Consider the following 56,439-nt stretch of genomic DNA (forward strand, 5'->3'; position numbering starts at 1 on the left):
ACTCGGCGGCAGCGGTGTGTGTCTCGGGGCGTCCGTCGAGCCCGCCCCCCGCCGTGCCCGCCCGGGCCGGCTACAGGCGGTCCATCACCGGCGGCGGCACGCAGGCCCCGGTGTTGTTCCAGTCGTCGGTGGCCGACCCCGCCTGCGCCGTTGCCGCAGCGGCGCAGGCGGCGCGGTGGGCGGTGGCGGCGGTGGCGTCCGCGTGTCCGATGCCGACGAAAACCGACAGAGCGGCGGTGAGGACGGCGAGGCGCAGGAGCGACGACTTCACGACGCGGGGCATGGCAGTGGTTCCTTCGTTCGGGAGCGGCAGTGCCCGGCCAGTGTGGCGCAGGGCGATCTACGTCCGATATATGGCTGCTTGGGCCCGTCTCAGGGCCGTTCGGCGTACCGGTAGAGATGGGTCGGCCGCCAGCCGCCGGCCTGGAGGGCGGCGACGACGCGCGCGGCCGGGTCGGGACCGCCGGGGTGGTCGGGTCGGGGGTGGGAGACGTTGCCGAGCAGGGGCAGGCCGAGCTCCGCGGCCAGCCCGGCGCAGGCATGGACCAGGGTGCCGGTGGCCGCCCTGGTCCTGCCGGGGCCGTCGAGCAGGATGTCCACGAGTTCGACGAACGCCGTGCCGGAGACGTCGTCGTATGCGTCCGTCAGCACCGTCGCGTGACCGAGCGGGACGCCGGTGTGCGGGTGTCGGACGATGCAGCTGCGACGGGAGGGGTCCGCCATCAGTCGGGCTGCCGCGTCGCGGGCCGCTGCGGGACCGGCGTCCTGGCCGCGGTCGCGGGCGGCGGTGGTCAGGGCCCGGGCGAGCCAGTCGGCGACCGACGCGTCATGGAGGCGCCCGTCGTCCCATCCGACGGGCGGCGCGTCGGCGGCCGGGGGCAGCTCGGCCGCGGGCGCGTAGCGAAGATAGGTCGTCAGCGGGCCGAGGGCGGGGTGCGATGGCGTGTCGGGCATGGTGCGCACGACAGCGGAGGTGCAGGCGGGCCGGAGGGAGAAGACCGCCGCGAGCAGGCGCGGCGGGTCGGCCAGCAGGGCGGGGTGGGCGTACTCCACCAGGCACTGCTGCTCTCCGGTGACCGGCTCGAGGTAGGCGTCGGCGACGTAGGTGCGGCCGTCGAGGGTGTGGGCCAGTCCGGCCTCGCGGGCGGCGTGGAGGTAGGCGGGGTCGACGTCGAACCCGGACTCGGGGGCGGAGGCGGGCGCGCCGGTGCCCGGTGCGGCGTTCACGCGGCCTGCGGCCGGACGACGCAGACGAGCCCGTCGGCCAGTTCGGCGGCGGCGGTGGTCACCTGCTGCGCGGTCACCTCGCACAGGGCCTCGATGTCCTGGTCCGGGTCCCAGGGGTGTTCCACGAGGACCCGCTGCGAGGCCAGGGACATGGCCAGGTCCAGCGGGGCCTCGGCCTCCAGCACGGTGTCCACGACGGCCTGGTGCACGGCGGCGGCGAGGGCCTCGTCGCTTGGCCCCTCGGCGGCGACCGTGTGCAGGATCTCCTGGAACGCGTCGAGCAGGCGCGGGGCGTTGCCGGGCTCGGTGCCCGCCAGCATCCGCCAGGCGCCGGCGTCGCTGTAGTTGCGGGCCCAGGAGCGGAAGTCGTAGGCCAGCGCCTCCTTGTTGCGCAGCCGGGCGTAGAGGAGGGAGGCGGGGCTGGCGCCGAGGAGATGGGCGAGGACGTTGTAGGCGTGGCGGCGGGGGTCGCCCGCGCTGGGGGCGCGGCCGCCGGCCATCAGCCAGGTGAAGTCGTCGGGCCAGGCGGTGACGGTGGTCGGGTGCACGGGGCCGGGGGCGGCAGCCCCGGTGCCGGCGCCGCCGCCGAGCACGGTGGGTGCGGGCAGGGTGTCCAGGCCGGTGCGGGTCAGCGCGCGCTGCAGCGCGTCGGGGTCGGTGCCCCCGACGGCGGCGACGGCGACGGGGCTGGCGGCCATGGCGTCGGCGTGGGCGCGGTGGAGCCGGTCCAGGGTGATCGTGCCGACGCTGACCGGGTCGCCCGCGACCGGGGATCCGAGCGGGTGTCCGGCGAACAGGGCGGCCAGGAAGGCGTCCTGGACGGTGTCTGCGGGGTCGGCGACGGCCGCGGCGATCTCCTGGAGCACCACCTGACGTTCGCTGTCCAGGCAGTCCTGGGTCAGCTGGAAGTCGAGCAGGGCGCGGGACATCCACTCCAGGGTCTGCGGTGCGTCCTCGGCGAGCACCTGGGCGTGGATGAGCAGTGTCTCGGGGCCGGTGCGGGCGTTGACCGACCCACCGGCGCGCTCGACGCGCTCGCACAGCGGCGCTCCGCCGTCCAGCGGCCGGGACATGACCAGATGCTCGAACAGGTGGGCGGTACCTTCGGCGCCTGGGGGGTCGTGGCGGCCGCCGAAGCCGAGCGCGAGGCAGAGGCTGGTGGTGCGGAGCCTGGGTTCGTGGCTGAGCAGGACCGGCACGTTTCCGGCGCGCAGTTGTTGGGTCACGGGAGGCCTCCTGGTGTCGGGACCGGCGGTGGCGGGGACGGGGGCGGGACATGCGGATGGGGTGCCGCCAGGCCACGGCCTGGCGGCACCCCATCGCTTGCTCATCGGCTCACTTGCCGGAGCGGACCTTGATCTTGTCCAGGCGCGGGCGCATGGCGGTGGCGTGGTTGCGGGTCATGGTGGGTTCCTCCTCTCGATGTGCTGTTGGTCCGTCAGGGGGGCTCAGGAGCGGGCGGACCGGTCCGTTCCCTTCGAGGCCCCGGCGGGGCGCGGCGCGCCGGGCTGTGCCCGGTGCGCAGGTCCCGCGGTCTGCTCGGCGGGGTCTCCCCAGCGCCGTGACTCATATTCAACTCGATTGTGACTATGGAGTCAATCTCCGAAGTCACATTCATTTCCGATGGACTCAGATCGCGAATGCGATGCTGCCGTCGCGGCGCCCGCGGTCCGCCATGGCACGCAGCAGCGCCACCGCGCCCGCCAGCCAGGCTGCGCCCACGGCCAGGCCCAGCAGGGCCTGCGGAGCCACCGAGGCGGCGCCACCGCCGTCCACGAGCGCCCGCAGCGCGTCGAGTTCGTGCGTCAACGGCATGGACCACGCCAGTACCCGCACGGGCAACGGCCAGAAGCCGACCGGGACTTCGACACCGCAGACGGCCATCATCCCCAGGTAGGCGACATTGGACGCGACATTGCGCCACGAGCTCGCCCCCAGCACCAGCGCCGCCAGCAGCAGCCCGAAGCAGTACGTGCCGACCGCGCTGGCGGCCACCAGCACCGCCGCCACGGCGGCGGTGGCCGGGCTCCAGTCGACGCCGAAGAAGGGCCCGAGCCCCAGCAGCGCCGCCAGGGAGGTGGCGCAACCGCTGGGCAGCCACTGCAGACTGCGGCCCACGAAGATCCAGGACACGTCCGCGGGCGCGGCGACCAGCAGCGGCAACGTCCCCGCGCGGCGCTCCCAGGCGCTGGAGGCGACCACCATCATCGACTCGATCGCACACAGCGTCAGCGCGTTGCCCAGGAACAGGAACCGCTGGTGCCCCGCCCCCGAGAAGGTCCGCCCGGCCAGGGTGAAGAACACCACCTGGCACAGCATCCGCAGGAGCCAGCCGAACAGCCAGGTCCTCCAGGTGTAGGTGGCCCGCAGGTCGGCCGCGGCGTTGGCGGCGCTGCACCGCACGATCCGCCACGCGGGCGTCCCGGTCCTCATGCCAGCCCCAGGGTGCCCGCGGCGCGCACCCGCGTCAGGATCCGCCGCATCAGCCACCCTCCGGCTGCGAAGCCCGCCAGGCCCAGTGCCGTGAGCGCCAGCAGCCTGCCGGGAAGGTCGGCGACCGCGGGCGTGGCGAGCGAGTCCCGCAGCAGCCCGCCGGACCAGGTGAGGAACACCAGCCGGCTGGCCGGGCGCAGCCACCCGGGCAGCGCGCTGACCGGCATCAGCACGCCACCCAGGAGGTAGACGGGGTAGCTGAGCGAGTTCTGGAAGATCCGCGCCGAGCGGCTGAGCACGAACGCGCAGGCCATCGCCGTCGCCGTGCCCGTCATCGCGAACGCGGTGGCCAACAGGCCCACGCCGAACGCCATCGGGTGCACGAGGGGGACGCGCAGTCCGAACACCCAACGGGCCACCGCCCAGGCCTCGGCCAGCGAGATCAGGCTCACCGCCGCGACCGCAGCCAGGCGGGCCGCGACGACCGTGAACAGCGGCACCGGGGCGGCCACGACCGCCTCGAGCCTGCCGGCCGACCGGTCCTGCGTGATCAGGTCGCCCGCCGCGAAGAGCATCATGCTCCATAGCGCGATCAGGCCCGGTGCCAGGACCGCGTAGGCGGTCAGCGACCGGTCGCCGGACACCGCGGCGATCGCCAGGAAGATCAGCGCGTAGAGCGGCACCGTGAACAGGACCCGCAGGTCGCCGACCGAACGGCGGACCAGGAGCAGTTGCACCCGGAACGCGGCCGCCGCCGCCCTCGCGTCCCGCACGGCCCTCGGCGCGCCCGGTGGCCTCATCGCGCCACCTCCATGCCGCGCCGCCCGATCAGCCGCAGATAGACCTCCTCGAGCCCCGGCCGGGACGTCGCCAGCTCCCGGACCCCCGCGTCGAGCAGCAGCCGTACCACCGCGGCCGCGTCCCCGCCTTCGCCCACCCGCAGCACGGTCCGTCCCTGCGCGTCGGGCGGTACGGCGGTGACGTGCGGCAGCGCGGACAGCTGCGTCAGCACCCCGGGCGGCACGTCGCGCGCGGTCACCCGTTCGCTCTCCGCCGCCCAGGCGCCGAGCTCGGCCGGGGTGGCGCTGGCCACGACCGCGCCGCGGTCGATCAGCGTGACCCGGTCGCAGACCGCCTCCGCCTCGGCCATGTCGTGCGTCGTCACCAGGACGGTCCGCCCCTCGGCGCGCAGCGCGCGCACCAGGTCGCGGAACCCGTGCGCGGAGACCGGGTCCATGCCGGCCGTCGGCTCGTCCAGCAACACCACGGGCGGATCGTGGACCAGGCCCCGAGCCAGGTGCAGCCGCTGCTTCATGCCACGCGAGAACCGCTCCACCCGCTCGTCGGCATGGGCGCCCAGGCCGAGCTGCTCCAGCAGCTCCTCGCTTCGCTCGGCCAGACGGCGACCCGACATTCCGTACAGGCAGGCCCAGTAGAGCAGGTTCTGACGTGCGGTCAGTCTCTCGTAGAGCCCGCGCTCGCCGCCGAAGACGATGCCGATGAGCGGGCGCACGGCCGCCGGGCGGGCGGCCACGTCGTGGCCCAGCAGGTGCACGGTGCCGGAGCTGGGCAGCAGCACCGTGGAGAGGATCTTGCACAGCGTGGTCTTGCCCGCGCCGTTGGGCCCGAGCAGCCCGTGCACCTCGCCCGGGGCGATGTCGAGGTCGATCCCCCGCAGCGCGACCCGCTCGCCGGTGTCCTCGTCGCGGCGGCGGCCCCGAAGGCGACCGGTGAAGAGGCCCGAGCCGCGGCCCGTGGTCCGGAAGGTACGGCGCAGCGCCCGCACCGAGACGGCCGCCCGGGTGTCCGGGGCCGCGGTGGCGTCGGCCGCGTCGGCCGCGGCGGCCGCGGCGGCCCGCGTCATCGCCCGCCCGCCTCGGGCCGGACGAAGTGCAGGAGCAGCGTCAGCCGGTCCGGGGCGCCGGGGGCCACGGGGGTGACGCAGTGCCAGGAGCGTGCGGAGGGCCGCATCAGCACCGAGGTGCCCAGCGTCGGACCGACCTCGGCCGCCACGTCCTGCGGGTCGGGCGAGCGAAGGACGCGCAGCGCGCCCGCCCATTCGGGCCGCCAGTGCGGGTTGAAGTACCAGATCTGGGTGACGGCCTTGTCCGCCCGGTCGGTGTGCGGGTCGATCCAGCCCTGCTGCGCGTAGCGGACGGCGCGCAGATGCGCGGTGCAGCCGTCGAGGTCGACGTCCATGACGTCGCCGAGCCGTGCCCGGTAGTCGTCGCCGAGCAGAGTGTCCACCAGGTCGCGCCATCGCGGGGCCAGCCGCCCCACCGCCGCGCCGGGCACGCCCCGGTCGGCCAGGGTCAGGTTGTGCGTGCTGTATCCCTTGCCGCCGGTCCCGGCGTCCGCGGTGCGCAGGGTGTAGCCGGTGGCGGGGAAGTCCGCGGCCAGCTCGGCCGCGGTGCGCGGGTCGCCGAAGCAGTCGCGCAGCAGCGCCCAGTCGAAGGGGTCGCGGCGGACGTCGCAGCGCTCCAGCGCCCGCAGGTCGACCACGGGCGCGGTCATGCCCACAGCTCCACCTGGATCGTGCAGCGCAGCCGGGTGGCGTCCGCGCGGACCGGTTCCACCGCGTGCCAGGAGGACTCGGACCGGGCGAAGACCACCGAGCGGGGCGCCTGCGGCGACAGCGCGGCGTACGGGGCGTCGTCGTCGCCGTACACCTCGAAGGCGCCGCCGTCGTCCGCGCCCCAGTCCTCGTTGAGGTAGAGGACATGGCTGGCCAGCTTGCCGGCCTTGTCGGTGTGACGGCTGACGTAGTCGCCGGGGCCGAAGACGAACAGGCCGATCTCGGCGTGCCGTGCGGAGACGGGCACCTTCACGGCGCGCTCGACCCACTGCAGGTACGCGGGAGCGCGCAGGGCGTCGGCGAGGTCGCGCCAGACCGGGTCGAGCCGGTCCAGGACCTCGCAGTCCCCGCCGTCCTGTACCAGCGGCAGCACGTGCATGGCGTAGGCCTTGTCGCCGCCCCGTGCCCGCTCCTTGCGGTCGAACACCTCCGTCGGCGGCAGTGTGCCCCGCAGCCGTTCGAGCAGCGTCTGCGGCAGCAGGCCGTCGGCCTGCGCCCAGGTGTAGGGCGTCTCGTGCGCGGTGACGGGCGCGTCGAGGTCGAGCATGGTCTCCTCCGTGCGGTGGGGGGCGGGTTCACAGCCGCGGCGCCTCGGACAGCGCACGAGGCTGCGCCAGTGGCGGTTCAGGACGTGCGGGCGGGTTCCGGCAGCGGCAGGGCTTCCGGCAGCGGCAGGGCTTCCGGCAGCGTCGGCGGTTCGGGCGCCTGCGGGCCGGGAACGAGCCGGGGCGCGGCGCGTCCCGTGGCCGGATCGGTCTCACCGCGCAGCAGTTGGGCTTCGAGGAACCGCTGGTCGGGGCCGTCGGTGGGCGCGGGCCGGTCGACGAGCCGCCAGATCTCGGCGGCGACGTCGGCCGGGTCCATGAAGGCGGCCAGCTCGGCGGGTGTCAGGTCGAGGTCGTCGTGGAAGCCGGCCGTGGCCATGGCGCCGGGGTGGACCAGCGTCACCCGGTGGGACGGGTCGGCGGCCAGCAGTTCGGGCGCCAGGCCGCGGGTGAACGCGGCCTGGGCGGCCTTGAGCCCGCAGTACAGGCTCTGCTCCTCGCGGGCGCGCCACGAGGACGACGAGGCGACCGTCACCAGGTGCAGCGGCCGGTGCGGCGCCGACGTCCACGGGTCCGCGAGCAGACGCCGCAGCAGGCGCACCGGGCCCAGCCAGAGTAGTGCGGTGAGGTGGTCGATCTCCTGCGGCGCGGTCAGGGCGAGCGGCCGCCGGAGGAACGCCCCGGCGACCCAGAACAGGTACAGCGGGCCGGGCCCCCGGAGTCCGTCCAGGTCGGCCGCGTCCACGGCGGCCGGGTCGGTGAGGTCGAGGACGCGCGCGCGGAACCGTTCCTGCTCGGGCGCGGCGTCGGCCGCGGTGGTCGTCGCCGCGGACCGCCCGTAGGCGACCACGTCGTGGCCGCGCCGCAGCCCCTGGGTGACCAGCTCACGGCCCAGCCCCCGGGTGCCGCCGACCACGGCCACGGTCCCTGGTGTCGCCTGCGCGGCTGCGGGACGGCTCACCGGAGGGCGCCGGGAAGGGACGCGGAGCGGGTCCGGGCGAGCGCGTCGGTCACCTCGTCCCAGAACCTGGGCACGTCGTCGAGCATGTCGCGCCCGTAGCGCACCCGGACCACGGGCAGGGCGTCGAGGGCCGTCCCGACGGCGGCGGCGTCGCCCGCGTCGGCGAGGGCCGGTCGCGGCACCAGCCCCAGGAAGTCGGTGACGTGCTTGAGTTGGCGGATGTTGGCGTCGAAGTCCGCGCGCCAGCGCAGGTCCTCCGGGTCCTCGACGGTGAGCTCCCAGCCGCGCCGGTCCCGTTCGGCGACCGGCACGACCACGCCGCGCGGCCGGACCGCCGCCGCGCCGCGGACCTGGGCCGTCTGCAGGAACTCGTCGATGTCGCAGTAGACCCGGACCCGGTCGGCCCGGCTCCAGGGCCGGTCTGCGTCCACGTCGAGCGAGCCGAGCGGCTGGTCGTAGCGGCGCAGCCGGGCCTGCTCGAACCTCGCGCGGGCCGGATGCCCGCTGAGCGCGGCGACGCTGAGGCCGATGCGGTTGGACCAGCCGCTCATCCGCGGAGCGCCGTCGGCGTCGCTCCAGGCGAAGACCAGGTCGTCGGAGACGAAGTCCCAACCGGCGCGCGTGGCGACGAGGAACATCAGTGAGGACTTTCCGCTGCCGCTCGGGCCGACGACCACGATGCCGTCGCCGTCGCTGGACACGGCCGAGCCGTGGAAGACGGGCAGGCCCGCGGCCGTCAGCTGCGCGCCGACCAGGAACTTCACCGTCCGGGCGACGGCGCGCAGCGCTGCGGGCGAGTCGTCGGGCACGGCCAGGTCGACCTCGCCGGCACCGGGACGTGCGGTCAGCAGCAGCTCGGTTGCGTCCTCCTCGGCGAGTTGGAGCACCGTCACCTGGTCCGGGGTGTGGACCAGGACCGCCTGGCGAGTGCCGTCCAGGAGCAGCGTGGGCATGCGGGTCAGGCCGTGGACGGTGGCCGCGGTCGGCTCCCCCCTGCCGCGCAGCCGCACGGTGAGCCGGAGCGGGGCGGTGCCGGCGTCGGCCTGGGTGGCCGTGGTGGCGGTGAACGCCGGGCCGAGGACGCGCTGGAGCAGGTCCCGCACGCCGGGGACGCGGGAGTCGACGTGGAGGCCGGCGAAGGCGTAGCCGAGCGCGAAGCGGTCCGGGGACGGCGTCGGCGCGACGGTGTGGGTCGCGCGCTCGATACGGCCGGGTGCGGTGGCAGAGGGCAAGGGGTGACTCCAGGTGCTGTGGGGCCGTGCCGCGGGTGCGGGGTCGGGCGGTTCCGGGCGGGATCGGTGCGCGCTCAGCGCGCGGGAACCGGGCATGGCGTCAACTCGGCTCCGAGCGCGGCGAGTTTGCCGAGCATGTCGGCGTAGCCGCGGTGGACGTGGGCCAGGCCGCGTACCTCGGTGTGCTCGGGTGCGGCGAGTGCCGCGATCAGCGCGACGGCGCCGGAACGGGTGTCGGCCGGGGTCAGCGGCGTCCGTGCCGGGCGCAGTTCGGTGCCGCCGACGACGGTGAGGCCCGCGCGGGTGGTGACGGTGGGGACGCCGACGCGGTCCAGGTGCTCGGCGTAGGCGTAGCGGCCCGGCCAGACCAGGTCGCTGACGCTGGAGCGGCCGGGCGCCCGCATCATGACGGCGGTGTAGAGCGGGAGGGCATCGGTGGACAGGGTGGCGTTGCGGGACACCAGGTCGGCCGGGCGCAGGGTGCGTGGATCGCCGGTGACGGTCAGTCCGTTGCCGTCCCAGTGGTGCTGGACCCCGAGTCGGGTGAGCGCCGCCAGTTCGTGGTGCATCAGCCGCCGCAGCCGGTCGGGGGCGTCGGTGCCGATCTCGACCGTACTGGCGGTCGCGGCGGCGCAGGCGGCCCAGGTCACGGTCTCCAGGACGTCGGGGGACAGGCGTCCGGCGGCCTCGCCGCCTGCGCGCCCGCGGCCGTGAACGGTGACCGCGCCGCCGTCCGCGTCCGGCACGACGCCGACGCCGGCCGCCGTGAGGAAGGACATCAGGTCGTGGGTGGACCACAGCAGCAGCGGGTGCCGCAGCCGACTGGTCGCGCCGGTCGCCGCGGCCAGCAGCAGGGCCGCCTTGGTCGCGCTCGACATGCGGGACCCGACGATGGCGTGCGGGTCGTCGGACCAGTCGAGCAGTTCGACGTCGGCGGCGACGTGCCGGTCGCGGCGGCCGTGCACGGAGCCGTCGGCGGAGACCTCGAAGCGGCAGCCGAAGCGCTCGAGCATCTCCAGCAGGTGCAGGAAGGGCCGTCCCTGGCCCAGCTCGAAGTCGCCGAGGTGGTCACCGCCCGCCCCGGGGAACTCCACCTCGCCGAATCGTGCCAGCATGGCGGGCAGCAGGTACAGGGAGCCGTGGATCTGGCGGGTCAGCCGGGCGCTGAGGGCGACGGGCCGCGCGGCGGTGGCGTCGAGGACGACCTCGTCGCCGTCGATCGACCAGGTACAGCCGAGCAGTTCCAACTGTTCGAGCAGCACGTCGCGTTCGGTGACCGCGGGGACGCCGGTGAGCGTGGCGCGCACTCCCAGCGCCAGGGTGGCGGCGAAGACCACGACCATCGAGTGCTTGTGCCCGGCGACCCGGACCCGGCCGCCGAGGCGGCCGCCTCCGCGGACGAGGACGGCGGGCGGATGGGCCGCGGCCGGGGGTGCCACCACGGCGGCGGTTCGGGGAGAGGCCGGCACGGCCTGCGCGATGAGCACCATTTCGGACGCCATCTCCTTCGGCCCTCGCAGCGCTCGGGAGAGTCGGCTGAAAGGGAGGTGTTCTGAGTGACAGGAAGTCAAGTCGCAGTCAATCAGAGTCATTGCAGTCAGTCAATAAACTGTGGAATGCTGCGGTCGAGTTGCGAGAGAAACCGAAGGAACTTCCGGAAACGAGGTCACCGCGATGGCAGGCTCCGCCGCCCTGCAGACCCTGGGCATCAACTTCCGCCCCGTCCACTGCCCGCACCTGCGCCCCGGCCTCCTGCACCGGGCCGCCGACCTGCGCGGCCTCAGCGCGGACGAGTGCCGCAGGCTCTCCACCGACCACGGCGTGCGCGCCGTCCTCGACCTGCGCAGCGCCGCCGAGCGCGAGCGCGACGGGCTGCCCGCCACCGCCGCCCCAGGGCTCGGCCTGACGGACCACCACGTGCCGATCACCGGCTACCCGCACGACCCGATCGCCACCCCGCGCCCGGGCGCCGGCGACTACGCCCGCTACTACACGGGCATGGTGGAGCGCAGCGACGCCGGGCAACTGCGCACGCTCTTCGCCACGGTGGCCGCCGTGGCCCACCGACCGTTCCTGCTGGCCTGCTACTGCGGCAAGGACCGCACCGGCGTGGTCACCGCGGCACTGATGACCCTGGCGGGCTGCGACGACGTGTGCGTGGCCGTCGAGTACGGGCGCACCGCCGACGCCCTCCTGCCCCATGTCGACCACTTCTCCCGGCTGTGGACCGGCTACGGCCACACCCGCGAGGACTTCGTCGCCCGTCTGCAGCAGACCCGCCAGGAGACCATGCTGCTGTTCCTGGACGCCATGCGCCGCGAACACGGCGGACTGGTCCCCGCGCTGCTCGCCCGCGGTGTGTCCGGCACCGACCTGGACCGCATCCGCGTCCTGCTCGCCGCCGGGGCGACCGCGTGAGGGCCACCACGGCGGACCGCGCGCCGGCTCCCCGTGTGGCCGCCGTTATCGGTGAAGCCGGCGGGCTCGGCCGTGCGCTGACCGCGCTCGCCCTGCGCAGGGGCCTGCACGCCGTCCGCTTCGGCAGCGCCGAGGACTGCGCGGGCGGCCCGCAGGAGGCCGAGCTGCGCCTGACGGACCTCGCCGATGCCGCACAGCCCTGGAGCGTCGATCCCGCGCTGCCCGGGCCGGCCCTGGTGTTCTGGGTCGCCGGGCGCTTCCTGCAGCAGCCCTTCGCCGAGCTGAACCCCACCGACGCCGAGGCCCTGACGCGCCAGAGCCTGACCGGCCCCGCCGCACTGCTCGCCCGGATCCTCGCCGCGACGCCGCACCCGGTGCACCTGGTCACCGCCGGCTCGGTCTCCGCCTGGCGCCCCCGGCAGCACCAGGCGTACTACTGCGCGTTGCGCGCCGGGCAGTCGGCGCTCACCCGCAACCTGCTCCCCGAACTGCTCGAGCACTCCCCGCACGGCCGGGTGACGCTGGTCGAACTGGGCGGCCTGGCCGTCCCGGCCCTGCCGGGCCACCCCACCCCGGACTTCGGCGCCATGCTCGACCCCGCGCAGGTCGCCGACCTGGTCTGGGACGTGGCGCACGAGCAGACCGGACCGCTGGCCCACGCCGTGGTGCAGCGGGACAAACGCCCCGGCGCCGAAGGCGTCCCGCTGCTCTCCTTCCACGACGCCGTTCCCGAACCGCCCGTACGCGCCGACCCGGATACGCTCGCACATACGGACCGGCACCCGGTCGGTCCCGAACCGGAGCCTTTCCGCGCATGAGCAGCCACCCCGTCGTCATCGCCGACTACGACCCCACCTGGCCACAGGCGTTCGCCGCCGAGGCGGCGCGGATCGTCTCCGTGTGCCCGACCGACGCGGCCGTCGAACACATCGGCTCCACCGCCGTACCGGGCCTGGCCGCCAAGCCCGTGCTCGACGTACTGGTGGGCGTGCGGGCTCTGGAGCCCGAAGGGGCCGCGTGCGTGCGCGGGCTCGTCGCGGCCGGCTACCGCTACCGGCCGGACTTCGAAGCGGTCATGCCCCACCGCCGCTACCTCACTCGCGACGCCGCCGACGGAACCCGGATCGCCAACATCCACCTAGTACGCCATGGCGACCCGATGTGGTCCGCGACCCTGGCCTTCCGCGACGCCCTGCGCACGGACCCGTTCCTGCGCGCGGGTTACGAGGCTGCCAAACGGTCCGCGGCCGCGACGGCCCCCAACGACGTCCACGCCTACAACGACGCCAAAGGCCCCTTCATCGCCGAGGCCCTGGCGGTGCTGGGGATGCCCCCCGCCTCGCCCGGACCCGGGCGACGCTGACGCGCGACGCACTCGACCCAGCCGGGGCAGCCGTCGCCCCACCGGCCCGCCGGGCCGACACGGACGCGGGCGGTCCACCCCAGGACTCCGCCTCCGCACCCCGGCGCAGGCCCGGCTCCGGCTGAGGCGGCAGCCCCGGGGCGGCCATGCCGCGCCCGAGCCCGAACGACGCAGGCTCACACCGGCGCTCCCGGTGTCGCCCGGACGGAGGGCGACGACACGAGTACCGCGAGCCCGGGGACGCGGGCGCCCGCGCGCTGCCCGGGCGGGAGCCCTTCTGACGCAGGGTCAACCCCCAGGCGTGCCCGATCGTCCCGCCGGACCGCGCCGTGCCGGGGACGCCGGGGGCACCGCCGTCGGCAGCCGTTCCGCCAGGGCGGCCAGGAGGCCCGGCACCTGGTGGCGTCCGGTGAGGCGCAGCACCGCGCATCCCGTGCCCTGCCGGGCCAGCAGTTCCGCCAAGGCCGGGCGGCGGTGGCGTCGGAAGGTGAGGATGAAGCGAAGGAACGACGGTGCGTCGGGCGGGAGCCGGACCGAGCCGTCCGCGGCCGAGGCATAGCCCGGCGCCCGGCCCGTCAGCCGCCAGCGGGCGGTGCGGCGCAGATAGCCGAGGACGCAGACGTGGGTGGGGTAGTCCAGCCACACCACGGCCTCGGCCCGGTTCAGGCGCTCGGGCAGGGTCGTGCTGTGCAGACCGTCCATGACCCACGCGGCGTCCTGCGCCAGCGCGTCGTGGTCGGCCTGCCACTGCTCCGGCGAGCAGCGGATCTGCCAGCCCCGGTCGAAGTAGTGGTCGTCCAGGCCGACATAGGGCAGGCCCGACGAGGCCGCCAGGCGGGTCGCGAGCCACGTCTTGCCGCTGCCCGGGCAGCCGATCACGGCGACCCGCCTGGCGCGGGTCAGCTCCTCGACGGCGGCCGTCCACTCGCCCCGCCCGCCCGCGCGGGTCGCCCTCACCCGCGCCCCGCCTCGCCCCGCACGACCTGCGCACCCTCGACGCCTTCCGCGGCCCGGGACAGTGCGGCGACCACGCGGTGCAGCACCGGCCGCTGGGCCATGCCCACCCGCAGCACCGCTCCCATGACGTGCAGCGGCCGCAGGTCCCGGACCGCGATCCGGTCTTCGGCGAGCGTGTCCAGGGCGCGCTGCACGAGCGCGTCGGTGCGGGCGCGCACAGCGACGAAGTTGCCCTGGGAGGGCAGCGCGGTGAGGCCGGGCAGCGGCCGCACCGCCGCGGTGAACCAGGCGCGGTCGGCGGCGACCTCGCGGTGCACGGCGGTGATCTTGTCGCCGTTGCGCAGCAGGTGTTCGGCCAGGCGCAGGGCGGGGGCGGAGACCGGCCCCCGGGTGTTCCAGCGGGCCAGATAGGCGATCAGCTCGGGGTGGCCGTGCAGGTAGCCCAGGCGGGCGCCGGCCAGGCCGTAGCCCTTGGAGAAGGAGCGGATGCGGACCAGGTGACGGTGCCGCCCGGTATGCGCGGGGCCGGACCAGCGCGGACCGTCCTGGAAGTGGCGGTACACCTCGTCGACGACGAGCAGGTTGCCCGCGGCCGCCACCGATGCGCAGAGTCGGTCCAGCTCCTCGGGCGTGTGCACCGCGCCGGTGGGGCCGTTGGGATTGGACAGCCACACCACGGCCCGGCCGGGGCGCGCGGCCTGAAGCCGGATCAGCTCCTCGGTGTCGAAGGCGTGCTGTTCCGGCAGGTAGGGGGCGGCCACCAGCTCCAGGCCCCGCAGCCGCGCATAGTCCGGCAGCGACTGGTAGTTGAGCTCCTGCGTGACGGCGGTGGCACCGACGGCGGGGCCGAAGGCCTCGGTGAGCAGCCGGTAGGCGTCGTCCGATCCGGCCACCGGCAGCAGCGAGCGGGGGTCGACCCGCAGGCGGTCGGCCAGCATCTGGACGAAGGCGGTGTCCGAGGGGTAGCCCGCGACGTCCGCGCCGGGCAGTGCGGCCAGGGCCTCATCGGCCAACCGCTCCAGTGCGGGGTGGCGCAGTTCGTTGCTGGCCAGGTTGACGGCGCCGGGGATCCGGCGGCGTCGATAGGGCTGCAGGGCGTGCACCGGGGAGGCGGCGAGCACCTCCAGCAGCGTCCTGTGCGTCCTCATGGCGCTTGCAGCCTCCACGGGCGGCCTTCCTCCTGTTCGGCGCGCACGGGGGATCGGCGCACGGCAGCACGCTAGCCAGACCTGTCAAGCATAGTCAATATTGCCTGTCACATTTGCCTCTCACTTGCTTGACTGCGGCTTGTGAAATGGTGTCACATAATCTGGTCGTGACCCGTCGAGCCGCGAGGCGAGCTGATGTCGAAAATCCTGGTGGTCTGGCCACCGCACGTGCCCGGCTACTTCAACGCCGGACACCACACCCCGCTCTTCGAGGTCGCTGCGCACCTGCGTCGCCGCCCCGGTGTCGAGCACGTCGACGCGCTCGACGGAGGTGCGCTGAACGTCAACTGGAAGGACCTCGGAGCCACGCTGCACCAGGGGCGCTACGACGTCATCGCGATGATGAACGACTACGACGCCGTCGACGGCTTCGAGCGCTTCCTGAGCTACACCCGCGAGCTGTGCCCCGGCGCCAAGGTGGTCACCTTCGGCCGCTTGTCCGCCCTCAACCCCGGGCACTTCGTGCGCTACGACCTCGACGCCGTCGTCCGCTCCGGAGACCCGGAGTGCGGGGTGGGCGACTACGTGGAGGCCGTGCTCGCCGGGGACCCCGAACGCCCGTTGCCGGGCGTCCAGGTGCGCACCGCCGAGGGATGGACCGCGCCCACCGGTCCGGGCCGCACCCTGGAGCCGGACCAGTGGGCCCTGCCCGACGTCCGCGAGATCCCCTACGACGCGTACGAGCGCCTGTACGCCCGAGACGAACGCAAGTTCTGCGGGATCCCCTTCCGCCGCGAGCTGGTCGTGCCGACTGCCCGGGGGTGCCCCGTCGGCTGCTCCTACTGCGACGTGCACGAGATCTTCGGCCTGCGCGAGCGACGCCTGTCCGTCGACACGGTGCTGGAGTACATCGCCGCCGCGCGGCAGGCCGAGCCCTCGTTCGAGTACGTCTCCTTCTACGCCCCGACCTTCACTCTCGACCGTCCCTGGACCAGGGAGCTGTGCCACCGCCTGCTCGACCTGCCCGACCGGCTCCCGTGGAAGTGCACCACCACCGTGCCGCACCTGGAGGAGGAACTGGTGCGGCTGATGGGCGCGGCCGGATGCGTGCGCATCTCCGTCGGTCTGGAGACCCTGGACCCCGACGGCCACAGTTCCCTGCCTCGCTCCAAGCGGGTGCACCAGGACAAGTTCGAGCGTCTCGCGCGCTGGTGCGCCGACTCCGGCATCGAACTCAACGCCTTCGTGATGGTCGGCCTGCCCGGAACCTCCCCGGAGGGGACCGACGCCACCGTCGCCTTCGCCCGCTCGCTCGACGTGCGGGTGCGCCCCACGCTCTACACGCCCCTGCACGACCTGCGGCCCACCATGACCACAGCCGAGGTCAGCCGCTACAACCGGCACACCCTGACCACGCCCACCGCACCGGACCTGGCGGAACGTCACTACGAGCACATCTTCGGCCCCGAGCCCCGCGTGACCAGGGTCCACGAGCGCGTTCCCCGCGCCGCCGCGGCGGCGCCCGCGTGAGCACCGTGCCCGAGACCGCCCCGCTGTCGCGTGCGGAGTGGGAACAGGCCCTACGGCAGGACGCGCAGGCGCTTCCCACACAGACCCCCGGGTGGCTCGAAGCGATCTGCGCCCAGGGCGAGTGGGTCGAGGCCGGACGCCGGTACCGGTGGGACGACGGCACCCGGATCGTGCTTCCGCTGGTCCGGCGCACCGGGCCGCCCGAGGCCGGGCTTTCCCAGCCCGGCCCGACCGAGCCCGGCCCGACCGAGCCCGGCCCGCCTGAGCCCGGGCAGCACGGCCTCGGGGAGGGCGCCTTCAGGCGCACCGGGTTCGAGCAGGCGGAATCCGGGCGAACCGGAACCGGGCGAACCGCTCGCGCCCAGTCCGCCTTCGACCAGTCCGCCTTCGACCAGTCCGCCTTCGACCAGTCCACCTTCGGCCAGGCCGCTTTCGGGCAGACCGACTTCGCCTCCTGGCCCGCCGAGTGGGGCGTGGGTGGGCCGCTGTGCCCGGACGGCCCGCCGACGCCGGCTCAGACTGCCGCCGTCCTCGCGGACCTGGCCCGGCTGCCGGGCGGGGTCAGGCTGCGGGTCGGCCCGCTCACCGCGCGGCCGTGGGCCGCCGCCGTACCGTCCCGGTCCCCATGCACCCCGCGCACCACCCATGTCGTCGACCTCACCGGCCCGGACGGCTCATGGCGGCAGCGACTTCAACCGGCCGCCCGGCGCTCGATGCGCAAGGCCGCCCGTTCCGGTCTGGACGTGACCCGTGGCCGCACGCGGGGGGATCTGGAGGTGTTCTACGCCCTCTACCAGGAGTCCATGGAGCGCTGGGCCGCGCAGTCCGGCGAGCCGACGGACCGGGTGCGCCACCGGATCGAGTCCCGGGATCCGCTGCACAGGCTCGTCACCGTCGCCGAGCGTCTCGGCGAGGCCTGCTCGGTGTGGACGGCCTGGTACCGCGGCGAACCCGCCGCCTCGGTGATCCTGCTGCGCCAGGGCCCGCAGCAGAAGTACTGGCGCGGCGCCATGTCGCGGCCGCTGGCCGCGCCCACCCGGGCCAACCACCTGCTGCACGAACTGGCGCTCCAGGAGGCCGCCGACGCGGGCTGCACCCACTACCACATGGGCGACTCGCATCCGGGCGGCGTCGCGCGCTTCAAGGAGTCGCTGGGCGCCCGCCCCCACCCCACACCCGCCTACGTGCTGCCGTCAGCAGGCGGGGCGGTCCGCTGACCGCGCACGCACGACACGGAGCCAACAGATGAGCACCTCACAGCCGTTCGTCGAATCCCAGGCGAACGCCCCTACGCAGGCCGGCAGCCCGCGCGCGGACGCCCAGCACCCGGCCGCGCGCATCGTGCAAGCCACCCGCGACTACTACAAGCTGGACCTGGACAGGCCCGACCGCCTGCTGCACCGCGTGGAGCGCGCGGACCCCAAGTTCCGCCTCACCCTGCTGAGCGCCTACGACCACGCGCACCCCGGCGCCCTGGCCGCCTCACGCCTCAACGAACTCCACGAGGCCCGTGCCCGGATCCAGGCATACGCCGCCGTCAGGGACAGTCTGGTGAGCTTGGTCCCGGGACTGCGCCCGGTCAAGGGGCTGGCCATCTCCGCCTGTTATCCCGCCCCGCTCCTGCGGCACCAAGGTGACCTCGACCTGCACGCTCCCGACGAAGCCGGGCTGTGGCGCGCGGCGCAGGCGCTGATCGCCGACGGCTGGCAGCTCACCGACCTCGGCGTCCGCCAGGTCGAGCGCGCTCCCGCCCACCTGCTGACGTTCTGCCTTCCCCACGGCGACGACCTGGCCCGCCCGATCTACGTGGAGTTGACCGACGTCGCCTGGCTCGGGGACGGCCGCCGCAGCACACCCAGGCGCTCCCTGCCCGCCTCCCCCTCGGACGGGGCGGTGACCAGCCTGCTCTTCCTTTCCCTCGAGGCCTTCGAGCGCCCCCTCGGTCTACGGGACGCCGTCGATTCCTGGCTGCTGGCGGCGCGGTTGACCGAGCACGACCGCGCCCTCCTGGTCGGCCTCGTCGGCCGCCTCCGGCTGCACGACGCGTACCGCCGCCTGCTCGCGACGGTGGAGCGTGGGGGGCTGCTCGCCGAATCCGGGCTGCCGGACGTACCCAGTCCGTCCCGCCGCCGGCCCGCCCTGTGCCGTCCGGACGCGGCCGCACTGCGCTGGCTCCAATGGGCCGGCTTCTACCGCGGTCCGTCCCGCCTGCGCGACGCCGCGTGGGAGCGGCTCGCCATGCGTGTGGACGCGCCTCGTGCACTCCGTTTCGGCCTGTGGACCTTCGGTGTCCCCGCCGAGGCACTCGGCGTCCACGACCAGCCGCAAGCCGACGGCACCGCCGCCGCAGTCCCCCAGGACAAGGCCGTGCTTCGGGGCCGCCGCAGGCTCGCCACCCCCGTCGGCGACTTCTTCCTCGTCGCAGGGCCGCAAGTGCCCGCGGACATCCTCGTCGACGCGACCGGCTGACTCTCCTCGGCGGCGGAGCGCGCTTCGCTGACGGACCCTGATCCGGAACGAGAGCCGCTTGTGCCGGGCGCTACGCGAGTTCGAGCAGCATCACAACGCCCACCGGCCCCACCGAGCCATGAACCAAGCGGCACCACTACGCCCAGTGCCCGAACCGCTCGAATCGGGGCAGATCGCCTGCCTGGACATACGGCGGAGAGACCGCCTCGGCGACGTCATCCCCGAGTACCGACATGCTGCTTGAGCTGCGCGGATGAGGCTGTCGGCAGGCGCAGAGTTCGCACGTGAGGTCCGGGACCCCGGCCCGGAACGCGGTGGACGCGAACGCGGGGCCGGCGATGCCCTGCGGACGTCCGGGTGGAAGGATGTTGTCGACGAAGCCGGTGTCGACCGCGGATTCCAGGTACTTCTGCTCGCCGGTGCCCCAGAAGGTGGCGGCTGCGGACATCTCGTGTGCCCCCACTCATTTCGAGAACGCCCCACCCGTGAAGCCCGTCCCAACCTGCCGTGGTCGAAACACCTGGGCTCTGTGGTCGTTGCGGCCGTGCTTCTTGCCTTTGCCTGCGTGGTTGCCCTTGCCGTGATCGTGAGGCGCAGGAGCTCTGGTGTCCAAGGGGGCAGGTGCTGCGACCGGGCGTACAGTGGGGGCAGTCGCTGCCTTCACGGGCTCGGTGTGAGCGGCTGTCGGCCCGGCGGTTGAGGCCGGGCGCTGTGTGGTGGCAGTCGGGGGCGCGGTGTTTGCCTGTGGACCGGTCGCCGGGGCGTGCAGGCTGGGGTGGGTGAGCGTGAAGGTCAGGCAGCCACCGACCGCGACCACGGCTGCGGCTGTGGCTGTGGCGGCCAGCGTGCCCGCGCGTCGTCGGGACACGGGGGGCGCGAGCCGTGGAGTTCGCGGCCGGGGCGGACGGGGGCGGGGGAGCGGGGGTAGTCCAGTTGACGGGGTGTCGGGCGAGGCCTCGGGATTCGTAGACGCGAACCACTGTGCCACGTGCTCTGTCGTGGGGCGGTGCTGTGGGTCCTTGGCCAGCATCGCCAAGAGGAGCTCCTCGAAGGCCGGCGGGAGGCCGGACCTGGCGAGCTGGGGCGGTGCGGGGTCAGCCTCCAGGTGCTGCAGCAGCGTGGCCACCGACGTCTCGCAGCGGAACGGCGGTTCACCAGTGAGCAGTTCGTAGAGCACACATCCCAGGGCGTAGACGTCCGAGGCCGGTTGCGCATGGTGGCCCAGTATCCGCTCGGGAGCGATGTAGAGGCAGGTCCCCATGATCTGGCCGGTGCTCGTCAGGCCCGCTGAAGGGTCGTCGGTGATGCGGGCGATGCCGAAGTCGCCGACTTTCACCTGGCCCTGCGTCGTGGTGAACAAGTTGGCTGGTTTGATGTCGCGGTGCACGATGCCCCGGTGGTGAGCCGCCGCCAGCCCTGCGGCGACGTCCGCGGCGATTCTTGCCACGCGCTCTACCGTGAGCACCCCCGAGCGTTGCAACTCCTGTGCCAGGGATGGGCCGTGAACCAGTTCCATGACCAAGAACAGGCAGTCTTCGTGCTCGCCGAAGTCGAAGACGGCAACGACGTTGGGATGGCTGAGTGAGGCGGCGCTGCGCGCCTCGATCTGAAACCGGGTGCCGGCCACGCTGTCGGGTGAAACCGGGGCCAGCTTGACGGCGACTTCACGCCCCAGCAGCACGTCCATCCCCCGCCACACGTCGCCCATGCCACCGTGGCCGAGCCTGGCCGCGAGTTCGTAGCGCTCAGCCACCAGCATTGTGTGATCACCCCATCTTCTACGGCCCGGGCTGTGGGCGTGTACCCGCATACCTCACTGCCAAGCGTGCCCTTGCGCTGCCTCAGGTGATGCGCTGCGGCAGCGCGCCCCGGGCCCGTGGACATATGTCTGAGCTACGGCGGACATGTCAGCGGGGGCCGCGTGGCGGCAGCCGTTGTTCGGTGAGGTTGGCAGTGGGTGGGCGGGGCTTTCGGTGGAAGGGGCAATGCGGTTGGTGGCGGGGGGCAGAACGCCGGGGTGTGCCCGGGCTGGTGGTCGGCGGTAGACCGAGGCTGGACAGGGCGTCGGAGGTGAGGGGGCCGCGTAGAGGGCTTCGGTTTCCAGCGAGCTGAGGGGTCGCGCCGTGGAGCTCAGCAGGCCGCAGCCTCCTCGAACCGCCGCCTGGCCGGGGGCGTCAAAGAATCGGACGGGGTCCGGTCGGCGCTCCCTCGCTGGCCGAAGCGCCAGCCGACCTACCGTCACCAGCCACCGGAGGCAGTACTGACGCTTTCAGCGGAACGGACAACCAGTGTCCGGCCTGCGCGACAGCACGGCCCGAACGCCCTGACGAGGCGGACTCGCCTGGAGAGGCCCTGGCCAACTGACCGGTCGCAGGGACGAGCGGCGAGGCGCTCGGGCATCTCCGTGCTCTGTGAGCTCTGTGGGTTCGTTTTCCTGTGGTGAGGAGCGGCTTTCGGCGTGCTGCTCGGTTCGGGGCGGTGTTCCTCCTGCTCGGCGATGTGGTCCAGGGCGCGCCGGTCGGCCTTGGTCAGTGGTGTCGGCGGGAGCGCGCGCGGCCACAGGCGCTGCTTGAGGACGACATTGCTCTCCGGTATTGCTCTCCGGTCGCGTCGCTCAGGCGCCGGTGACCGGGCAGCGGTCGGGCTGGGAGGGCGCCCAGGGTGTGGGTCGGTGTAGGAAGGCCGGCCGGGTCAGTGGGTCGGGTGGGTCGTAGTAGCGGTGGAAGACCGCGGTGGCCGAGCCGGAGAGCGGGGGGACGATCCAGCTCCAGTCGGCGGGTACGACGCGGCCGTGCCGTTGTTCTCTGGCGATGTGCGTGAGGAAGCGGGTGGATTCGGTGTGGTGGTCGGCGATCGTCACGCCGGCTCGGGCGTAGGAGTGCAGGACGGCAAGGTTGAGTTCGACCAGGGCGCGATCGCGCCACAGCGTGCGCTCGCTGGATGTGTCCAGGCCGAACAGCGCTGCTACGGATTCCAGTTGGTCGTATCGGTCGGGGTCCGCGAGGTTGCGTGAGCCGATCTCGGTGCCCATGTACCAGCCGTTGAAGGGCGCGGCCGGGTAGCTGATGCCGCCTATCTCCAAGGTCATGTCGGCGACGGCGGGGACGGCGTACCAGCGCAGGCCCAGGGACCGGAAGCCGCGATGGTGAGGGTGTGTCAGGGGTATTTCTAGGACGGCGTCCTCGGGGACTTCGTAGAACTCCGGGGCCTGGTCGGGTGCCGCCTGGATCAGTAGCGGCAGGATCTCGAACGGCTCCTGGCCGCCCTTCCATCCTGCTTCCTTGGCGAGGGTGCGGCGCTTGGCGCTGCTCGGGTCGTCGGCGTAGCGCACCAGTTGTTCGCCCAGGATGCGGGCTGCGGGACGGCCGGGGGTGTCCGCGGCGAAGATACTGATGACGGGCCGTATCCGGCCGTTGTTGGTGGCAATGCGCAGATGCTCGAAGCATTCGCGGGCGATGTCGTCGGGGTGGGTGAGGTGCCGCAGGTCACGCACCGTCAGGCTGTTCCAGTACAGCCGTCCGATGCAGCGCGCGGCGTTGCGCCAGGCCACCCGGGCACCGTAGGTGAGCTCCATGGGTGTGTGCGCATAGGTGCCGCGTGCGGCTACCGAGGCGGCGATCTCCCGCAGGCGGGCGCCGGGGTCGACGGCCCCGGGGTGCTCGCGGGCGAAATCCTGCACGAAGCGCTCGGCAGCGGCGAACAGCCGCGCGGCTGTTGATTCACGTGTCGTCATCGGTCGGCCTGCTCACGCATCCTGCTGGGAAGCAGCACAGCCTCCAGGAGGGGAACGTCGAACGGGTCGTAGTGGATGTTGTGCTCGGGCACTCCCTGGTGCAGAAGCACACGGGTCGCGCTGGTGACCATCGCGACCGGGCCGGACAGGAACACCTCGCGGCCGTAGAACGGGCCGAACTCCTTGAGCGCCTCGGGCAGCGATCCGCGCCAGCCGGGCACCGCCTGGTCCGAGAGGACGCCGCGGACCTTGAGCCAGTGGTTGTGTTGTGCCACGCGCAGCATGTCGTCCAGTCCGTAGAGTTCGTCGGCGGTGCGGGCTCCGATGAAGACGTCGACGAATCGCTTGCCGCCTTCCTTGGCGGTCTGCTCGACCAGGGCCTGTATCGGGGCCAGACCGGTGCCTCCGCCTACGCAGAGCAGATCGCGTTCGTGTCGGGGGTCGAGGACCATATCGCCCTGAGCCGGACCCAACGTGACCTGGTCGCCGGGGCGTGCCTTGAAGACCAGGCCGGGGCTGACCAGACCGTCTTGGACGGCGCGCACGTGCAGGGTCACGGTGCCGTCCTCACGCGGGGCGTTCGCGAGTGAGTAGTAGCGCCAGGCGCGGGGCTGCCAAGGCGTCTCCACGGTTGCGTACTGGCCCGCCCGGTAGGGGTAGGCGCTGTGCGGCCGTAGCGTGATCTCCGCGATGCCCGGTCCGCGCAGGCTGTGGCCGATGACGTCGGCCTTCCAGACGGCCGGATACAGCGCCGCGTCCTCTTCGGCGGCGCGGATCATCACCTCTGACACGAGACCGTAGGCGCGTGCCCACACGTCGGCGAGCCGAGGCGTCCAGGCGTCTCCGGCGAACCGGGCGAGGGAGTCGAGCAACGCGGCGCCGACGGCGGGGTAGTGGCCGTTCAGCGCGCCGAACTTGCGGTGATCGCGCCCCAGACGGCTGCAGAAGTAAATCAGGCTGGCCGGGTCGTCGACCAGGTCGACGACCCGCAGCAGTCCCCGGAGCAGCCGGTCGCGCTGCACGTCCATGTTGGCGGGGAAGAGCTGGCGCACCTCGGGATGCTGCTGGAAGAGGATCGCGTAGAAGTACACCGTCAGATCGGGTGCGAGCGGCCCGACCAAGGCCACACTCGCCCGCAGCAGAGCAATCTCCTCCGCATCGAGCGCGGCCGGCGAAGGCGCGGCCTGCGAAGGGATGGCCGGCGCCTCGTCTTCCGCCTGGTCGGTCAGGACGAGGGAGTCTGTCCCCGCAGCGGTTGCCGGCCTCGAGGCGGCGTGTCGGCGTCCGAACTTCATCGGCCGCCTCGATTGCCGCCCGACAAGGGGAGTTTCACTCGGCGTCCGATCCTCGGGGGCAGGAACACGGCTGCGGCCGTTCCAACTCCCCCGACAGGGAGGTTGAGTCGGCGCGCCAGCCGTGCACGCTAGCGGTGAGGAAGGTGTGCGAACAACCGGAGGCGGAGGTCCCGTGCAGATCCCCGCAAGCGTGCCGGACGAGCCGGACTGCCAGGTCGCCAGCCCGGAACCGGAGTGGTTGGTGTGCAACCAGCCTCGATCGAAGCACCCGTCTCTTGCCGAAACCTTACCTTACTGGCCGGTAGGCTTGATGGGCGTGGGCGGCGCGCCCCGCTCCTGCGCCATGGCGACTCTCGCGCTCCGCGCCCGACGGCCTCTCACTTCGACCGGGCCCCCATCTGGAACGAGACCCACCAGGGACGAGTTCTGCGGATCTACGAGCGGCACTACAACCAGCATCGTCCACATCGGGCCTTGGCCGGTGCCGCGCCTTACTGATCGTTTCAAAATGAGTTGAGCCAGAGGTCTTGCACGGGTCGATCTTGGTCGGCAGGGTGTCCATGTGCGTGTTGATCTTGTTCCAGACGATCTGTGGAAGCGGGTGGCCCCCCTGCTGCCGCCCGCTCCCGAGCGGCGTCACCGTTTCCCCGGGCGGTTGCGTGTTTCTGATCGGGCTGCACTCGCTGGCGTCATGTACGTGCTGCGAACTGGTGTCGCTTGGCGCGATGTCCCCGCAGAGACTGTGGGCTGCTCCGGGGTGACGGCATGGCGCAGGCTGCGGGACTGGACCGAGGCCGGTGTGTGGTCCCGCCTGCACGCCGCTCTACTGACAGAACTGCGCCGGGCCGAGCTCCTGGATCTGGATGACTGCGCCGTGGATGGGTCGCACGTCCGGGCCCTCAAAGGGGGGATCACGTCGGCCCCTCGCCCGTTGACCGCGCTCGTCCCGGGTCCAAGCACCATGTGATCGTCGACCGTTACGGAACCCCGCTCGCCGTCACGCTCACCGGCGGGAACCGGCACGACGTCACCCAGCTCCTGCCACTGCTGGACGCGGTCCCATCAATCCGCGGACTTCGGGGGCGCCCCCGCCGCAAACCGAGGCGCCTGTACGCGGACCGGGGTTACGACTGCGACAAGTACCGCCGCCTGCTGTGGAAGCGCGGCATCAAACCCGTGATCGCGCGACGCGGCGTCGCTCACGGGTCAGGACTAGGCAAGATCCGCTGGGTGGTCGAGCGCGCCTTCGCCTGGCTGCACCAGTTCAAACGGCTCCGCATCCGGTACGAGCGACGCGCCGACCTCCACGTGGGCCTGCTGGAACTGGCCTGCAGCCTGATCTGCCTCCGCCGCCTGCGTACATCATGGTGAAGCGATCAAGGGCGCAAGCAGAGCAACCGGTTTCGTGGCTTCACGAATGCGCAGCGCCGCCAGGCGATCGAGATCAAGTTCTCAGCCCGAAACGATCAGTGGCTTTGATGACCCGCCAGCTGGGCAGCTGCGGGCATGGCGGGGCGGCGGTCAGGACCGCTCCGGTCAGCGGCTGATCTCAGAAGTTCTCAGTGATCGCGGCCCGGACCCGGTCACCCAGCTGCGCTTGTCCTGGGAAGCTCAGGCGGCGCGCAACCTCACGGGATGCCGCTTCGAAGAGATCCATGCTCGCCTGGTGTGCGGTCATGACGTCCTCGGCGTCCAGGCGGCCAAATGTCCCGGCGACGCGCCTCCAGTAGTCCTCGGGGAGCCACTCCTTCATGTGGTGACCTATGTGCCAGGTTTCGCGGGGATCGTCCGGATCAGTCTGCGCGAACCACTCCAGCATCCGCAGAAGCATCTCGCGCATGGTGTTCTGCCGGAATTGGGCGACCCACAGATCGTCGCGTGCCACGTATACCGGCACCTGAGACGCCTCGAACCAGAACTCCGTCACCGTTCGCCGGTACTCCTCCTCCCGGGGCAGCGGGTGCACCGGAGGAGCCACACGCGCGGGCGGCAGGCGGCGAAGAAGCTCGGTCTTGTCGCAGTGCACGATGAACCCGTGGTCGTAGAGCGGATCGAGGCCCCCCGAGATCATCCGGGTGATGCGCTCTTCGCCGGCCACGGTGAAGTCCACCTTTCGCCCGCCCGCGTAGACAACCAGACGGGTCGGCCACGACGGGTCCGCGTCAGGCGAACCGTCGGACTCAAACGGCAGGGCCACCATCACGTCGCCCAACACATGGAACCACGAGTCCTCGGCGGCCAACTCCTTCCAACCCGGGCCGATCAACTCGATGTCCAGGTCTGAGTACTGGTCCACGCGAAGGCCACGGGCGCGGGAGCCGGTCTGCACAACACCAGTGACCCGGGGGTCCTTGCCCACCCACTTCAGGATCTTTGCCAGCAACGCATCGGGATCTTCCACAGCTGCACGCTATCGAACCCGATGAGCCAGTCCGCTGGCCGTCCCGCCCCGAAGCTCAGCCTGCAAATCCTCGGGGTTTCAGAACCGGTACTTGCTGGTGGCACGGACACGCCAGCCCGGCAGCCCTGGACCAAGATCTCTTTCTGAAACGATCAGTTAGCGAGCCCTGCCCACACGACTCGAACGGCACCAGGTCGAGCGCCTGGACACACGCCGAGACCAACTCGGCGGAGTCCTCCACGAGTACCGACATGCCGCTTGGCCTGCGCGGATAGGGATTTCGGCACTCACAGCGTCCGCGCACGGTCGTCTCGGTCCGCCGCCTGGTCCTGCGGCTGGCGCGTCAACCTGTTCGACCTCGGCAAAGTCCCGGTCACCCGGTACTCCTACCGAGGCACCAAGATCCCCAAGCCCTGGCCGCTGAGCTGACGAACCCCACCCAACGACAGGGTCCGTGGAGAGCCCGTTGCGCTGAGAGGCGCACGGCGGGTTCGGAGGGCGGGCCGGGGAAACGGACTGACGGCCACGCCAGCACCGTGCCCCGGTCCGACCCTACGCGTGTGGTCACGGGTGGGGTCGGACCGTGAAGTACTGCCAGTTGCCCCAGGTGTCGATGTTGCCGGTGTCGGTGCTGTCGTGGGTGTATTCCACGATGACGCGGTAGAGGGTGTAGTCGGCCAGGTGGGCCCAGGGGAGCGGGATGTCGACGCCGCTGTGGCTCTTGAGGCGGTAGCTGTTGTCGGTGCTGACGGTGTGCCAGCTGCCTGCCGCGTAGCGCTGGAGGAGGACGGCGAGGCCCTGCCCGGAGTGGTCGGGGGCGACGGTGGTCTGCAGGAGCGGTTGGAGGGTGGTGTCGCGCATGTAGAGCTGGTAGACGGTGCCGTTGATGCGGGTGGTGCCGACGTGTTGCAGCAGGGTGTCGGTGACCACTGCGTGGGTGTAGGCGGTGGTGGTCCCGTTGGTGGGGTTGTAGCGGTAGTCGCCGGTGAAGGCGGCACTGAAGGTCGTATTGCGGGTGAGCTTGTACCAGGCCGTGAGGTTGCCGTTCGCGTCGACGGTGCCGGTCTTCAGGGTAGTGGGGGTGCCGCCGGCGGGGTAGGCGGTCAGGGTGAGGGTGCGACCGTTGTAGGTGGTGCCGAGGTGGGCGGTGACCTTGGCCCAACCGTCGTAGTTGTAGACGGACTTGTCGGTGCGGACGGTGACGGTGGTATTGGCACGGGTGACCTGGACCGTGGCGGACTCGGTGACGGGGAGGTAGGTGGTGCCGCCGTCGTAGGTGAAGCTGTACGTGTTCGTGCCGCCGATGCCGGGCGCATCGTGGACGGTGAACGTGCCGTCTGCGCCGACGGGTACGGTGCCGATGCCGTAGCCGTGCGGGTGGGCCAGATCGGTTCGCGTGACGTGCAGGCTTCCGGTGTCCACGTGGGCATGGGGCCAGGTGAGCCGGCCCGTCACGGCCAGGGCGGCGCCCCGGGCTGCGGCGGCCGGCGCGTGAAGGGTGAGCGTGGGCGCGTAGGCGGCGAGGGGAACGGTGACGCTCAGGGTGGCCGGTGCGTGATGGGGACCGCCTGCGTAGTCGAAGCGGTAGCTGAGCGGCCCGTGGGTGGGGGCGGTGTCGTGGAGGGTCGGCCAGCCGTTGCCCGGAGCCATGGACAGACTCGGCAGGGCGACGCCCTGGGGGTGGTCGGCGTCGAAGCGGGTGACGGTCAGGGCGTCGCCAGGGTGAAAGGGGACACCGCCGTTGTCGGCGATCATCAGGGTGATCGGCTCGCCCGGGGCGTAGGTTCCCGTCGGGAAGTAGCCGAGGTTGGTCGAGGCGACCTCGGGCTGGGTCTGGATCTGCAGAGCCGGGCTGTCGCCGGAGTCGTCGGTGGTGACTGCGAAGAGACGGCTTTCGTCGCTGGCCCATGCGAGGCCGTGCGGGGCGACGCGGCGGTCAGGGCCGGTGAAGTAGCCGTTGTAGATGCCGCTGCCGTCGGCGGCGGTGACGCGGATGTTGCGGATGTTGTTGGTCACGGCCACGGTGCCGTCGCCGGCTATGGAGAGCATGGTGCCGGGGAGCCCGGCGAAGTAGTTGCTGTCGGCGGTGAGGTCGCTGGTGCGGTAGCGGCCGCCGTTGACGGTGGCGAAGGAGCCGACGGCGATGTCCTTGCCGTCAGGGGTGAGCGCGAAGTCGCTGAGGTCGCTGACGCCAAGGGATGTGTGGGCCGTGCGGGTCAGGCCGGTTGCGTCGGCGGTGTAGACGGAGAAGGGCGCGGTGCCGGTGTTCCAGTCCTCGGTGCCGGCGACCAGCAGGCCCGGTGCGCCGTTTGTGGTGGCGAGGGTCGGAGCGTAGGGCCAGTCCTGCGTGTCGCGGTCGAGGGCGACGGTCCCGTCCGCGGCGAGGGAGCCGATGTTGCCGTGGCCTTCGGGACCGTAGCCGAACCAGATCCTGCCGTCGGAGGTGGCCAGGGAGTCGGGGCGGGTGCCGGTACCGGTGGGGTAGGTGGCCTTCTGCGTCAGCGTGGTGGTGTCGATCGCCGTGATGGTGTCGCTGTCCGGCAGCGCCGCGTACACGGTCGCGCCGTCGGGCGAGAGGGCGAGGCCCGTGGCGCCGCTGGGCACGGGGATGCTGGAGACGGTCGCGCCCTGGAAATCGGTGACCAGGATCGAAGTGGTGCCGCTGCCGCCGCTGATGAAGAGGTGGCCGTGGGTCTGGTCGACGACCAGGTGGGAGAAGTGGGCGATCGGCAGTGCGGTCTCCGCTGACGCCGGTGAGGCAGTGGCGAGGGTGAGCGGGGCCAGGCCGAGCAGGACGGCGGTGGCTGCCGCGAGTGCGCGGCGAGATGGCTTCACGAGGAGAACTCCGGTGAATGGGTGCAGGCGGGAGAGAGCGCGGCGGTGCCGCGGGATGGGACGGGGTCCGTGGGCCGGTCTTGCGGCCCACGGACCCCGTCGGCAGGAGACAGCTACTTGGTGTCGGACCAGAGCTGGGGGACCTGGTCGGGCGTCAGCGCCTGGGAGAAGATGCTGACACCACTGACCTGACCGTTGACCGGGTTGTGGAGCGTGCCGCCGCTACTTCGCGCTGGTGCCGGAGGCCCAGAGCGCGCCACCGCTGGTCGGGCCGCCGCCGGAGCGGTAGACGACGAAGTTGCCGTCGTTCTGCACGATCGCGTGGGCGCCGGGGTGGTTGTTGGTGCGGGTGGACCACAGGGCCGCTCCACCCGGGCGGTGGACGACGAGGTTGCCGTCGGGCTGCATCACCGCGTAGGCGCCGGGGTGGCCGTAGGTCTGGCTCGACCACAGCACCTTGTTGTCGACGGTGCGGTACAGGACGAGGTTGCCGTCAGCCTGCACGGCCAGGTAGGTGGTCTGGGCCTGGGTCCACCACCCCGGCTTCATGACCGTGCCGACGGGGATCTGCTGCCCGCGGACGTTCGTGCCCGTGGACCACAGAGCGGAGCCGTTCGCCGCGTAGAGGACGAGGTTGCTGTCGTGCTGCAGGGTGATGTACGCGCCCGGGTGGCCGTTGGTGTGGCTCGACCAGAGGGCGGCACCGGACGTGGAGTAGACGACCAGGTTGCCGTCGGGCTGCATGACGGCGTGGGCGCCGGGGTGGCCGGAGGTGTTGCTCGACCAGATGGCCGGGCCGCGCTGATTACCGCTGATCTGCAGGAACAGCACCAGGTTGCCGTCGGGCTGCATGACCAGCGCGGTGTCGTAGCCGGTGATCACGCCGCCCGGGGCCAGCTGTTGGCCGGCCTGGAGGGTGGTGCTGACCGTCGGCTGCGTCGGGGAGGCCGGGACCTGCGGATTGACCAGGTGGATGCCGCTCTGTGCGTCCACGTAGGCGACGCCGCCACCGCTGGACCTGTCCACGGTCCAGGTGGTGTTCCGGTCGTCGGCGACCGCGCCCGCGGGGAGGGGGGCCAGGTCGGAGGTGACGGGGGTGTCGGTGTGGAGGTCGGTGAGGACGAGTTCGCCGCGCGTCTCGTCGTGGGTGACCACGTAGCCGTCGCCGAGCTCGGCATAGCCGGAGGGGACGGTGACGTCCTGGTGGGTCGTCAGGTCGTAGACACCGGCGGGGCCGGAGACTCCGCAGGACCAGTAGATCCAGCGGTCAGCCGCGGTCTGCAGCTCGCTCGGGACGCAGGGGGCACCGGTCTGCACGGTCTGCTGGGTCGCCTTGCGGGCCAGGTCGATCAGGCCGACCGAGCCCGGAGTGGTGCCCGCAGCCCACTCGTAGGAGCCGTCCGTCAGGGCGGCGGCGCCCGCCGGACGTGTCCACAGGACGTCCTCGGACAGCCCCGGGACGGTGTTGGTGCCGATGTACTGCGTGCCGTTGGAGCCGTTGTAGACCACCCAGTTGCCGTTCGCGTCCACCAGGGTGCCGCCGCTGGTGCCCGGGTAGACGCTGTAGCCGGCGCCCGTCACCTGGATCGCGTCGTAGGGCGCGCTGCCGTTCCGTGCGAGCTGCGCGACACCCCACGGGTTGGCGATCGGTGGCGCGCACGTGGGCGCGGCGGAGCAGTCCGTGGACACCGGCGGCAAGGCGAACGACGGGGACCCGTATGTGGGTGCGGTGCCGCCCCACTGGACGGTGCGGCTCGACAGTCGTTCGTCCTGGGCGTCGACGCCCGTGATGACCTCGATACTGCCGTTGTCGGCGGAGAGCCCGCGGACGGCGTACGGTGCCTGAGCGTCGGAGTACACCAGCGCGGAGGCGACCGAACCGTCGGCGGCTGCGGTGAACCGGTGCACGCCCCAGTCGGAGGCCGAGGACCCGCCGAGCACCACTGCTCCGCTGGACAGCGCGTCCATCTGGCCGCGCGAGATCTGCGCCATCAGCGGCGTCGGCGTGCCGCCGGTCAGGGGCATCTGGTATAGCGTGTCCTGCGTGGTCGAAGGGGTGCCGGACTGGTAGGCGTACCCCAGGAGCAGGTTGCCGCCCGCGACCGCGATCCCGCCCAGGGCGATGCCCGTGGCTCCGGATATCTGCGGCTTGGGGATCGACACGGTCGACTCCGTGGCGCCGGGGTCGGCGCGGGGCACGAAGTGCAGAACCGGCGTGGCGCCGTAGGAGTGCCAGCCGACGTACTGGTCCGTGAGAACCGTGCCGAACTGGCTCGTGGGAAGATCGCTGAACACGGAGGTGACCTGTCCGCTGCTCAGATCGATCAGCGCCAGGCCTTCCTGAGAGCCCTGCATGTAGGTCATCAGGGCGTCACTGGCGTCCCCGCCCACCACCCAGCCGATACGGGAACCGCTCGGCCAGCCGGTGGCTGTCGTCATCGTCTGCTGGCCGCCCGCCGAGCTGAAGATGTGCAGGGCGGCCGGGGTGGAGCCGGACGCCGGCGCGAGGCTGACGAGGCGCGAGCCGAAGGCGCCCTGGGAAATCTCGCCGGCGGGAAGGGTGAACCAGGTGTCCGCCCCGGAGTTCATGTCCTGCAGCAGGAAGCGCTGGCCGGTCGGGTTTGCCACCAGGACATCGGCCCCGTGGGCGACGGTGGCGTTGGTGAACAGTGCCGAGAGCAGGGTGTCCTTCCCCGAGTCGGACGACCACACACGGTTCCGGTCGCCCTCAGGGGCGTGCAGGAAACCGCTGGGCCCTGCGTTGACGAGCGTGTCCGCGCGCGGGCTGCTGGTCGTGGCCGGCGGAATGACCGTGTCCGGCGCCGTGTGCGCGGCCGGCGTCGCGGCGAGGGCCGTCGGGCCGTACCCGAGGGCGGTGGTACCGAGGACGGCCACGGTGGCCGTGAGGCGGAGCAGGGAAGAGCGGTTCACGCACGTCTCCCGTAGGAAAAGGTCCGAGGTGGGTGGTCACGACCGACAGGCGGGAAAAGGCCTCTGCGCGAGTCCGGAAGCCCCCCAGCAACGACATCCCATGATCCCCACGAGTTGCGGGGGAAGGTTAGCGCACTGTCGCAAGCCCGAGAACAGCACGGCCCCGTCGAATCACTGACGGGCCCTTGATGATTCTCGGTATGGTGACCGCAGCGCGCGGCACCGCCTCAAGCGCCTGTTCGGCCGTCGGGAGCGAGAAGCCGCAGATGGTTGCTTCCGTTGGCCCTGACACTGAGGACTTGCTGCGTATCGACGGCGAGTGGGCTTGGCTTTGCTCGAGTGATGTGCTCTTCGAATGAGGCCGTCGAGTCAGGGCGTCCGTTCAGGACGCAGCTCGTGTTCGAAGCGAGGGGTGGATGCCCTTCTCATGCGACGCGAGTCTGGCCGTATGATCGGCGGCGCTGTCAGTGGTTCGAATGCGGTCGATGCGCTCAGACGTGGGGGCCCGGCCGTCGGAGGGGATCGTCCGATGCGTGTACATCCGTTCGTTCCGCGCCTGTTGGCTGCGGGATCGGCGTGTTTGCTCTGTCTTGCTCCCGTCCCTCCCGCCGCGGCGGATCAGGTGTCGCCTGGGATCACGTTGCAGGCGCCTCGTTGGACAACGGGATCGATCCGTACCATGTGACGGCGACGGTGGGCGCGGCTCCGGTGACGTCGGCTGACGTGGTGTTGGTGTTCCACTCGGCGGACCCGAAGCTGTCGGTGAGCACCTACCAGTATTCGGTTCTGGACCAGACCACGACGGTGACGGACGCGCAGGGGACCACCCAGACGATCACGTTGTTCAACGAGTACCAGCCGGTCAGCGCCGGGCAGGCGTTCATCCGTCAGGTCGGCTGGTACGAGCAGAACCCGAACCTGCCCCTCACGGTCACGGCGGAGGTCGTGGACCGAGCCTCCGGCCGGGTCGAGTCGAGTAGCGCTCCCACGACGGTGTCGGCGGTCTCCTACAGCGGGTCCGACGACTGGACGTCGGCCTCCGGGGTGCGGGGCGACGACCGGACCACCATGCCGTTGCTCCAGCAGACCCGGGACAGGTACGAGCTGTCCTACCAGTCCAGCATCGGCCCGGCGCTGCCCGCGGCCTACCCGACCATCACGCTGAGCGCCGCCCGGCTGAAGGCGGCGGGCTGGACCGCGCAGCAGTTCGCCTCGGCCGTCCGGCTCGAGGCCGGGGCCGGGTGGGGCAATGTGCCGCAGCCCGTGGTGACGCCGACGATCGGCGCGGACGGGTCGCTGACCTGGGTCCTGCCCGCGGTCGACATGCCCTCGGAGCTCCAGGCGGGCTCGTCCGCCCAGCGGCTGTGGCAGTTGGAGTTCTACGCCACCTGCGCGATCCACCCGGGCACGATCAGCGCCGCGTTCCAACTCCACGCCTCCGACGGCACGGTCGTCTCCCCGACCACCAACCAGGCCATCGCCGTGCAGCGCCACGCCTGCCTGACGCACGATTTCACCGGCGACGGCAAGGCCGATCTGCTGGCCCGCGACCACTCCGGCGCCCTGTGGCTCTACCCCGGCACCGGCCGCGCCGCGGCTCCGTACGGCACCCGTATCAGGGTCGGCGGCGGCTGGAACGCCTACACGAACCTCGTCGCCGCCGGCGACCTGACCGGCGACGGCCGCGACGACCTGGTCGCCCGCGACACCGCCGGGCGGTTGTGGCTGTACAGGGGCACCGGTCAGGCCACGCGACCGTTCCTGCCGCGCGTGTTGATACCGATGCACGGCTACCACCCGTCGGCTCGGCTCGTCACCGCCGGGGCACTCAGCGGGGACGGTCAGGCCGACATGGTGGACATCGGCAACGACATGGTGTTCCACGGAACCGGCAGTGCGGCCGACCCGCTCGGCTCGTCGGTGTGGCAGGGGCTGCCGCTCGCCTCCTACAACGCCGTCGCCGGGGCGGGGATCGTCGACTGGATGCCGTGGTTCGCGGCCCGTGACCGTTCCGGCGTGCTGTGGCTGGTGGGCGACCCGTACCTCGGCGCGCCGGCCCCCGCCCGGGTCCGCGTGGGCGGCGGTTGGCAGATCTACAACACGATCCTGGAGTCCGGCGACACCTCGGCCGTCGGTCACACCGACCTCGTCGCCCGTGACGCCGCGGGCCGGCTGTGGCTCTACACCGGGACCGGCACCACCGATCACGCCTTCCAGCCGCGCACCCTCATCAGCGTCGGCTGGCAGGCCTACGACCTCCTCGCCTGAAGCCGGCCCCACCACGCAAGAGGGTGGCCCGAAGCGCCATGCCCCGGGCCACCGTTCTCAGGGTCCTGGGTGCCCTCAGATGTTGGTCGCGACGGTGCGCCTGCCGAGAATGGCATCCGCCCAGCTCAGAGGCTGCTTGGGTTTACGGAGGTCGTGCTCACCGGCGTCCGTGTGCCGCGCATGAACTCCCTGATGGAGCGATGGGTGCAGACCTGTCGTCACGAACTCCTTGACCGGACACTGACCTGGAACGAGAGCCATCTGCCCCGGGCGCTACGCGAGTTCGAGCAGCATCACAACGCCCACCGGCCCCACCAAGCCTTGAACCAGGCGGCACCACTACGGGCAGTGCCTGAACCGCTCGATCCCGGGCAGATCGCACGCCTGGACATACGTCGGAGAGACCGCCTCGGCGCCATCCACGAGTACCGACATGCCGCCTGAGCTGCGCGGATGAGGTTGTCGGCAGGCGCAGGGCCGAGCCCGGTCGCCGAGGAGGGCACCGTGGGGGGCTCCCCGCGTGTCCCTGGCCCGGGTCAGGATGAGGATGCGGGTCCGGGGCCGCATGCTTGCGGTAATGACACGATCTGATGGACCTCGACGCCCCCTGTCCGCCAGCCCGTTCAGGCGTCCCACGGCACCAGCCCCCGAACAGTTCGCCGTCGGCGACCGGGTGACTCACGACAAGCACGGCCTGGGCCGCGTGGTCGCGGTGGAGGACGACCTCTCGGTGATCGTCGACTTCGGCGCGGCCCCCCAGCGCGTCTCCCCGCCCTTCTCCTCGACGACCAGACTCTGAGACCGCCGGCAACGCGCCCCTTGAAGCCTGTGGGGCTCGCTGCGCCGTCGCATCGGTCTCAGCGCAGGCACGCGGGGCAAGGGTGGCCGTGGGCCAGGGCCTCGCCGAGCGGGACCCGGACGACGTCGCAAGGCCCGCCGTCGTCCGCGCACGCGATGTCCTGGGCTGCCAGGAAGACCGTGCAGTCCTCGCGGGAGTGATACGTGTCGCTCGCCTTACTGGTGATGACGACGTCCGGGGTGGACATGGCGGGGTACTCCTCGCAGTCGTTGCGTCAGACCAGGTAGAGCGGCACGCGGGAGGCACGCTCAGCCATCGGCACCGGTGGTGGGCGTGTGCCGGGTGCGGATGTGGATGTGACCGCGAGGCGCCGTCGCCAGGGGGCGTGTGGGACCGTCGGCGACGAGCGCCCGGGCAGTCTGCTGGTTACCGGGACGGGCTGCCGCGGCCATGAGCTGCTTCGCCCGCCAGGGGGCGCTCTCCGGTGGCACGACGAGCAGTTCCCACTCCCTGATGCGATAGGAGGAGACGGTGATCGCGTGAGGATCGTGGCCCGGGTCGTACCAGTTCACCCGCACGTCGTGGGTTCCGGCCGAGAGGCTGTGGCGCAGCTCGGTCCAGGCGGTGTCGTGGACGGCGGCCCGGGTGATGCGACCCCATAGTCCGTCCAACTCGGCAATCAAGTGGGGGAGTTGCTCGAAGAGGTCGCGTGAGTACGGCCACCAGGCGCCGTCGAGTAGGGCTCGGGACCCGTCGGGGGTCAACGACAACCGCAGCGGAGGGCGAGCCAGGGGGACGGGTGTGGGTGCGGGGGCGGTGTCGGTGCTCATGAGGGTGAGGGCCTCTCGGTCGCGGATCGGTGGTCAAGCGGCGTCGGAGCTCAGCCGTGCGGCACGTTCACCGGTCGCGCCGACGGTCTGTCGCCGACGGCCTGTCAGGGAAGATGTCCTGTGTGCCGGACGGTACTGCCGCGCCACTGGGAGTGCCGGCGGTGCGCCGCGGTCCTCGTTGCCGCGGCGTGCCGGGCGTTGGCGAACTGGATCAGCAGGGCGCAGGCTCCGATCATGGCGGCGATGACCAGCACGGTGAGGAGCGTTGTCATCACTCTCACCGTTCCTCGGACACGTGCACCCGGCCGAGCGGCATGGTCAGCGGAGGTGCCGGGGCTGCGCCGCCTTCGGACTCCCAGGCGGCCTCCGCGCCGGCCTCGCGGGGCGAGGTTTCCGTGTCCCGGTGGTAGCTCTCCTCGGCGGTGATCAGGGCGCTCGCGGAGGCTGCGCCGCCCGGATCGGCGGCAGCGGCCATCAGCCGCGCGGCGGACTCCGGGCTGGTGTGCGGCGGTATGACGAGCAGGTCCCAGCGGCCGGTGCGGTAGGAGAGGAGCAGGAGTTTGTGCGGGTCCTGCTCGGTGGTGAACCAGCCGACCTTGACCACGTGTCCGGTGGCCTGGACCTCGCGCGGCAGGGGCTGCCAGTGGGTCGGGTTGACGGCGACGCGGGTGATGCGTCCCCACTCCCGGTCCAACGCGGCGACAAGAGAAGGAAGTTCGCGAAGAAGGTCGTCCGAGCGGGGCCACCAGGCGCCGTCCAGGGCTCCGACGGGGAGCCCGCCGGCGGCGGCGGCCGGCCGAAGCGCGAGGCGCAGCGAGGGAGACTCCGCCTCCGTGCGGGGCGGGGGAAGGGCGACCGAAGGCGCTCGAACAGGTGACACGGACATGGTGGGCGTCCCGTCTCCGGGCCTGCGCGCAGACCCGATGTCGGCGTTCGCCGAGAACGACAGGGGCACTGCAGCCGGTGTTCGGAAAACCCTCGGTGCTTTCACCCTACTCTGCGGGCGGCCGTAAGGGACTGATCCTGAGCCGCCGATTCCGGCGCGGTCCGGGCAGGCCGTGCTTGCCTCAGACTTCGCCGGGGCGCGGGTGATCGCCGCCGGAGGAACGTCCGGGGGGCGGACCCGGCGACCTGGGGACGCGTGTGGTGTCCACGGTCAGGTGAAGCCTCGTCCCGGTCCCGTCCGGACCCGCCGGACAGCTGCGCTGCTCGGTGCTGAACGAACGCGCTGCGCAGCAGGAGCGCGACCTGGCGCGCGGCGTCCGGTGTGGCCGCGATGATGCGGACGTCGGCGTGCCCGAGGGGCGGCAACGGTTCGTCCTGCACAGTTGCTCAGCTCCCGGGGACGGGCGACACGATGCGGGCCGGTCGGTGGCCCACCGGTCGGTGGGGATGCCGGGCCCGCCCATCCGGGGACACCCTGGAGACGGAAACGGTGGGAGGCCGCGGGATCCTGTCGTTGGCCCGGCGCGGGCGACAGCAGCCACGCTACCCCGGCCGCACCGGAGTAGCGTGGAAGCGGCTCCGAAGCGGCTGGGCGCGTCGACCTTGGTGCGGGCCGACGCAGGCCATCACGCGCGGTGCGTCGCGGCGGACAGGCGGTGTTCCATGAGTGTCGACCCTTCCACTCCGGCAGCGGGAAGGCTGCTGCCGGACACGAGCGAGTGGCCGCAGGCGCCCGGCGCGGTGGTTCTGCGGCTGGAGACGACCGCCTCCCGGCTGGGTGCCCACGACGGCGCCTGGTGGCCGCGCTCACGCGACCTGGCCGCGGAGCTTCCGCCACTGATCACGGCGGTGGCAGAGCACGTGGGGCCCGTCGAGCGGGTCGGCCTGGACGCCGACGCGTGGGACGAGGTTCCGGGACGGATCACCGTCGGCGACCGGGTGGTGCACATCGACTGGTCCCCGGTCGGCGACGACACGGTGATGCTCACCCGCGGCGCCCACGACCACTTCCTGCTTCTGGTCGTCCCTCCCGACGCGGACCCCGAGGCCGCCCACGCCGCCATGGCCGCGGCGGTGCTGGCCGGCGCCTCGGACTCGGCGAAGCAGATCTTCGTCAAGACCGGCATCACACCTGCCGCGTGACCTGTGGACCGGCAGCCGTCGTCCTCCGTTCGCCGACGACACGATCCGGTACGGCCGGAGCTGAGGGTGCGGTCGAGGTGCGAGGCGGTTGCCGGGGTCTGTGCGGCCGATCTCGCCGCGTCGGCCGAGTCGGCGAAGAACATGCCCGCGCCACACCGCGTCCGTACGCCTTCGGGTGCACGATGGAAGGGACACACCCCTGATCTCCGAATCGGCATGCGCTCCCTCGTGGATTCCCCTTCGGCCCGGGGCGACGTCGCGCCGAGGTCCACTGGTGGCCCCGGAAGCGTCCGGCGCCCGGAGGAGCGGGTCGCCACCGGTGGCCCGATCGGATCCCGAGGGGGCGCTGTCGACCGAGGAGATGACCATGTTCGGTTATCGTGTGCCGGCTCCGGACCAGGCGATGTTGATATCCGGGGGCCGACGCGGCATGGGGGCGGCGCCGTTCCGGGTCGTCACTGGCCACGGCGCGTTCGTGCTGCCGGTCTTGCGCAAGACGCGGTTCCTGACGCTGGCGATGTGCGAGGCGGAGGTCGACGAGAACTGTGTCACCCACCAGGGCATCGCGCTGACCGTGCGCGCCGTGATCGCGTTCAAGGTGGGCAACGACAACGAGAGCATCGTCAACGCCGGCCAGCGGTTCCTGTCGGACCAGGACCAGATGTCGGTGCTGACGGGCAGGATTTTCGCCGGTCACCTGCGTGCGATCATCGGGTCGATGACGGTCGAGGAGATCGTGACCGAGCGTCAGAAGCTGGCGACGGAGGTGCTGGAGACCTCGAAGGCGGAGATGGGCAAGATCGGTCTGATCGTCGACTCGCTGCAGATCCAGTCGATCGACGACGGGCAGACCGGTTACATCGCGGCGATGGCCGCCCCGCATCAGGCCGCGATCCAACGGCAGGCGAAGATCGCCCAGGCCCAGGCGACCCAGGCGGCAGCCGAGGCCGAGCAGGCCGCCGCCCGCAACCAGGCCGAGTACGCCCGGCAGACGGCGGTCGTCAAGGCCCAGTACACGGCCGAGGTCGACCGCGCCCAGGCGCAGGCCGCGCAGGCCGGTCCGCTGGCCGCCGCCCACGCTCAGCAGGAGGTGCTGACGGCCCAAACCGGGCTGGCCCAGCGGGCGGCCGAGCTGCGTCAGCAGCAGCTGGTCGCGGAGGTGGTGCGCCCCGCCGAGGCGGAGGCGGAGCGGATCCGGGTGCTGGCGCTGGCCGACGCCGAGCGGATGAGGATCCAGGCGGAGGCGGCGGCGTCCAACGACCGGGTCGCGTTGGACCGGATGCTGATCGACCAGCTGCCGCTGATCGTCAAGGAGGCGGCGGGCGGCCTGGCCGGCGCCAACGTCAACGTGCTGAACGGTGCGGACGGCCTCGGGGAGATCGCCGCGGGGTTGGTGGGGCAGGGTCTGACCATCCTGGACTCGGTCCGGCAGAACCTCACCGCGACCCGGACCGGGGCCGACGGCGACGGGGCGGCACGCACCCGGCACCTGGGCCCGGTGGACTGACAACCCGCCGGAGTCGGAGAGGCGCGGGAGCGGGGAGAGGCCCCTCGGCGGCGACACTCCGGGGGGCGGCCGCGGCCGCGGTCGTGGATGCCTCGCGGCTGCGGTCGGACCATGGCCCGTTGCTCGGCCGTACCGCAGCGGCACCCTGGCCCTCGAGGGTTTGCCGGTGAGCGAGGTCCGCGTCACCTACGCCAAGTCGCAAGGGAAGGGCTGCCACGCGCTCGTGGTGGACCACGTGACGCCACACGGCGGCTCCATGACCAACTGGGACCGGGGGACTCAACCGGAGCGAGTGCGGTTCAGCCCTTGTGCCGGTCGGGCTGCGGTCGGCCGCCGCGGTGGACTTCCGTCGTCGCGTCGGGTTGTCCGACGGCGTCTCCGTGCCACTCCACCAGGAAGAGGCTCGCGTCGTCCGTCGTGGCACCGCCTCGCTCCTGCATGAGGGCGTCGGAGAGGCTGCGCACCATCTCCCGGACGCTTCCGCCGCGGGGGCCGACGCGCTCGACGGTGGCGATCAGCCGTTGTTCCCCGAACAGCTCACCGCCCGCTCGGTGCTCCTCGACGAGGCCGTCGGTGTAGAACAGCACCCGGTCGCCGCGCCGCAGGTGCCGTCGGCTGATCTGCGGTGTGTCTCCGCCGAAGCCGACCGGAAGGGTTCCGGGGCTGTCCAGTGCCTGGAGCACGTGGTGGCCGCGGATCAGCAGCGGTGCCGGGTGGCCGGCGTTGACCCATTCCAGGGTTCCCGTTGCGATGTTCAGGCGCATCATCTGGGCGGTGACGAAATGGTCGGGCCCGAACTGCTGGTCGATGGCGGCATCCATGTATGCGTACAGTTCGGCGAGTCCCACGGTGGCGCGCCGGGCGTGCCGGTAGGCGCCGATGGCGACCGTCGCCAGAACGGCGGCGTTCAGACCGTGGCCCATGGCGTCGATCATGGCCAGATGCAGGATGTCGTCGTCGAGCGCGTAGTCGAGGCTGTCACCGGCGATGTCGTAGGCCGGTTCCAGGATTCCGGCGACGGAGACCTGCGGTGTGCTCATCGCCAGCGGAGGCAGCAGCGACCACTGGATCTCCGCTGCCAGGCTCATCGGCGCCTGACGGCGGGCTCGGGCGAACTGGTCCGTGTAGCCGTTCTTGGCGGTCAGGATGTCCGCGACCAGTGCCGCCAGTCGGCGGAGCAGTCTGCGGTCCTCGTCGTTCACGTCGGCCAGGGTGACCGCGAGCACGCCGCCGTGGTCACCGTCCGGCAGGGGCACGAACATCCGGATGCCTGCGGCCTGCGGGCACTCGACGGTGGTCGTCCCCAGGAAGGCTTCACCGGCCGGGGAGCCGCCGATGGGCACGGGGGCTCCGACGACGAGTCCCCGGCCCGGCAGGGGCACCAGCGTGACCTGGCCGTAGTCGGGCAGGAGGATGGAGACTTCCTGGCCGCCGACCGCCCGCGCCGCTTCGGCCACCAGGGGGGCGACGAGCTGCGGCGGCATTCCTCGCGCCCGGTCCAGCAGCTGTCCCAGCAGGCCCTCGCCGAATCCTTCGGATCGGTCCATCGCAGCCCTGTCGCTCTTCCTCTGCGGGCTTCACGGTGAGTGCGCGGTTCGCCGCCCGACTTCCTCGCCCCGCTCCGTCGCGGACCCGCGTACGCTCTGCGGTGCCCTCCTTCGTCCCAGCATCGCATCGGCTCGCGCACTCGACACTCCGGCCGGGAGCGTGCAGGCGAGCAGCTGCTTGCGACCCGAGATCCGCAGCTCGCTTCCCGAGGCACCGAGGTTCTGCTACTCGACCGTGGGTCGTGTCTCCCTCAGCTGTTCCTGGAGCCACTTCAGCGTGTCCGGGGTGGCTCCGTTCGCCTTCGCGTAGTCGAGCAGCCGCTCGGCCTGGCCGTCGAGGAGAAGCCGGACATCCTGCTGCTGCGCGACCGTGAATCCGGCTGCCATGCCCTTCATCCCCCAGGCGGACAGGGCCCGCTCCACGGCCGCTCGATCGCCCCGGCGGACGTCGTCCATGATCCGGTCGGTCAGGGCCTCCAGGTCGGTGTCCATCGTCATGAACCTCAGCCTGCGCGGCTCTCCCCGGACGCGCGAGGTGGCTCGCCCATCCAGGTCCCCGGGGTGCGACCCGCCATGCCCAGCGGCACTCTGGACCGGGGGCCCACGTCAGGAGAACGGGATGGGTACGACGGCAGACCAGGTGGAGACGCGGATCTCCGTGCGGGAGGACAGTTCCGGGGTCCACACGGTCCTGGACGTCCGGATCACCGCGGACGCCGCGACCGCCGGACGGATCGCGGCCCTGGTCCGCGAGGCCTACGCTTCGGTCCTGCTCGGCGGTGGCCCCGCCGCAGCCCGGGAACACGAGGAGACCAGGGCCCGGCAGTCCTCGGACGGCGTCGCCCGGCTCGAACTCGTATCCCAGGACCTGGCGCTGCTCGACGTGATCCGGAAGCACGTCGGCACCGTGTACCCGACCTCGCCGGACAGCGACCGCGCGTCCGCACACGGCACCGTGCGCCTGGTGGTCCTGCGTGAGACCGACGGTTCGGCCGACGACGACTGACACCTGATCCTCATGGCGGGTCCCTCGGGCCGTGCCCGGCTGCGCGGCCTCAACGGTCGCTGCCGTGCGGCAGGCGTTCGGGGCCCCGCTGCTCGCCGACGCCCAGCAGGAGCCGCAGCGTCCCGGCCGGCATCGGCGGGAGGGGGCCGGTGACGAGCAGACGGTGGAGCGGAAGCTGACGGCACCGTCGCCCCGTCGGTCAGCTGCCGCTGCCCAGTTGCTCGGCGGTGATGACGCCCAGGGCGAAGCCATCGGCGTCGATGACCGGCCAGACGTGTGCGTCGTGTTCCCGCATGGCCTTGGCGACGGCGTCGATCGGGGTGTCGGGGTGCGCGAAGGGTTCGATCGGGCGCGCGACGTCGCGCAGCCGGGCGTGCTGGCTGTACCAGGGCTGGGACAGGTAGCCGCTGAGGTCGTCCCTGGTGACGAGGCCGACGCAGTGGCCGTCGTCGCCCCGGACGAGCAGGTGTTCCACGTGGGCGCTGTGCAGGATGTCCAGGGCCTTGTCCACGGCGGTGTGGTCGCTGACCTGCAGGTCGGCGGGGACCATCACGTCGGCTGCGCGGCGGTGGTCTGCGGATGTGTCGAGGGTGGACGCCATTGAGGTCTCCCTTGGCGCTCGGGGTCGCTCCGGGCTTCGACGCTTTCAAGCGTGCCCTGGCCGGAGGCCGAGGCCGGGGTCAGGGCTCGCGGGCTGTGCGTCGACGTCCGGGCGGAGGGATCCAGCAGGGATGGGCGGGTGGCGCGACCTGACGTGCCGACGGGCGAGGCGGACATCGCACCGCGGCTGCCGCCGCATGCACAGTCCCCTCGCCTTCATGCTAACCGTGCGGTGGAGGCAGCGGCTGTGGTGTGCCTGTGCTCCCCGGGTGCGCGCAGTAGCGCGGAGAAGCGCAGGGAGCCTCCCGCCTCGGACTTCCACCCACGCCGACGGCAGGAGCGGGACATGGACTTCGGCCTCGTGGAGATCCCCCGGGGATCCCGCAACAACTACGCGATGGACCAAGGCCTGGGACGCATCCGGTGGGACCGGATGCTTTTCACCTCCACCCACTGCCCGGCCGACCTTCGGCTACGTCGAGGGCACTCTCGGACTGGACGGCGATCTTATCTTCCGGGGGGGCCTGGTCCGCTGCCGTGCGCTCGGCGCGTTCCGTATCAAACGCCGGGCGAGGACATCGGCACCGGTCTCGACGCATCGGCCGTTCCCTCGCCGCGCACCGCACTCTGCCTCCAGAGCTACTCGCCGACGCCCTCCTGCTCGATCTCCTCCCCATTCCGAGGGCCACCGACGACACCGCCCTGGTCGTCCTGCGCCTGTGACGTCCAGGCGGGCGACGGCTGATCTGATCGGCCGTCAATCCTGGGAAGCCACGCGGCCTCCGGCCGAGTGCACCGGGGCGAGCAGTTGGGCGGAGGTCCTGTGATTGCGCTGCGTGGAGGCTCCGGCCATCGCGGCCGACGCCGTGGCCGCGTCGGTAGCCGGTGGGACGACCAGGAGCAGGAAGTGGTCCTGGAAGCCCCGGGTGAGACTGATGGTCCAGTCGCAGCCGGGGAACCAGTTGATCCGGATCACCCGGCCGTCCACGGTCACCGTGCGGGGGACCTCGTCCCAGGCCACGGTATCGAGGCCGATCCGCAGGACACTGCCCAGGTGGGCGGTGAGCGCGGTGACCAGGTCGGGCAGTTCGGCCTGGACGTGGCGCGAGCGCGGCCACCACGCGCCGTCGAACATCCCGGTCCGCGACATCGTCGCTTCGAGCAGCAGCCGGGGCAGGAGCGGCGCGCCGAGCGCGTCCACCCGCAGCGGAGGGGGATAGGAGGAGAGGTCCATCGGCGCCATGTGAGGTCGCCTGTCCGGTCCGCGAGCGGACCTGTCATGACCCAGGGCGGCACCAGCGCGAATGTTGGTGGGGAGGCGCTTCCTCGGCTACCTTCACCCTACTCCGTCGGCGGTCCGCCGCCGGTGCCGCTCCCCGGCGGAGTAGGCTTGAGCCGTCCAGGGCATCTCGTATCCGGTACACGTTCCGGCATCGTCCTGGGTTTACAACACCGCCGGGCCGTCCATGGCCGCCCGGAGACAGGCGCAGGTGCCACCGTGGCCAGCCGACTTCCCGCCCCCGCGCGCGCCCGCCTGACCGTGGCCGACGCCATGGAACCGCACGAGCACCAGATCGCCGACGACACCACCATCGACCGGGCCAACGACCTCTTCGACGACAACCCCGGCATGCCCTACCTGCTCGTACGCGACGCCGCAGGACGCTGCGAGGGCCTGGTCACCAGGTCGGCGCTGCTCGTCTTCCTGGCCCGCTCGTGGTACACCGAGCACACCCTCGTCCGCGACACTACCCATCAGCGCGGCCCCTTCGCCCGGCCGGCCATGAAACTCGAGTTCGCCGCAGAAACCATGCGGAACAAGCACCTGCGGGTATGGCCTGTCGTCGACTACGAGGGGCTTCTCCTGGGTGTACTGACCATGCGTCGCGTCAACGACATGACACCCGCCCCGCAACCGTCCTGAGGGCCGTGTGACCGCGGTCCGGCGACTGAGCCCCCGGTCCTCGCCGTTCGCCTCAGTGCTCCCAGTGCACCCCGGCCACCGCATGCACGGGCAGGGAGTACTGCGGGGCCGCCGCGCCGGGAACGCGGACATGGATCCACGTGTCCTGGAGCCGGACGTCCAGACGCATGTTGCCGCTGAACGTTCGCCCGTTCACCTCCACATCCCCCGCGAAGCGGACGACGGCGGGCCGGTACGGGTCATCCTGCGGTTGCATAGGTCCAGCTTCCCGCGGCCGCGGGAGCACCGCACGTCGGTGGCGTCGCCGACCGCGGCGATCTTCGCCGCTGACCCGACCGGGGACTCGGCGTCGTCATGTGGCGTCCTGTTCGTGACGAGTTGTCTGCTCGGCCCAGACCTGCGTCGGCGGGCCGCTTACTCGGATCCGGCGGCTTCCCGGGCGCAGACGAGGGCGGCCGGCGGCGGACGGCGCTGCTCCCGAAGCCGCCGGTGAGGGTGTGGTGCAGGGCGTGCACGCCACGGTTGGGTGGACGGTGGTCGGGTGGGCCTCCACGCACTGCTGCCGATCTTCGGCTGCACCGATCGACCTGGCCCGCGCGGGCCCCTGGCCTTCGGCCGTCGGCTGGTGTCCGCCGGATACGTCGGGCGTGACGCACCGGCGACCGGGGGCCCATCGAAGCGCGCGATGGGGCGCCTTTTCGCGGGTGAAACGCGCCGGAGTGGTGAGACGCGGTGTATGGCAGTCGCCACCAGAATCGAGCTGGTCATCCACTCCGTCGAGCAGGGACGGCGGGCCGGCCGTTGGAGGCTGACCATCCACGACTACGAGGTGGTGTGCGAGCTGCTCGGCAAACTAGAACGGCCCCGCCCCGCCGGGCCTCCCATGGTCCGCTCCCTGGCCGAACGCACCGTCCGGCTGCGAAACGCCGCAGCGGATCTGGCCTGCGCGGCCATGACGACCCACGGTGAGCTGGCCTGGATGCTCTCCGAGTGCGCCACCGCCCTGTCCCCTCTCACCGACGGCGCCATCCACCCTTACCGGCTCAGTCCCGCGGAGGCATCCGACGCCGAGACCGCCCTCGACCAGATCCAGGCCTTCCTCGACAGCGCCGAGCGCCACAGCGGCCGCCCTTGAACGGACACGTTCACTGCGCGCCGTGAACGGCACCGGGCGAGCAACCACGAGCCGCCGACCGGCCCGGCGCTTCACCCGCCGGTGGGCTCGGCAGGGAGTGAGGTGAGCGCGGCCAGGAGCTCGGCGACGGTGGGGCCGGCGTCGGCGGGGTGCCGCAGCTTGGTGCCGGGCACGAGACGGTAGCGGTTGCTACGTCCGGACCGGGTGTGGGCGAGGTAGTCGGCCGCTTCCAGGTCGGCGATGACCCGCATGACCGCCCGCTCCGTCAGGCGGCAGCGCACCGCTATGTCCCGTACCCGGATCCCGGGATCCCGGGCAATCTGGACGAGCACCCGGGCGTGGTTGGGCAGGAACGTCCACTGCGTGGCCCTGGGAGCGGGGACCTGCTGCATGCACCCAGGATCCTCCGGAACACCTGCTATCGCAAACATGACATGAGTTTCATGCAACTGTTGACACTCCTTGAGCCCAGGAGTGAACCTGGTGGGGCACCACGGGCGGACCTGCCCGCCGAGGTGGCCGGATGCAGCGGAGGTGCGCTGTGACCAGGGACGAACTGAACGCGTTGGCCTCGCGGCTGCGTGAGCACGGGACCGTGCCCCACGCCGTCGACCAGGCTCTGAAGGCCGTCGACGCCTACCTCGCGCTGGCCGATCGCCACCCCGATGCCCCCGCGCTGACGTTCGAGCGCCGCCGCGCGCTCGAACTGTGGCGGGCTCTGCAGGACACCGCCGCGGCGCTCGCCGCGCAGGGGGCCCGATCCAGGCGGAGGGTGCGCCGTGAACGGTCGTCGTCGACCTCGCCCGGGTTCCTCGCTCAAGCTACGCCGCCCTGAACGCCCCGCTCGTGCTCCGGCTGGGCGTGGGGTTCCGAGTGCGGCATGACCCGGCACGTCGTCGCGTCCGCGCCAGTCGCGCATCGCGCGCACCTTCCGCGCGGACCAGTCCTACGCCGGACTGCGGTGCCGAGCACAGCCTGGTCGCGGAAGCGATGTCTTCTTCGCACGCTTTGGATTTCGGAGTGGACGATGAGCACAGTCGATCCCCGGGCGGCTTCTTTTCCCCGGCCCCCGCTGAAGGTGGAGTGCAGTCCGGTGCCGGGTGGGCAGGTGTGCTCGCTGATCGGCGACCTCGACCCGGACACCTGCGTGGATGCGACCGCGGTGCTCGGTCGGGCGGTCGAAGCGCGGCCGGGGGTGGTCTGCGTGGACATGCGCGAAGTGCAGTCCTGCGGCTCGGCCGCGTTGAACATGCTGCTGGGGCTGCGCGCGCTCGCCGAACAGGAGCGGGTGCCGCTGGCCGTGGTCGCCCCCAGCCGACGCGTGGAGCGGCTGCTGGAGCTGACCGACGCACGGCGGCTGTTCCGCATCTACCCGGACTACGAACCGGCCGTGGACGTCCTTGGTTCTCCCTGACCTGGCGGTCGTCCGGCAGGTGTGTGCCGGGGCGAGGCGGGAAGGCGCGCAGCGTCCTACCGGCCCACCCTCTGGACTCGGCCATGATCAACAGTTCGGCCCTGTATCCGCCGTCGTTCTTCCATCGTCGGATCGGCTTCCGTCGCGGCGGTGACCGCGTGACGCCGGTGAGCGAGGGAATCGAGTTCGTCCGCCAGTCGCTCGCCGAGTGGCATCTGGGCTCGCCCGAGGTGGGCGGCGACGAGGAACGCGCCTACGAAGCCCTGTTGGTGGCAGCCGAACTCCTCGCCAACGCCGAACAGCACGGCGGCGGCGCGCGCCGGCTCCGCCTCGACCTCGACCCCGCCGGACAACAACTGCGCATCGCCGTCTCCGACAGCGACCCACACCACCGCCCCCGTCCGGTCCGGCCCCACCGCGCCGACCGCCCGCACGGCCACGGCCTGCACATCCTGTCCCGGCTGTCGATCTGGGGCACCACGGACGATGGCCGGGCTGGCAAGACCGTGTGGGCCCAAGTCCCCGTCCGCACACCCCACTACGGCCACCCGCGCCGGTGAGAGCCTGCATCGATGCGGCTGCGGGTCCTCGGACGCGTCACCCCGGCAGCCCCGGTGACCAAGCCGGCCCCCCGTTCGAGGGCCTCGACGAGATCGGGCCAGCACAACTCGCGTGTGAGACAGGAAAGCTGTCGACGCGCGTGGAGCGAACGTCAGACGCGTGGTCGCCGACAGCCGGCACCACTGGCTGCCGCGGCACCGGCGCGAGCATCATCGACGAGCCGCGGCTCCCGTCCACCATGTGCTTTTCCTGGCTGGGCACGTTCGCACCGGAACCGGACTCCGGGCGGGGCACGTCTGGCGTCGTCCAGCCGAACCCCGCCCTGGGCCATCCCGGTGCTCCTCTGGCGCGCCTGGCGGGCGATTCAAGGGATCCGCCCTGGTCAGGTGGCGTTCAGCAGATTAGTGGTCGGGTTGTGATCGTCGCTCCACCCGAGCTCCACCTACCGAAACCAGGATGAAGAGGGCATGGCGTTCCAAGAGCTTGTGAGAAGGTGATCGCTATGCGCGCCCACGCCCGCCCGGGGCGCGTGGACCGCCGCTGCGGCTGCCGCGACCATGACGGCCGCCAGCTTGGCGCCCACTGCCCCCGCCTCACCAGCGACGCGGCCCACGGGAGCTGGACGTTCGCCGTCGACGTCCCCAGCTCCGAACCCGGCACCCGTCACCGCACCGTGCGCCGCTGCGGCTTCGCGACCGAGGACGACGCCCGTACCGCGCTCCACCGCTACCTCGACGGCCGTCTCCTCGGGGTCAGCGCCGACCCCAACCAGACCGTGGGGGAGTACCTGGCCGTCTGGCTGGCCGGGAAACGGCTGCGGCTCAAGGCCACGACCTGGGTCCGCTACCGCGACTACGTCCAGGACGATCTGATCCCCGCGTTCGGCCCGATCCGCCTGGACGACCTCGCCTACGCGCACTTGCACCACTTCGTCCAGGCCCAGCTCGCCGCGGGCCGCGGCCGGCAGACCGTCTGGCACATCCTCGCCACCCTCTCCAGCGCGCTGGGCGACGCGGTCCGCACTCACCGCCTCCTCGTCAACGTGGCCAAGCCATCGGTCCTGCCCCGTCCCACCCCGGACGAGCGCACCGTGTGGACCCCGGCCCAGGCGATCCGCTTCCTGCGCTACACCCGCGTCCACGACCCCGACTTCGCCGACCTGGTCGAACTCCTCATCTGCACCGGCCTGCGCAAGGGCGAGGCCCTCGGCCTGCACTGGGACGACGTCCACCTCAACCGGCACGTCCTCTACGTGCGCTGGACGCTGTCCGCGATCGACAACAACCGGCTCGACCTCACCCCACCGAAGACCCGCAAGAGCCGCGACTGGGTCGCCCTGTCACCCCGCGCCTTCACGATCCTGGCCCGCCGCAAGGACGCGCGCGTACCCGCCGACCTGGCCCGCCCACACGGCGGCTACGTCTTCCACCGTGACGACGGCGAGCCGCTACACCCCGAGTACGTCCTCAACCACTTCCACCACCTCGCCCGCCAGGCGGGCGTCCCCAAGATCCACGTCCACGACCTGCGCCACCTGGCCGCGACCCTCGCCCTCACCCGCGGCATCGAGCTGACCATCGTCTCCAAGACGCTGCGCCACTCCACCGTGTCCACCACAGCCAACATCTACGAGCACCTGACCCGGCCCGCCGCCCGTCAGGCCGTCAACGCCATCGCCGCCGAACTCGACCACGCCGAACGCCGCCACGACCACCAGCCGACCACCCAGCCCGGCCGCCACCACCGTGAAGCCGGCACCGGCCAGTACGGGCCCGCCGCCTGAAATGCCGTCAGTGAGATTCGTCAGCCGAGCCGAATAATGACGACCACAACACGACCACCAACGGAAAAGGCCGCTCCCACCCTTCGGTGGAAACGGCCTCCGACCTGCGAAAACGCGGTCGGGACGACAGGATTTGAACCTGCGACCCCTTGACCCCCAGCGTCATGCCAGCTTCATTCCCGTGGCAGTCCGGTGCGATTCGCCGAGCGCTCCCAAAGGAATGGACGTAGTTCCAGCATTTTCAGGGGGGCCTGGTTACGGATGGGGGTGGATGGTGAAGTAGGCCCAATTGCCCCAGGTGTCGATGTTGCCAGTGTCGGCGCCGTTGTGGGTGTACTCGGTTGTGATGCGGTAGAGGGTGCCGTCGGCGAGGTGAGTCCAGGAGATGGGCGTGTTGATGCCGCTGTGGCTCTTGAGGTCAGTTGTCCACGTGGTGACGGCGTGCCAGGCGCCGTTGTCGTAGCGCTGGAGGGTGACCAGGAGGGGCTGGCCGGAGTGGTCGGGGGTGACGCGGGTGGACAGGAGCGGCTGGAGGTGGGCGTCGCGGTAGTAGACGGCGTAGGTGGTGCCGTTGATGCGGGTGGTGGCGGTTTGCTGCAGGAGCGTGTTGGTGACGATGGCGTGGGTGTAGGCGGTGGTGGTGGCGCTGGTGGGGTTGTAGCGGTAGTCGCCGGTGAAGGCGGCGCTGAAGGTGGTGTTGCGGGTGAGCTTGTACCAGGCGGTGAGGTTTCCGCTCGCGTCCACGGTGCCGGTCTTCAGGGCGGTGGCACTGCCGCCGGCGGGGTGGGCGGTCAGGGTGAGGGTGCGACCGTTGTAGGTGGTCCCCAGGTGGGCGGTGATCTTGGCCCAGCCGTCGTAGTTGTAGACGGACTTGTCGGTGCGGACGGTGACGGTCGTGGTGGCGCGCGTGACCTGGACCGTGACGGACTGGGCGAAGGGGAGGTAGCTGCTGCCGCCGTCGTAGGTGAAGCTGTAAGTGTTGGTGCCACCGGTGTCAGGGGCGTCGCGAAGGCTGAACGTGCCGTCCTTGGCGACTGTGAGGGTGCCAAGCGGGACGCCGCCGGGGTGGGCCGGGTCGGTGCGGACGGCGTGGATCTGGCCGGTCGGAACGTAGTAGGGAGTGGGCCAGATGACGACGCCCTGGATGGTCATCGCGGTGGCGCGGGGTGAGCTGGCGGGGGCGGTGAGGCCCATGCGGGGAGCGTACTTGGCCACTTGCATGGCGAAGGTGGCGGTGGCGGGCTGGTTCTGGGCGTCGCCGGGATAGTCGATCCGGTAACTGAGCCCGCCGGTCATGGGTGCTGTGTCGTCGAAGGTGACCGCATTCGCGCCCCAGACGGTGGCGTCGGGCAGGGTCTCACCTGATGGGTCAGCGGCGTCGAAGCGGGTGATGTGGACGCCTTCGCCGTCGAGGTTCGTGGCGGCCTGGATGGTGAAGCGGGTGCCGAATCCTTCGCCTGGGGCCATGGTGGCGGTGCCGGTCAAGGTGATCGTGGTGGGTGCGGGCGTGTCGGCGTAGGCGGCGTTCGCGGTCAGGGTGAGGGGTGTCAGGCCGAGCAGGCCGGTGATGGTCGCGGCCAGGAGGCGGCGGGATGGGGTCACATCGGTCTCTTCACTGGTGATTGGGCGGCCTGCGACCTGGTGGCGGCAGACGCTGGTGGGTGGGCGGTGGCGTTGTAGACGCCGACCAGGTGGTACCAGTTGGCGGTAGTGGCAGGTGCACCGGATCTTCCGGCGAAGTACCAGGTGGCGTTTGATTCTGCGTCGTGGGTGACCGAGAAGGCGAAGCCGCCGAGGGAGTGGTTGTAGTTGAGGTAGATCGCTTGCAGTGCGGTGTGGACGGGCGCATGCATCAGTGCCGGGACGGAGTCGGGAGAGCCGCTGGAAGCGGAGGTGCGAGCGAGCGAGAAGCTGTGGACCTGGCCGATGGCGCGTCTCCAACGGACCTTCAAATCCTGCCTCACCGCGCGTAACTGGTGCAGGGCGCGCATATTATCGATCACCCGCCAGGTCGTGATCACCACCCCTGCCGCGGGCACCAGAGCATGACGGCGGACCACGAGAGCCGTACCAGCCTGTCCGGACGGCACAGCAAGCTGGGCCCGGCCAGGGAGAGTTGGCCTGTGAGCTGCTTGGTAGCGTGCTACTGACGCGTTGTGGGGGCAGGCGGACGGGGGGGCGGGGCGCTGCGATGGGTGAGATAGCCAAGGCTTTCCAGGAGACGGCACAGAAGGCCGGTAAGGGCCTGGCGGAGGACTTCGCGAATGCCTACCACGGCATCTTGAAGGACACTGAGCATGGCACGACCCGCGCTGCGGAGAACGCCGCGGAGAACGAAGCCAACACCGTCAAGGATCTGGCTCGGTCGGCGGAGAAGGACGCTCATGCTCCGCGTGTGGGGGACCCGGCCCGGCCGGAGGCAGAGGGTGGTCACGAGCCGGGGGCAGGGCTGCGCGGTGGTTCGGGGCCGGGGGACGAAGGGGAGCCGGGCCTGGGGGCCGGGAACTCGGAGCCCGGGCAGCCGTCGGAGGGCAACGGCGGCTGCACCACAGGCGGAGACCCGGTGGACGTGGTGTCCGGCCAGATGATCACCTCTGCGACTGATCTGCACCTGCCGGGCCTGCTGCCGCTGGTCCTGCGTCGCGCCTACGCCTCCGGCTATGCCGGCGGTCGGCTGCTGGGCCCCGGCTGGTCGAGCACGCTGGACCAGCGCCTCCAGGTCGATGCCGACGGGATTCGCTACGCGGGCGACGACGCACAGACGCTGCACTACCCGCTGCCGACCCCGGACCGCCCCCGCGTGTTGCCGGTGAGAGGTGCGCGCTGGCCGCTCACCTGGGACGGCCCGGACGGAACCATCCGGATAGAGGACCCGGACACCGGCTGGACACGGCACTTCGACGCGCCGCCCACAGCGCCGAATACGCGCCTGCGTCCGCTGACTGCGATGACGGACCGCAACGGGCACCGCATCGAGCACATGTACGTCGACGGCTTGCCGGCGGAGGTGCGCCACTCGGGCGGCTACCGGATCGCCGTCGACACGGCCATCACGGTCGGTGGGGCGCGCATCACCGGACTCCGGCTGATCGACGGCAGCGGCGATGGTCGCGGTACCACCCTGATCGGCTACGACTGGGACGGGCGCGGACGGCTCGTCGGGGTGGTGAACTCCTCCGGCCAGCCTTTGTCGTACACCTGGGACGAGCGCGACAGGATCACCGGATGGACGGACCGCAATGGGCACTGGTACGCGTACGAGTACGGTCCAGACGGCCGGGTGTCACGCGGCTACGGCACGGACGGGATCCTGGATGCCGACTTCGCCTACGACCTTGACGCCCGCAGCACCACGGTCACCGACAGCCTCGGGCACAGCACCGTCTACGCCTACGACGCCCACGGCCACCTCACCACCGTCACCGACCCGCTCGGCCACACCGTCTGCACTGAGCACGACCGGTACGGTGGGCTGCTGGCCCGCACCGACGAGCTGGGCCGCACCACCCGCTACACCCTGGACGAGCACGGTGACCCCGTCGTCATCACCGCCCCCGACGGCAGTGCTACCGCACTGACGTACACCTCCCTGCGCCGTCTGGCATCGGTGACTCAAGCCGGCATCCGGACGGCCGCGTTCGAGTACGACGAGCGAGGCAACCTCCTCAGCGCCACCGACGCCTCGGGAGCGCGGACGGTCCGCAGCTACGACGACCTCGGTCGCCTCACCCAGGTGACCGATCCGCTGGGGCAGAATCGTTCCTTCACCAGTAACCCGGCCGGCCTGGTGACCACCGTGACCGATCCTCTGGGCAACACGGCGCACGCGCACTATGACGCCTTCGGCCGTCTGCAGACGTTCAGCGATCCGATGGGCGGAACGCTTCGCCTGCGACGCCGGACCGAGGGCGAGGTGACCGAGCGGATCCATCCGGACGGCAGCCGCGAGACCTGGGAGTACGACCGCGACGGAAACGTGGTGGAGCACCGCGACCAGGCGGGAGCGGTCACCCGGTTCACCATCGGCCCCTTCGGGCGTCTGGACGCGAGGTTGCTGCCGGACGGCGAGCTGATCCGGTTCCGCTACGACACCGAACTCCAGCTCACCGAGGCCGGCGGCGAGGGAGCGAGCTGGAGCTACGCGTACGACGACGCCGGCCACTTGATCAGTGAGACCGACCTGAACGGCCGTACGCTGACCTACCGCAACGACGGCGCAGACCAACTACTGGAGATCGCCGACGACGCGGGCCACACCACCGCGTTCTCTTACAACCTCATGGGGGAGCTGGTCGAGCGGCGCGACGACCACGGCACGGTGACAACGCTCGATTACGACGCGCGCGGCCTGCTCAGTCGCATCACCGGCCCGGACAGCACGGTCGCATACGTCTACGACGCGTGCGGCCGCGTGCTGGCCGAGACCGTCGACGGACGCACCACCTCTTACGGGTACGACGCGGTCGGTCGGCGGGTGCGCCGCACCACCCCGTCCGGCATCGCATCCACCTGGTCCTATGACGCGAACGGCCTGACGACGGGCTGGAGCAACGGGTATGGCACCCTGACCTTCGAACGCGACGCCAACGGGCGAGAGACCACCCGCGGGCTCAGTCCTCTCGCCGTGCTCACCCAGTCCTGGGACGCCTGCCATCGGCTCGTAGGCCAGGCCATCTGGGCCGCGTCGGCCGACCACTCGATCCCCGACGCCGCAACCGGCTTCCGCGCCGTGCAGCAGCGCGCCTACGGATACCGCGCCGACGGCATCCCGCAAACGATCGTGGACCAGCTCCGGGGCCGCCGGGACTTCGCGCTCACCCCCGCAGGACGCGTCACCCGGGTCATCGCCGAAACCTGGACCGAGACCTACGCCTACGACCGCCACGGCGGCATCGTCCATGCCCTGGACTCCCGCCGCCCCAGGGCGGCGGGACAAGGCGAACGCCACCTGACCGGGTCCCTCCTGCGCGCGGCCGGGCGCACCCGGTACGAGTACGACGAACGCGAACGTCTCGTCCGCAAGACCGTGCGAACCCTGTCCGGGCAGCAGCGCGACTGGCGGTACACGTGGGGCGCGCAGGACCAGCTCGTCCGGGTCGACACGCCTCAGGGAGAGTTCTGGACCTACACCTACGATCCTGTGGGCCGCCGCACCGCCAAACAGCGCCATGCCACCGGGGCGAACGGCACCGCCCCGATCGAGCAGGTCACGTACGCGTGGGACGGCACCCAGTTGGCCGAGGAGACCACTCTGCACGACGGTGTCGCAGTGCGGACGCGCGCGTGGGAGTGGAACCCTGACGGCCTGTCGCCTATGGCCCAAACCGACCTCGTCCAGCCCCCGACTGCAGCAGGCAGGACCGAGTCGGACGAGGGAACGACGGCGAACACGACCGACACCGGAACCGACGACGCCCGGTTCTGGGCCGTCGTCGCCGATCTGTCAGGCACTCCCAGCGAGCTCGTCGCCCCGGACGGCACGGTCGTCTGGGCGCCGACCACGGACCTGTGGGGCCGCCCCCTCCGGCCCCGCAGCGGACCTGTGTTCTGCCCACTGGGCCGACCCGGTCAGTACCACGACGACGAGACCGGACTCGCCTACAACTACTTCCGCTACTACGACCCGTCCACAGGCCGGTACCTCAGCCCCGACCCCCTCGGCCAGGCAGCAGGCCCGGACCCACACGCCTACGTGCCCAACCCCCTCTACTGGGTCGACCCGCTGGGCCTGGCGAAGAAGCAACCGTCCGGCATGGGCGGTTGGTACAACAAGCTCCTCCCCGCGAACTGGACCGACGGCAGCGACCCCACCCCCTACGAGGTCAACCACGTCCCGGCCAAGGACGCGTACCTGAACCTCGGCCTCCCCACCGATCTCAAGGAGTCCACCGGTCCGGCGATCAGAATGGAGTACGACGATCACCGCAACTTCATCAGCACCGGATCGGGCCGGGACTCCATCGCCTGGCGGGCCAAGCAGCGAAGCCTGATCAAACAGGGCAAGATCGACGTCGCCATGAAGATGGACATCGGCAAGATCCGCAAGGAGTACGGCACCAAGTACGACGCCGCCATCAAGGAGATGGTCGACTCCCTGCCCAACAACCGGAAGTTCCAGAAGTACCTCAAGGACAACGGCTGGAAGCTGAGGACCTGCCTCCTACAATGACCCGCATGGAGATCGATCTCGACCCGCCGAACGGCATCACCGGCTTCCCGCTCGGCATGCCGGCGGAGAACGTCAAAACCGCGGCAGCTGCACTGGGCCGGGTACAGGTGCGCAACGAGGGGTCGGGCCGCCAGTTCGGCTACATGAAGGTGACCCTCCTGCACGAGCAGTTCGAGATCGTGTTCCACCTGGAGGACGGGAAGACGCTCACCGCGGCAGAGGTATGGATCCCGCGCCCCGGCCCCCAGGACGTCACCGTGCGATTCCGGGGCATCGACGTCTTCCGCACGCCCGCCCTCGCACTGCTGGACCGGCTCACGGCAGAAGGCCTGACCACCCGTCACGATGAGCCGAGCTACTGGACGGTGCCCGGTCTGTCCCTCGGCCTCACCCGCACCGCCGGCCACGAGGTCCCGCTCGATACGGACGGCGAACCGCTGTACTTCCAGGCAGTGCTGGTCGGACCGGCGGACTACTACGACGACCTTCTGACCTCGGGCTGACGCCCTTTGCCTTCGCTCGATGCCGCCTGTGGCGCCCGTAGAGCCATCACTGCAGGTGGGGACCCGCGTGAGAGGCGTTCGCCGGCGGTTGGGATGCTGCGCTGGTGATCATCTCGATCCTGTACCGCGTCCCCCGAGCCTTGCTGTCTGTGCCGGGAGTTCTGCACCGCCGGGACACGGCGAAGGACGCCGAACTGCTGGTGCTGCGTCGGCAACTTCGGGGCACGGGCCGTTACGAGCCCCCCCGGGGAC

At 71.6% G+C, this 56,439-nt stretch carries 53 protein-coding genes; 21 read left to right on the top strand and 32 right to left on the bottom strand.

Annotated elements, in window-relative coordinates:
• Nucleotides 1–70 precede the first annotated feature (70 nt).
• From TR48_RS08085 to TR48_RS08135, 11 genes are all read right to left on the bottom strand, one after another.
• Complete coding sequence (locus TR48_RS08085; protein WP_042365249.1) at nt 71–283, bottom strand: hypothetical protein; 213 nt, start codon at nt 281–283, stop codon at nt 71–73.
• 89 nt (nt 284–372) lie between these two features.
• Entirely contained in the window at nt 373–1,227 is an 855-nt protein-coding gene (locus TR48_RS08090) for a hypothetical protein (RefSeq protein WP_042365250.1), read from the bottom strand.
• Nucleotides 1,224–2,453, bottom strand: coding sequence for a M16 family metallopeptidase (locus TR48_RS08095; protein ID WP_042365251.1), 1,230 nt, complete (start codon nt 2,451–2,453; stop codon nt 1,224–1,226). Before TR48_RS08095 ends, TR48_RS08090 begins: the two co-directional genes overlap by 4 nt.
• A 403-nt stretch (nt 2,454–2,856) precedes the next feature.
• On the bottom strand, nt 2,857–3,660 hold the full coding sequence (locus TR48_RS08100; RefSeq protein ID WP_063770937.1) for an ABC transporter permease: 804 nt from the start codon (nt 3,658–3,660) through the stop codon (nt 2,857–2,859).
• A complete protein-coding gene (locus TR48_RS08105; RefSeq protein WP_084729008.1) occupies nt 3,657–4,460 on the bottom strand; it encodes an ABC transporter permease in 804 nt (267 codons plus the stop codon). Before TR48_RS08105 ends, TR48_RS08100 begins: the two co-directional genes overlap by 4 nt.
• On the bottom strand, nt 4,457–5,524 hold the full coding sequence (locus TR48_RS08110; RefSeq protein ID WP_084729010.1) for an ABC transporter ATP-binding protein: 1,068 nt from the start codon (nt 5,522–5,524) through the stop codon (nt 4,457–4,459). The genes TR48_RS08105 and TR48_RS08110 overlap by 4 nt, the downstream gene beginning before the upstream one ends.
• A complete protein-coding gene (locus TR48_RS38660) occupies nt 5,521–6,174 on the bottom strand; it encodes a 2OG-Fe(II) oxygenase (protein WP_052442484.1) in 654 nt (217 codons plus the stop codon). Before TR48_RS38660 ends, TR48_RS08110 begins: the two co-directional genes overlap by 4 nt.
• Nucleotides 6,171–6,782 carry a 2OG-Fe(II) oxygenase gene (locus TR48_RS38665; RefSeq protein ID WP_052442485.1) on the bottom strand — a complete coding sequence of 204 codons (612 nt, stop codon included), beginning with the start codon at nt 6,780–6,782 and terminating at the stop codon, nt 6,171–6,173. The genes TR48_RS38660 and TR48_RS38665 overlap by 4 nt, the downstream gene beginning before the upstream one ends.
• 77 nt (nt 6,783–6,859) lie before the next feature.
• Nucleotides 6,860–7,702, bottom strand: a complete 843-nt coding sequence (locus TR48_RS43000) for an SDR family NAD(P)-dependent oxidoreductase (protein WP_236652067.1) — start codon at nt 7,700–7,702, stop codon at nt 6,860–6,862.
• 35 nt (nt 7,703–7,737) lie between these two features.
• A complete protein-coding gene (locus TR48_RS43005; RefSeq protein WP_042365254.1) occupies nt 7,738–8,973 on the bottom strand; it encodes a hypothetical protein in 1,236 nt (411 codons plus the stop codon).
• Between the two features lie 74 nt (nt 8,974–9,047).
• The gene (locus TR48_RS08135) at nt 9,048–10,475 is read right to left on the bottom strand and encodes a carboxyvinyltransferase (RefSeq protein ID WP_161789789.1); all 1,428 of its coding nucleotides are present in this window, start codon (nt 10,473–10,475) and stop codon (nt 9,048–9,050) included.
• Between the two features lie 172 nt (nt 10,476–10,647).
• Between TR48_RS08135 and TR48_RS08140 the strand changes: the two genes are divergently transcribed.
• The 3 genes from TR48_RS08140 to TR48_RS08150 are packed head-to-tail and all read left to right on the top strand — an operon-like array spanning nt 10,648 to nt 12,754.
• On the top strand, nt 10,648–11,391 hold the full coding sequence (locus TR48_RS08140) for a tyrosine-protein phosphatase (RefSeq protein ID WP_042365256.1): 744 nt from the start codon (nt 10,648–10,650) through the stop codon (nt 11,389–11,391).
• Between the two features lie 35 nt (nt 11,392–11,426).
• The gene (locus TR48_RS08145) at nt 11,427–12,209 is read left to right on the top strand and encodes an SDR family oxidoreductase (protein ID WP_042365257.1); all 783 of its coding nucleotides are present in this window, start codon (nt 11,427–11,429) and stop codon (nt 12,207–12,209) included.
• Nucleotides 12,206–12,754, top strand: coding sequence for a GrpB family protein (locus TR48_RS08150; RefSeq protein ID WP_042365258.1), 549 nt, complete (start codon nt 12,206–12,208; stop codon nt 12,752–12,754). Before TR48_RS08145 ends, TR48_RS08150 begins: the two co-directional genes overlap by 4 nt.
• Before the next feature lie 288 nt (nt 12,755–13,042).
• Here the strand turns inward: TR48_RS08150 and TR48_RS38670 are convergent, their stop codons facing one another.
• Nucleotides 13,043–13,711: a P-loop NTPase family protein gene (locus tag TR48_RS38670; RefSeq protein WP_052442486.1), complete on the bottom strand. Its 669-nt coding sequence runs from the start codon at nt 13,709–13,711 to the stop codon at nt 13,043–13,045.
• A complete protein-coding gene (locus tag TR48_RS08160; protein WP_042365259.1) occupies nt 13,708–14,859 on the bottom strand; it encodes a pyridoxal phosphate-dependent aminotransferase in 1,152 nt (383 codons plus the stop codon). Before TR48_RS08160 ends, TR48_RS38670 begins: the two co-directional genes overlap by 4 nt.
• A gap of 195 nt (nt 14,860–15,054) precedes the next feature.
• On the opposite strand from TR48_RS08160, the gene TR48_RS08165 reads away from it, so the two are divergent.
• Genes TR48_RS08165 through TR48_RS08175 form a run of 3 tightly spaced genes read left to right on the top strand, consistent with a single transcriptional unit; the run spans nt 15,055 to nt 18,858 of the window.
• Nucleotides 15,055–16,389: a B12-binding domain-containing radical SAM protein gene (locus tag TR48_RS08165; protein WP_084729014.1), complete on the top strand. Its 1,335-nt coding sequence runs from the start codon at nt 15,055–15,057 to the stop codon at nt 16,387–16,389.
• Nucleotides 16,386–17,606 carry a GNAT family N-acetyltransferase gene (locus TR48_RS08170; protein WP_042365261.1) on the top strand — a complete coding sequence of 407 codons (1,221 nt, stop codon included), beginning with the start codon at nt 16,386–16,388 and terminating at the stop codon, nt 17,604–17,606. Before TR48_RS08165 ends, TR48_RS08170 begins: the two co-directional genes overlap by 4 nt.
• Nucleotides 17,607–17,634: 28 nt before the next feature.
• Nucleotides 17,635–18,858 carry a nucleotidyltransferase family protein gene (locus tag TR48_RS08175; RefSeq protein WP_042365262.1) on the top strand — a complete coding sequence of 408 codons (1,224 nt, stop codon included), beginning with the start codon at nt 17,635–17,637 and terminating at the stop codon, nt 18,856–18,858.
• Nucleotides 18,859–18,994: 136 nt separating this feature from the next.
• Here the strand turns inward: TR48_RS08175 and TR48_RS44915 are convergent, their stop codons facing one another.
• From TR48_RS44915 to TR48_RS08195, 4 genes are all read right to left on the bottom strand, one after another.
• Nucleotides 18,995–19,306 (bottom strand): ester cyclase, encoded by a 312-nt coding sequence (locus TR48_RS44915; RefSeq protein WP_042365263.1) that lies wholly within the window; start codon nt 19,304–19,306, stop codon nt 18,995–18,997.
• 15 nt (nt 19,307–19,321) lie between these two features.
• Nucleotides 19,322–20,617 (bottom strand): serine/threonine-protein kinase, encoded by a 1,296-nt coding sequence (locus TR48_RS08185; RefSeq protein WP_052442487.1) that lies wholly within the window; start codon nt 20,615–20,617, stop codon nt 19,322–19,324.
• 855 nt (nt 20,618–21,472) lie between these two features.
• Entirely contained in the window at nt 21,473–22,591 is a 1,119-nt protein-coding gene (locus tag TR48_RS08190; RefSeq protein WP_084729018.1) for a nitric oxide synthase oxygenase, read from the bottom strand.
• Nucleotides 22,588–23,718 carry a globin domain-containing protein gene (locus tag TR48_RS08195; protein ID WP_236652068.1) on the bottom strand — a complete coding sequence of 377 codons (1,131 nt, stop codon included), beginning with the start codon at nt 23,716–23,718 and terminating at the stop codon, nt 22,588–22,590. The genes TR48_RS08190 and TR48_RS08195 overlap by 4 nt, the downstream gene beginning before the upstream one ends.
• A 730-nt stretch (nt 23,719–24,448) precedes the next feature.
• Here TR48_RS08195 and TR48_RS40130 point away from each other — a divergent pair.
• A protein-coding gene (locus TR48_RS40130; protein WP_152627853.1) for an IS5 family transposase occupies nt 24,449–25,257 on the top strand; the annotation gives its coding sequence in 2 pieces (ribosomal slippage) (nt 24,449–24,788 and nt 24,788–25,257; 810 coding nt in all).
• 178 nt (nt 25,258–25,435) lie between these two features.
• Here TR48_RS40130 and TR48_RS08210 read toward each other — a convergent pair.
• The 3 genes from TR48_RS08210 to TR48_RS08220 form a co-directional block, all read right to left on the bottom strand.
• The gene (locus TR48_RS08210; RefSeq protein WP_084729022.1) at nt 25,436–26,287 is read right to left on the bottom strand and encodes an aminoglycoside 6-adenylyltransferase; all 852 of its coding nucleotides are present in this window, start codon (nt 26,285–26,287) and stop codon (nt 25,436–25,438) included.
• A gap of 564 nt (nt 26,288–26,851) precedes the next feature.
• Nucleotides 26,852–29,122, bottom strand: a complete 2,271-nt coding sequence (locus TR48_RS08215; RefSeq protein WP_042365266.1) for an RHS repeat domain-containing protein — start codon at nt 29,120–29,122, stop codon at nt 26,852–26,854.
• Nucleotides 29,123–29,344: 222 nt separating this feature from the next.
• Nucleotides 29,345–32,053, bottom strand: a complete 2,709-nt coding sequence (locus TR48_RS08220; protein ID WP_042365267.1) for a hypothetical protein — start codon at nt 32,051–32,053, stop codon at nt 29,345–29,347.
• 708 nt (nt 32,054–32,761) lie between these two features.
• Between TR48_RS08220 and TR48_RS08225 the strand changes: the two genes are divergently transcribed.
• The 3 genes from TR48_RS08225 to TR48_RS46255 all read left to right on the top strand — a co-directional run bounded on the left by TR48_RS08225 (nt 32,762) and on the right by TR48_RS46255 (nt 35,120).
• Entirely contained in the window at nt 32,762–34,321 is a 1,560-nt protein-coding gene (locus tag TR48_RS08225; protein ID WP_161789790.1) for an FG-GAP repeat domain-containing protein, read from the top strand.
• A 153-nt stretch (nt 34,322–34,474) separates the two neighbouring features.
• On the top strand, nt 34,475–34,765 hold the full coding sequence (locus tag TR48_RS40135) for an integrase core domain-containing protein (RefSeq protein ID WP_369405562.1): 291 nt from the start codon (nt 34,475–34,477) through the stop codon (nt 34,763–34,765).
• A 229-nt stretch (nt 34,766–34,994) separates the two neighbouring features.
• Nucleotides 34,995–35,120, top strand: a complete 126-nt coding sequence (locus TR48_RS46255; protein ID WP_268873566.1) for a hypothetical protein — start codon at nt 34,995–34,997, stop codon at nt 35,118–35,120.
• Nucleotides 35,121–35,178: 58 nt separating this feature from the next.
• Here the strand turns inward: TR48_RS46255 and TR48_RS08235 are convergent, their stop codons facing one another.
• The 4 genes from TR48_RS08235 to TR48_RS44660 all read right to left on the bottom strand — a co-directional run bounded on the left by TR48_RS08235 (nt 35,179) and on the right by TR48_RS44660 (nt 36,836).
• A complete protein-coding gene (locus TR48_RS08235; RefSeq protein WP_042365269.1) occupies nt 35,179–35,367 on the bottom strand; it encodes a hypothetical protein in 189 nt (62 codons plus the stop codon).
• Nucleotides 35,368–35,428: 61 nt separating this feature from the next.
• Nucleotides 35,429–35,950: a DUF5994 family protein gene (locus tag TR48_RS08240; RefSeq protein WP_042365270.1), complete on the bottom strand. Its 522-nt coding sequence runs from the start codon at nt 35,948–35,950 to the stop codon at nt 35,429–35,431.
• Nucleotides 35,951–36,054: 104 nt separating this feature from the next.
• Nucleotides 36,055–36,225 carry a hypothetical protein gene (locus TR48_RS43010; RefSeq protein WP_161789791.1) on the bottom strand — a complete coding sequence of 57 codons (171 nt, stop codon included), beginning with the start codon at nt 36,223–36,225 and terminating at the stop codon, nt 36,055–36,057.
• 2 nt (nt 36,226–36,227) lie between these two features.
• The gene (locus TR48_RS44660; protein ID WP_042365271.1) at nt 36,228–36,836 is read right to left on the bottom strand and encodes a DUF5994 family protein; all 609 of its coding nucleotides are present in this window, start codon (nt 36,834–36,836) and stop codon (nt 36,228–36,230) included.
• Between the two features lie 722 nt (nt 36,837–37,558).
• Between TR48_RS44660 and TR48_RS08250 the strand changes: the two genes are divergently transcribed.
• Nucleotides 37,559–38,038, top strand: a complete 480-nt coding sequence (locus TR48_RS08250; RefSeq protein WP_052442489.1) for a DUF5994 family protein — start codon at nt 37,559–37,561, stop codon at nt 38,036–38,038.
• A gap of 367 nt (nt 38,039–38,405) precedes the next feature.
• Nucleotides 38,406–39,545, top strand: coding sequence for an SPFH domain-containing protein (locus TR48_RS08255; RefSeq protein ID WP_042365330.1), 1,140 nt, complete (start codon nt 38,406–38,408; stop codon nt 39,543–39,545).
• A gap of 299 nt (nt 39,546–39,844) precedes the next feature.
• Here the strand turns inward: TR48_RS08255 and TR48_RS08260 are convergent, their stop codons facing one another.
• Nucleotides 39,845–41,092: a PP2C family protein-serine/threonine phosphatase gene (locus tag TR48_RS08260; protein ID WP_042365272.1), complete on the bottom strand. Its 1,248-nt coding sequence runs from the start codon at nt 41,090–41,092 to the stop codon at nt 39,845–39,847.
• A gap of 225 nt (nt 41,093–41,317) precedes the next feature.
• Nucleotides 41,318–41,590: a hypothetical protein gene (locus TR48_RS08265; RefSeq protein WP_042365273.1), complete on the bottom strand. Its 273-nt coding sequence runs from the start codon at nt 41,588–41,590 to the stop codon at nt 41,318–41,320.
• 121 nt (nt 41,591–41,711) lie between these two features.
• Here TR48_RS08265 and TR48_RS08270 point away from each other — a divergent pair, with 121 nt between their 5' ends.
• On the top strand, nt 41,712–42,098 hold the full coding sequence (locus TR48_RS08270; protein WP_042365274.1) for a hypothetical protein: 387 nt from the start codon (nt 41,712–41,714) through the stop codon (nt 42,096–42,098).
• A gap of 199 nt (nt 42,099–42,297) precedes the next feature.
• Here the strand turns inward: TR48_RS08270 and TR48_RS08275 are convergent, their stop codons facing one another.
• Nucleotides 42,298–42,699, bottom strand: coding sequence for a CBS domain-containing protein (locus TR48_RS08275; protein WP_042365275.1), 402 nt, complete (start codon nt 42,697–42,699; stop codon nt 42,298–42,300).
• Between the two features lie 756 nt (nt 42,700–43,455).
• Complete coding sequence (locus tag TR48_RS08280) at nt 43,456–43,941, bottom strand: DUF5994 family protein (RefSeq protein WP_052442490.1); 486 nt, start codon at nt 43,939–43,941, stop codon at nt 43,456–43,458.
• 255 nt (nt 43,942–44,196) lie between these two features.
• On the opposite strand from TR48_RS08280, the gene TR48_RS40145 reads away from it, so the two are divergent.
• Nucleotides 44,197–44,622 (top strand): CBS domain-containing protein, encoded by a 426-nt coding sequence (locus TR48_RS40145; protein WP_042365276.1) that lies wholly within the window; start codon nt 44,197–44,199, stop codon nt 44,620–44,622.
• A gap of 52 nt (nt 44,623–44,674) precedes the next feature.
• Here TR48_RS40145 and TR48_RS08290 read toward each other — a convergent pair whose 3' ends face one another.
• A complete protein-coding gene (locus tag TR48_RS08290) occupies nt 44,675–44,878 on the bottom strand; it encodes a hypothetical protein (RefSeq protein WP_042365277.1) in 204 nt (67 codons plus the stop codon).
• A 480-nt stretch (nt 44,879–45,358) separates the two neighbouring features.
• On the opposite strand from TR48_RS08290, the gene TR48_RS08295 reads away from it, so the two are divergent.
• Nucleotides 45,359–45,757: a hypothetical protein gene (locus TR48_RS08295; RefSeq protein WP_042365278.1), complete on the top strand. Its 399-nt coding sequence runs from the start codon at nt 45,359–45,361 to the stop codon at nt 45,755–45,757.
• A 71-nt stretch (nt 45,758–45,828) separates the two neighbouring features.
• Here the strand turns inward: TR48_RS08295 and TR48_RS08300 are convergent, their stop codons facing one another.
• Nucleotides 45,829–46,149, bottom strand: coding sequence for a helix-turn-helix transcriptional regulator (locus TR48_RS08300; RefSeq protein WP_042365279.1), 321 nt, complete (start codon nt 46,147–46,149; stop codon nt 45,829–45,831).
• A gap of 149 nt (nt 46,150–46,298) precedes the next feature.
• Between TR48_RS08300 and TR48_RS08305 the strand changes: the two genes are divergently transcribed.
• From TR48_RS08305 to TR48_RS08320, 4 genes are all read left to right on the top strand, one after another.
• Nucleotides 46,299–46,592: a hypothetical protein gene (locus tag TR48_RS08305; protein ID WP_152627855.1), complete on the top strand. Its 294-nt coding sequence runs from the start codon at nt 46,299–46,301 to the stop codon at nt 46,590–46,592.
• A gap of 192 nt (nt 46,593–46,784) precedes the next feature.
• Nucleotides 46,785–47,171, top strand: a complete 387-nt coding sequence (locus TR48_RS40150; protein ID WP_161789792.1) for an STAS domain-containing protein — start codon at nt 46,785–46,787, stop codon at nt 47,169–47,171.
• An 83-nt stretch (nt 47,172–47,254) separates the two neighbouring features.
• Complete coding sequence (locus tag TR48_RS41730) at nt 47,255–47,731, top strand: ATP-binding protein (protein ID WP_042365282.1); 477 nt, start codon at nt 47,255–47,257, stop codon at nt 47,729–47,731.
• 503 nt (nt 47,732–48,234) lie between these two features.
• Complete coding sequence (locus tag TR48_RS08320) at nt 48,235–49,515, top strand: tyrosine-type recombinase/integrase (protein WP_052442491.1); 1,281 nt, start codon at nt 48,235–48,237, stop codon at nt 49,513–49,515.
• Nucleotides 49,516–49,770: 255 nt separating this feature from the next.
• Here TR48_RS08320 and TR48_RS08325 read toward each other — a convergent pair whose 3' ends face one another.
• Nucleotides 49,771–51,117 (bottom strand): hypothetical protein, encoded by a 1,347-nt coding sequence (locus TR48_RS08325; RefSeq protein ID WP_052442492.1) that lies wholly within the window; start codon nt 51,115–51,117, stop codon nt 49,771–49,773.
• The gene (locus TR48_RS08330) at nt 51,114–51,554 is read right to left on the bottom strand and encodes a hypothetical protein (protein WP_236652070.1); all 441 of its coding nucleotides are present in this window, start codon (nt 51,552–51,554) and stop codon (nt 51,114–51,116) included. Before TR48_RS08330 ends, TR48_RS08325 begins: the two co-directional genes overlap by 4 nt.
• A gap of 152 nt (nt 51,555–51,706) precedes the next feature.
• On the opposite strand from TR48_RS08330, the gene TR48_RS08335 reads away from it, so the two are divergent.
• Together TR48_RS08335 and TR48_RS08340 are read left to right on the top strand one after the other, a co-directional pair.
• Nucleotides 51,707–55,684, top strand: a complete 3,978-nt coding sequence (locus TR48_RS08335; RefSeq protein WP_152627856.1) for a DUF6531 domain-containing protein — start codon at nt 51,707–51,709, stop codon at nt 55,682–55,684.
• Between the two features lie 5 nt (nt 55,685–55,689).
• The gene (locus tag TR48_RS08340; protein WP_042365335.1) at nt 55,690–56,187 is read left to right on the top strand and encodes a hypothetical protein; all 498 of its coding nucleotides are present in this window, start codon (nt 55,690–55,692) and stop codon (nt 56,185–56,187) included.
• The last annotated feature ends 252 nt before the right edge of the window (nt 56,188–56,439 follow it).

The sequence above is a fragment of the Streptacidiphilus neutrinimicus genome, from assembly GCF_000787815.1.
Classification (GTDB): domain Bacteria; phylum Actinomycetota; class Actinomycetes; order Streptomycetales; family Streptomycetaceae; genus Streptacidiphilus; species Streptacidiphilus neutrinimicus.

Bases quoted from the DNA above. Each gene is read 5' to 3' on its own strand.
- TR48_RS08135 (WP_161789789.1), bottom strand. From the start codon at position 10,475: ATGGCGTCCGAAATGGTGCTCATCGCGCAGGCCGTGCCGGCCTCTCCC.
- TR48_RS08260 (WP_042365272.1), bottom strand. From the start codon at position 41,092: ATGGACCGATCCGAAGGATTCGGCGAGGGCCTGCTGGGACAGCTGCTG.
- TR48_RS08235 (WP_042365269.1), bottom strand. From the start codon at position 35,367: ATGTCCACCCCGGACGTCGTCATCACCAGTAAGGCGAGCGACACGTAT.
- TR48_RS08085 (WP_042365249.1), bottom strand. From the start codon at position 283: ATGCCCCGCGTCGTGAAGTCGTCGCTCCTGCGCCTCGCCGTCCTCACC.
- TR48_RS08150 (WP_042365258.1), top strand. From the start codon at position 12,206: ATGAGCAGCCACCCCGTCGTCATCGCCGACTACGACCCCACCTGGCCA.
- TR48_RS08165 (WP_084729014.1), top strand. From the start codon at position 15,055: ATGTCGAAAATCCTGGTGGTCTGGCCACCGCACGTGCCCGGCTACTTC.
- TR48_RS44660 (WP_042365271.1), bottom strand. From the start codon at position 36,836: ATGTCCGTGTCACCTGTTCGAGCGCCTTCGGTCGCCCTTCCCCCGCCC.
- TR48_RS08255 (WP_042365330.1), top strand. From the start codon at position 38,406: ATGTTCGGTTATCGTGTGCCGGCTCCGGACCAGGCGATGTTGATATCC.
- TR48_RS08185 (WP_052442487.1), bottom strand. From the start codon at position 20,617: ATGCTGGTGGCTGAGCGCTACGAACTCGCGGCCAGGCTCGGCCACGGT.
- TR48_RS08270 (WP_042365274.1), top strand. From the start codon at position 41,712: ATGGGTACGACGGCAGACCAGGTGGAGACGCGGATCTCCGTGCGGGAG.
- TR48_RS08175 (WP_042365262.1), top strand. From the start codon at position 17,635: ATGAGCACCTCACAGCCGTTCGTCGAATCCCAGGCGAACGCCCCTACG.
- TR48_RS08280 (WP_052442490.1), bottom strand. From the start codon at position 43,941: ATGGCGCCGATGGACCTCTCCTCCTATCCCCCTCCGCTGCGGGTGGAC.
- TR48_RS08295 (WP_042365278.1), top strand. From the start codon at position 45,359: ATGGCAGTCGCCACCAGAATCGAGCTGGTCATCCACTCCGTCGAGCAG.
- TR48_RS44915 (WP_042365263.1), bottom strand. From the start codon at position 19,306: ATGTCCGCAGCCGCCACCTTCTGGGGCACCGGCGAGCAGAAGTACCTG.
- TR48_RS08320 (WP_052442491.1), top strand. From the start codon at position 48,235: ATGCGCGCCCACGCCCGCCCGGGGCGCGTGGACCGCCGCTGCGGCTGC.
- TR48_RS08160 (WP_042365259.1), bottom strand. From the start codon at position 14,859: ATGAGGACGCACAGGACGCTGCTGGAGGTGCTCGCCGCCTCCCCGGTG.
- TR48_RS38665 (WP_052442485.1), bottom strand. From the start codon at position 6,782: ATGCTCGACCTCGACGCGCCCGTCACCGCGCACGAGACGCCCTACACC.
- TR48_RS40150 (WP_161789792.1), top strand. From the start codon at position 46,785: ATGAGCACAGTCGATCCCCGGGCGGCTTCTTTTCCCCGGCCCCCGCTG.
- TR48_RS08100 (WP_063770937.1), bottom strand. From the start codon at position 3,660: ATGAGGACCGGGACGCCCGCGTGGCGGATCGTGCGGTGCAGCGCCGCC.
- TR48_RS08250 (WP_052442489.1), top strand. From the start codon at position 37,559: ATGAGTGTCGACCCTTCCACTCCGGCAGCGGGAAGGCTGCTGCCGGAC.
- TR48_RS08335 (WP_152627856.1), top strand. From the start codon at position 51,707: ATGGGTGAGATAGCCAAGGCTTTCCAGGAGACGGCACAGAAGGCCGGT.
- TR48_RS38660 (WP_052442484.1), bottom strand. From the start codon at position 6,174: ATGACCGCGCCCGTGGTCGACCTGCGGGCGCTGGAGCGCTGCGACGTC.
- TR48_RS08240 (WP_042365270.1), bottom strand. From the start codon at position 35,950: ATGAGCACCGACACCGCCCCCGCACCCACACCCGTCCCCCTGGCTCGC.
- TR48_RS41730 (WP_042365282.1), top strand. From the start codon at position 47,255: ATGATCAACAGTTCGGCCCTGTATCCGCCGTCGTTCTTCCATCGTCGG.
- TR48_RS08275 (WP_042365275.1), bottom strand. From the start codon at position 42,699: ATGGCGTCCACCCTCGACACATCCGCAGACCACCGCCGCGCAGCCGAC.
- TR48_RS08265 (WP_042365273.1), bottom strand. From the start codon at position 41,590: ATGACGATGGACACCGACCTGGAGGCCCTGACCGACCGGATCATGGAC.
- TR48_RS08140 (WP_042365256.1), top strand. From the start codon at position 10,648: ATGGCAGGCTCCGCCGCCCTGCAGACCCTGGGCATCAACTTCCGCCCC.
- TR48_RS08110 (WP_084729010.1), bottom strand. From the start codon at position 5,524: ATGACGCGGGCCGCCGCGGCCGCCGCGGCCGACGCGGCCGACGCCACC.
- TR48_RS08340 (WP_042365335.1), top strand. From the start codon at position 55,690: ATGGAGATCGATCTCGACCCGCCGAACGGCATCACCGGCTTCCCGCTC.
- TR48_RS08105 (WP_084729008.1), bottom strand. From the start codon at position 4,460: ATGAGGCCACCGGGCGCGCCGAGGGCCGTGCGGGACGCGAGGGCGGCG.
- TR48_RS08190 (WP_084729018.1), bottom strand. From the start codon at position 22,591: ATGACGACACGTGAATCAACAGCCGCGCGGCTGTTCGCCGCTGCCGAG.
- TR48_RS08300 (WP_042365279.1), bottom strand. From the start codon at position 46,149: ATGCAGCAGGTCCCCGCTCCCAGGGCCACGCAGTGGACGTTCCTGCCC.
- TR48_RS08290 (WP_042365277.1), bottom strand. From the start codon at position 44,878: ATGCAACCGCAGGATGACCCGTACCGGCCCGCCGTCGTCCGCTTCGCG.